We start from the raw sequence: 56,782 nt of genomic DNA, 5'->3' as shown, positions 1-56,782 counted from the left end.
CGACATCGCCGAAGGCGTCGAGGTGTTCGAGCACCGGGCGCTGCGCAAGCTCGCCTTTGTCTGGGACTAAGACGTCTGAGACCAGATCCGGCACCCAGTTCCGCCCCATCTGTGCATTGGCGCGCAGTGTCAAATTTTCGCACTGCACCATTCGCTGCATTGCCATGCGGCCTTTGACGCGATAAAGCGGCAGCCATCAATTTCCGGGCTGCTCCGTCTGGCTGACCGTATCGGTCGCCATGCCGGTCTCCTGCAGCCATAAACTGCCAGAACAAAGGTTGCTTTCCCCATGCGCATAGACGCCATCTCCACCGGTGACAATCCGCCGGAAGACGTGAACGTCATCATCGAAGTTCCGGTCGGCGGCCAGCCGATCAAATATGAGATGGACAAGAATTCCGGCACGCTGGTCGTCGACCGGTTTCTCTACACGCCGATGACCTATCCAGGCAATTACGGCTTCGTGCCGCACACGCTTTCGGATGATGGCGATCCGATCGACGTTCTGGTCTGCAACACGCGGCAGCTCATTCCAGGCTGCGTCATCAATGTGCGGCCGATCGGCGTCCTCATCATGGAAGACAATTCCGGACAGGACGAGAAGATCATCGCCGTGCCGTCACCCCACCTGACGCGCCGCTACGAGAACGTGACGAACTACACGGACCTGCCGGAAATCACGCTTCAGCAGATCCAGCACTTCTTCGAGCACTACAAGGATCTGGAACCCGGCAAATGGGTCAAGATCGGTGACTGGATGGACGCAGCGGCAGCCCGCAAGCTGATCGTTGAGGCCGTCGAGCGGGCCAAGGCCAGCAAATAAGGAGACGGGGCGGCGCCTGGATCGCCGTGCGTCCATCCGGACGCACAAAGGACGATCTAGACTATTGATGGGGTATCGGAACAATCCGAAGATCGGATTCCACTTTTCGGTCCGATGCTCAGCCGCCTCCAGTGGTCTCGGGTAGCGGAACATCGCCGGCATCGATAACCGGCTGGTCCGCTCCGCAAGCGAAATCGAAAGCCTGCCCATCGGCGATGCGGCGGGCTTTTTCATTGGCGTTTTCGTTGCCGGTGGCCACGACATAGCCGACCACACAGCCCTCCCGCCCGAAGACCTGCCCGACCTTTTCCACCACCAGCACTTCGATCTTGTCACCCAGACTTTCGCCATCGTCGACGAACCAGCGATGGATCGTTGCGAAGGGCCACTGGCGATCGCCAGCGCTCATGACGCGCCATTCGATGGTCGATCCGGTCGAATTGAAGCCGGCAAAGCTCTCCCATTCCGGCGCCAGATCACCATCCGGCGGGAAGCCGTAGAAGATCGATTCTCGCGCATCACCATAGTAGATGAGCACGGGATAGCCGCGCCAACCCGCACAGACGAAATTGATCCAGTCGCCGGGCTCATCACCTGCAGGAGCGGCAAAGGCCGCGCAGTTCTCCTGCGTGTTGACCTCGGTATAGGCGCTTTCGATTTCTGCGGCCTGGGCCGCGCCGGCAAGGGCGCCTACCAGAAGTCCCGCTATTGCCAGTCGCATGGGCTATGCTCCTTCTCACAGGTGAGGCGAGCATAGCCGCATTTCATGGCGACGCCTATTGCTCTGCGGCGATTGCCCTGAGCCGGATGAGAAGCTCCTCGCGGTTGCCCTTTAACTCCACGGTCTTGAGGCGGGAGGTCGCTCCACCAGCCACTGAAATGGCGCTTGAGGGCACGCCGATCTGCTTTGCGAGCAGTTTTTCCAGTGCGGTATTGGCCTTCCCGTTCTCGGGAACGGCGCGCACGCGTGCCTTCAGGTGACAGCGGCCATCCGCGCTCTCCGCCATGCCTTCAATGGCGTCGCGCGCGGACCTGGGTGTCAGGCGCACAAAAAGCGCCAGCCCGTTATCGGCCAACCGACAGAAAGCTGGCAGGTCCGTCACGGATCAGAGAAGCGCCGGGGCGATGGTGGTCAGGATGAACTGCCGGATGAAGAACAGCGCCAGTAGCAGGATGATCGGCGAAATGTCGATACCGCCAAGATCGGGCAGAAGGTTTCGGATCGGCCGCAATGCGGGCTCCGTAACGCGGAAGAGAAAATTGCCGATCGAACCGACGAACTGGTTGCGCGGGTTGACCACGTTGAATGCGTAGAGCCAGGAAAAGACGGCCGAAGCGATGATCAGCCACCAATAGATGTCGAGCGCCATGATGATGGTCTGGATAAGCGCGAGCATGCCGGTCTCCTGGGCCGTGTTAAGCGCGGCAGCCGGAAGTGGGAACGTTGCCCCTGCCTGCTCCCGCATGCCGTGAATTTTGCGACATGTAGCCATTGCCGAAGGATGCGGCAAGTCTGGCGCGGTTATTTGCCTGCCGGAAACACGAGAATGGGGCCATTTGTGTGTCATTTGACGATGAATGACGGGCATCTCCCAGTTGAAAACTGGATTCTTGACAGCCCAGGCGCCGCGGACCTAAATGCGGGTCACCGGCGAAACGGGGCTGTAGCTCAGATGGGAGAGCGCGTCGTTCGCAATGACGAGGTCAGGGGTTCGATTCCCCTCAGCTCCACCAACCACCCGCCGGTTAAACTCAGCCCACAAGTCTCGATCCGAATACCGGCGTGTTTTCCGTAGCTTGGCCAATACTTGCGCATCATCCTCTGCATTAGAGACCCGCTGATTTGGTGTATTTGGTCGATATGTGACCCGCCGTCTCTGTTGGGGGATTGGCGTGCCCACATGTTTGGCAACCTGATGGTGGCGCCATCGCCCAGATGCGCTTGGAATATTGAGATATCGTGGTGCGAACCCAGGGTGGGCGGCCTGTGATGCAGGAGCACTCAAATGGGGGACAGCAAAAAAGGCGACGTGGAGAGCGTCACTGGCGAGTGGCCGATGTTACAAAAGGGATGCTTCTTGCTCAGACCAGATCGGGGAAAGATCGGTGCGGGCAAGTTGACGCGCATTCAACGATAGAGGCTGACGACCGGTGAGGATGGCTTCGAGCGCTGCTGGGCTCAAGAACGCAAGCGGCAGAATGCGGCCGACATCAGCCCGGTCCATCCCGAACCCTTCTGCAATGCGGCTTGTGTTTATGGCCAATGCACCGGTTAGCCGGCTGAGAAAGACATGCGCCCGGGCGACGAGATCCACCAATGTTTGATCCGGTTCCGGTTGAGTATAGGGAGAGCTGATCACGATGCGTAGGCCATTGGCCCTGCGGCGGAGTGTGATCGGTACCTCGATGGAAACCGGTTCATCCTCAGACCTTGGATCGTCATGAGCTTCCGCCGTTTCAATCAACCGGTGTACAATTCTCGAACTATTGACCTCGAACCGGATTGCCGAGGTTGAAAGGGAGATCGATCGGAACATTAGGTTCAACACCTCGCGCCGACGATCGGTGTCACCCCATTCTTCCATTGATTGGGCAAGTTCGCGCGCCCGCTGCAATCCGAGCTGGGTCCGATTGGTCGATCCGCATTGTTCAACCCAGCCCGCGATCAGGCTTTCATTCCTCAAGAACGCCGCAGCCTGATTGCAGATCACTTTCTCGATCTCATGCGCGGAAATACGCCAGCCATCAGGAGCGGCATCCGGTGTTCGCCTGATGCGGCGCGAGACATAGTATCGGTAGCGTTTTCCGTGCGCCTTACCATGGGTCGGCGCCATGCGATCGCCGGTATCGTCGAACAGGATGCCCGTCAGCAGATGAGCGTTTCCACAGGTGGCCCGGCCCTTTGTACGGTGTGTTCCATCTGCAAGCTGCTTCTGCACCGCCAGGAAGAGCTCTTCATCAATGATGGGCTCATGCTCGCCGTCATAGACCTCTCCCTTGTGGCGTGCCTTGCCAATGTAAACTGGGTTGGCGAGAAGGCCGTAGAGGACGCCTGAGGAGATGCCGTTTGAAGCATAGCGTTCGAGCCGGGAAGACTGGCCGCATGTGATCACCGCTGCAACCTCCTGGCTGATTTGTCGGGCGAGCCTGGGCACGGACTGCAGCTCCAGATATCTGCGAAAGAGGTTTCTGACGAAACGCGCCTCAGGCTCCTTGATCACGAGCCTGCGATCCTGAACCTGATAGCCGAGTGGCACGGTGCCTCCCATCCACATGCCCTTCTTCCTCGATGCCGCAATCTTGTCGCGGATGCGCTCGGCGGTGACCTCGCGCTCGAACTGCGCGAAGGAGAGCAGAACATTGAGAGTAAGCCGTCCCATGGAGGTGGTGGTGTTGAACTGCTGGGTGACGGAAACGAAAGACGTTTCGTTGTCGTCGAACACTTCCACCATCTTTGCGAAGTCCGCGAGCGACCGGGTGAGGCGATCGATCTTATAGACCACAATCACATCAATCTTGTTGTGACGGATATCGTGAAGCAGCCGCTGCAAAGCGGGGCGGTCCATCGTGCCGCCCGACAGGCCACCATCGTCATAGCGCTCCGGTACCAGCTTCCAACCAAGACTGGTCTGTGAGGCGACGAAGGAGGCACAGGCTTCTCGCTGAGCGTCGAGCGAATTGAACTCCTGATCAAGCCCTTCGTCCGTTGATTTACGGGTGTAGATCGCGCAGCGAAGGCGCCGCTGCGCAGAACGAGCTCCATTTTTGCTCATGCCCTGCGGCTGTGGCGACAGGTCGACAGAAGTCGACGCCGGTTGAACACGCCTCATAACCCGAAGAACCTCGGCCCGGACCAGTGGGTGCCTGTGATCTTGCCGGCTATCGCTGTAAGGGAGCGATAGACCCTGGCTTCGAAGACATAGCCGCCTTCGATCACATCAACGGTATGGGTCTGGCCATTCCATTCCCGGATTAGCCGCGCTCCGGGAGCAAGTGTTCGTCGTTGAGGTTGAGGTCGCGCATCTTGCGCTGAACAGTCGCCAGCCACCCCTGCCGCTCCGATCTCGACGCTCCGCTCCTCATCAGCCGCCGCAGTACTTCTTCCTTGGTGACGGGAAAGCAATGACTGCTCGACCCTTCTTACAGCGGCTCTCAACAGGCGGCGCGTCTCGACCGGAACACCGCCAAAGTGTTTGGATTGCGTGTGCCAGAGGATCGCCCTTTTCAAAAGGTCCTGGCGAACGCCTTTCGGAGGCAGGGAGCCATAGATCTTGCGCCAGCGATCAACAAGCTCGTCGCGCGTAAGCTCGTTCAGTGCTTCGGCTTCGGCGGCTATATCGAATGTTGCTCGCATGGCCATCAACTTGCTCCACCTGCGTCCTCATCAAGGATCCGGTATCGCCGTTGGCCGTCTCGCCCAACCTCGCTGACGAGATTGAGGTCAAGCTTCTTCCGCACCACAGCGGACAGGAAACCGCGTACCGAGTGCGATTGCCAATCGGTGGCCTCCATCATCTGGGTGACAGTTGCCCCTCGCGTCATGCGCAGCTTCTTCAGAATGACATTGGCTTTCGTGGATTTTTGCATCGTGCTTCTCTCCAATAGCGTTGAGCCCGTGCAAGCGGCTGCTTGCACGGGCTCAAGCCCGCAATCGAGCGGGCGATGAGGCTTTGGAGATGTGAGGGCCGTTTGTCGGCCGGATTACGTCATGACCAATGCTTCGCTTGCAGGAGAAGTCCAGTGGCAATGTAAGCTTCTGGCGAAAGCAGGCGGAAGAAAAATGCATGACGGTAGATATGGCAAGTGAACTAAGGTGAACGGTCCGACTAGCGTTCGCATTATTGGCTACGCAGGACGCCACATGCATCGTGCCATTCTTTGGTGACACGCTCGAAGGAATCGCCGGCCAAACGCGCCAGGGCTTCCAAGGCTACGGGTTCAGTGGCGTCAGCCGTCTCAGACAGGCTTCGAAGCAGCGATACGCTTCCCTCTAACAAGCGCAGCTCTGGCTCCATCCGATCTAGACGATCGAGGACCGTTCGTCGTTCCATCTGAAGTTTCGTGCCACTCGATCCTTTTCCCATACCGTGCTCCTTCATCAGTCACGGCACACACGCTTCCTTTGCCGTGGAAGTCCAGTGCAATTGTCTTTGTGGAGAAAGATGGTTGCGGCTGCTGTGGGGCCGTAAGGAGGCAGTCGTTCTGCGTGCTCCGGTTGGACATTGCCGACATTCGTCGACCCTGGATGCACTGGCGATTCCGGTCCAAAGCTGCCGATTGGCGGACAACAAATGTATGGCCGCTTTGCGCCCCATTTCGGTCATTCAGTTTATCCCAGCTCGACCCCAATACCTGCCGTAAACCTCCTGCTAGATGCTAGGGCCAGACGATTGATTGCGGATACGTTGACGTTGGTTCGTTCGTGAACGTTAGGGACGCATGCTGTAAGCACCAGCTTCATAACAGCCGCTTAGGCGCGCTGCACAATACTTGCGGACCTTCGCTTACCTAATCAAAGCATTATTGACAGCAGTTGCGCATTAACAGCTTATGTTTCAATGGTTGCCGATTCAGAGGATTTAACTGCTGATCAAGATACCGTCGCGCCTTCGAACGGCGGCGCGGCATTGGGCTTTTCCGAGGTATCGCCCCCGGCGCCTAGCACCACAATGCTTTCGCCGGCGCAAGTACAAAGCGGGCCGCCCATAGAGCCGTTGGTGCGGATCGTGACATACGATCCAGGCCAGTGGGAGACCTTTATCGACGAATGGGTTTCATCCCTCAAGACAAAATACCATAAGGTTCTGCGGTACACCGGTGCGAATGACCGGGGTATCGATGTCGCCGGCTTTGCTGACAAAAACTATCTCAAGGGGGGCTGGGACAATTACCAGTGCAAGCATTATCGCGATGCCATCACGCCCGGTACGGCGTGGCCCGAAATCGGAAAAATGCTTTGGTACTCCTTCTGCGGCGAGTTCGTCCCGCCGCGGGCCTACTACTTCGTCGCCCCGCGCGGCACGGGAACAACCCTCACGCAATTTCTCACCAACGCGCCAGCGCTCAAGGCAGCCCTGATCGACGCTTGGCCAAAAGCCGTGGCCGACAAAATCACCTCGACGCAAGCGATAAAGCTTGAGGGAAAGTTTGCCGCATATGTCGATGCGTTTGATTTTTCCATCTTCCAGCCAATGTCCCCGCGCGAGGTGATCGAGCAGCATCGCGCTACACCTTACTTCATCCCGCGCTTTGGCGGCGGCCTTCCGCCGCGCCCGCTCGTCGGTGCGCCGCCTACTGACTTAGGCGAACATGAGAGTGGATATGTTTCCCGCCTGCTCGAAGCGTACGCAGACCATACCAAAGCGAATGTTCCGGACCTGGCGGCGCTGAAGGCGTGGAAGCCTCTCGAAGATCATTTCAAGCGGCAGCGCGAGTGCTTCTACCATGCGGAGGCCTTGCGTGTTTTTGTTCGTGACAAAGTCGAGCCGGGCACCTTCGAAGGGTTGCAGGACGAAATCTTCCATGGTGTAGCGGACACCGCCGATGAAAATCATCCTGACGGATTCACGCGCGTAAAGGCTGTTACACAGGCAGCGCAAGACACTCCGCTCGACGCGCATCCTCTGGGTGCAAGTGCTTTGGTGAAGGACAAGCGCGGCATCTGCCATCAGCTTGCGAACGAAGACCGGCTCAAATGGACGAAGTAGCCCGTGATCAATTCTCACTGACGTTCAACGGTCCCCTTGAGGCCGGCGTTCGCGCTGTTGCCGTCTTGGGTTCGGCATTCCCGCGCGCTTACGATATTCAGCGACTCACAGCCTTCGATTATCTTCTTGTGCGCACCCACCAATTGGGCGGGCCTGACGATTTGCATCCCGTCACTCCGATCCAAACTCCGGCGACCGAGGTCCGGCGGCGTGTCGTGCAAGATGCGCTGCATCTCATGATGACGCGCGACCTGGTCGTTCGCATCATCGACGAGAACGGCATCTCTTATCGAGCTGGTGAAAGCGCGGCGATGTTCTTGGATTCCTTGCGCACGCCATATCTCGCAGCCCTCAAAGACCGCGCCGACTGGCTTGTCTATCATCTGGCAGATTACACAGACGCCGCATTGGATGACTTGATGCGGAGGTTCTTCGACACCTGGGTCGTTGAGTTTCAGACCGTAGAGCGCAGCCTCGGGGCGCGCGCATGACGAAAGGCCTCCGGTTACGATATCTCAGCTTTCACGGTCCATCGCGCAAATTCGCGACAATCGCTTTTGGGCCTGGCCTCAACGTGATCCATGGCGCGTCGAACACCGGAAAATCCTTCATTGTCGATGCGATAGACTTCATGCTCGGCGGCAAAGGTCCGCTGCGTGATATCCCGGAGCGCGTCGGATACGACCAAATTCTCCTTGCGATGGAGACACTCGAAGGCAGCCAATTCACGCTCATGCGGAGTACAGAAGGCGGCGCTTTTCGTCTGTTTGATGGGCTTCACTCCGATAAGCTGCCGGAAGGTGATGGGACGCCGCTCGCCGATACCCATAGCGATCGCAATGAGGAAAACCTTTCGGCCAACCTCCTGGCTAGAATAGACCTCGCCCATAAGAGAGTAAGACGCAACAAGCATGGCGATACCAATAGCCTCAGCTTCCGCAATTTGGCTCGCCTCGTGATCATCAACGAGGAGGAGATAATCCAGCAGCGATCGCCACTCTCCGATGGAAACTATACCGCCGACACAACCAACACGTCCGTCTTCAAATTGCTGCTCACCGGTGTCGACGATTCCGCTCTTGCGACCGCTCAGCCACGGAGCCCGGAAGAGCAGAGCCGGAACGCCCAACTCGACCTGCTAGACCAGTTGATTGAACACCATCGTCGTCAGGTAAAGGAACTCGCCGGCCCGCCAGATGAGCTTGAGGCGCAACGAGAGCGTCTCGCAGATTCTATGCGCTCCCAAGGGGAACTGCTCGCAGTCTCGGAGACCGAATTCAAGAACGCTGCAGCGCGGCGAAGAGATATCGCACGCCGCCTTGAAGAGGGGCGCGACCGTCTTACCGAAATCACAGCCCTCTTGGAGCGCTTTACGCTTCTCGACGCCCATTATCGATCCGATACCGACCGGCTGCGGGGCATTGAAGAAGCCGGAAGTCTTTTCGGCGCACTCGGCGCGGACATCTGTCCCTTCTGCGGTTCGGCACCTGAGCATCATCGCAAAGCCGAATGCGATTTCGATGTCGACAAGGCCGTGGGTGCGGCACAATCCGAGATACGCAAGATTGAAGTGCGCCAGAGCGAGTTGAAACAGACCATCGCGACGCTACGTAAAGAGGCTTCGAGCTTCGAGCGTCGGCTTCCATCGCTAGAGGATCAGCTCGCGAGCGTTTCTGGCGAAATCGACCGCGTCGTCGCACCCAATCTGCGCCAACTCAGGACGGCATACAGGCAGCTTGCCGATAAAGACGGCGAGGTGCGTGAAGCTCTCGCGATATATCGCGGCCTTTCCGACCTTGAACAGCGCAAGGCGGCGCTGGAGCGCGAGGCTGATGCAACCGGCGACGGCAGCAACAGCCCTGGTGATGTCGACCTCGCGAGCACCACTGCCGACAAATTCTCCGGCATCGTCCTCTCTACCTTGAAGGCGTGGCATTTCCCGGACATAGACCGCGTGCACTTCGAGGCGAAAACGCGCGATCTCGTTATCAACGGAAAAAACCGGACCTCTTTCGGCAAAGGTCTTCGCGCGATCACGCAGGCGGCGTTCACGGTCAGCCTCCTACAGTATTGCCGCCAATTCGAAACGCCGCATCCAGGCTTTATCGTGCTCGATTCTCCCCTGTTGTCCTACAGGGAGCCTGAAGGCGATGGCGACGATCTCAGCGGCACTGATCTAAATGCGCATTTCTTCGAGTTTTTGTCGAAACTTCCGGACGACCGGCAGGTTCTCGTGGTGGAAAACACCGATCCCCCCGGCGACATTCAGGCTTCAGCCCAGACGGTCAAATTCACGAAGATCGAAGGCGTCGGACGTTACGGGTATTTTCCAAACGCGACAGCCCCTGAGGTCGGCAACCCATAGGCACTACCTCTTTCGCGCCTTCCCAACGGTCACAATCTCGCGCCGCGACTTGAAGAGCCGTTGAACCTCTTCCGATGCCTTCGCTTCGGTTTCGCTTTCCTTCCACGGCGAGGCAAGTATCAAGAGCCCATCGATTGGGCCGTCAGTCTCGAGCGCATCCACGATCGCATACCATCGATCGCTCTTGGTGTCGTATTTGTGTTTCGCCGCTATGGCCTCAGCAGCGTTGGCGGAAGCCGGATCGAACCTGGAAACCACGGCATAAGTGAGCCCACCTGTGCCAGTTGGTATCGAAAACGCCTTGATGGCTTTGCCGGTCAGTGCGATTTCGGATCGCAAAGCCTTTATGTTCGATGAGATATCTTCCAACGCCGCGCTTGAAAAATCATAGAGATCAATCACCACAGAAGCGATGCGCGGGTCTGCGTTCTTCAGCTCAGCAAGCAGTTCGGACACGACCGGCATTTTCATGCGTTCGAGCACGCCAACGGGCCGCGTGGCGTCGATGCCGATATCTGCCGCGATCATGAAGTCGTCGACGACGCTTGCAAAATCCCGCTCCAGCAACATCCAATCCGCTTCCGGATCAAGGGCGAGCTTTGTCTGGATGTGATAGCCGAGGAAATTATACTCACTGTCCGACCAGATTTTGTCGAATATGTCGGACCGACTCTTTAGATAGAAAATCATCTCGATTGGTGTCGGCAGGATGCGCGCGACGCAATCGAGAACGCCGATATCCCAAATGACAGGGGCGATATTGTCACCTCGCTCCAGCAACCGGCCCGATAGAAAAGTCGTTCCAGGGAAAGGATCGCTGAGCACCACCAAAGGGAAAAAACGTGGCAGAGACTGAAACGACAATTTCTCTCCAGCGCCGGTAATACACATGGCGCCCGCTTGGATGTGCTCGATGCAGCTTAGCGCCTGACGGTAGGGATCTTGGATGGCACCGTCGAAATCCTTCTTGAGAGCGTTGGTGTCACCAGCCCGTGCCTTGAGCGTCACCCGCTTCGATTTCGCTTGGCAGACAATGACGAAATCGCCGTAGACGACGAGCACATCAATTTCGCCAAGAGTCGTGCGACCGTCGCTTGTCACGATGACGTTCTCGTGGACATTCTCCGATCCGAACACGCCACGCATGATTTTCGCGGCGGACCTTTCCAAAAACTCGCCGCGATGCTTAGCAACCTCGTTGGCATAGGCTTTGTCCGCCATCATCCAATAGAACGGGCTCTCATATAAAGCCTCGACAAGCCGGTATTGGCTTGGCACGAACAGGCAGCTCCCCAGATCAATGAGCGGTGCAATCGCCACCGCGTTGATGCCGAACGGATCGGAAAAATCCTTGTTTGCGCCGATTACCGGAGTGGCGAATTTGGCGATGAACGCCTCCGCTTTGGCCGCCCCGAATTTTTTGGACAGCTCCTTCTTGTCGATCAGGAGGCTGTTGGTGAGTTCGCTCTCACTGAACTCTTTGCCTTCCATTCGCATCTGGCCGACGGCCGTCATCTGGGCATTGATCCGATCGACAATAAAGTCGGTGATCTCCAGCATGGGCCTGATTGACAGACCCGCATTCTTCAACAACCAAAGGGCATCGTTTCGATATCGCTCCCTGGTGAACCCATGGAACTGATGGAGATAAAAGCTCTCTGCGCCATAGTAGATTGCTTCTCGTCCAACGAGCCCAATCGACTCCGGACGGTCGATAAGAGCGCCGGTTTCAGGATCCAAGCTGGGGGCTATGTCCACCAATACCCGGTCATGAAACTCACCCAGCAACTTGTCGGCCGTTTCCGCGAAGCTGCGATCGCCCTGCGCCTCGGTATAGGTCCGCACGCTGTCAGACTGAACCATCAGCCCAGTCAGAAGCATCAGCTCGTTCTTGTTAAGCTTTGAGGTCGACCACCGGACTTCCGGCTCATCGACTATTTTCCCCTCCACAACATCGATTGTGATAGCCCAGTCCCGATAAATGATCGCAGAAAGTTGGTGGAGCGCGCCTGGGGATTGGGCGAGTTCTCTTAAGTCTTTGAAGATCGCATCTGCAGCGCGCGGTTCAAACCGCTCTTGCGGCGGCTCTTCTTCGTCAATCGGTGCTTGAGTTTCGGACATATGAATAGCGTATGGAAATAATCTTCGGCTGACAATTGCAGCGAGGACGGCCGCATTCCACGCGACAACAGCCAAAAGCTGCCCGTCCGTTCACGGCCCCTTTTCAGCCGTTCGGTTCCAGAGCAACGAAAGTCCGCTCCCCGCCCTGTTCGGTCATTCGCTTGCCCCTCAACGAAAGGCATCTCTACGGACTGAACTTAGAACCCTCAAACGACCGTCTTGGGGGCGCATAGTTGACGCTCGTCAAAGCTTCGGCGTGCGTCGACTTCCGTTCAGGCGGAACTCTTATTGCCCTCGTAATCGAGCATCCATGGCGTACCGTATCGGTCGGTAAACATGACGAAGCGCTCGGCCCAGAACGTCTCGTTAGGCGCCATCTCGACACTCTCGGAATCCGTTCCAAAGCGTCGTGAATTCGGTCGAACTCCTCACGCGAGGTCGGCGCGTTCGAGACCCGGAAGCCCTGCGGCTTGTTGTACATCTCATCGGGAACGTCAGACGCCATGACCATGGCGCTACCCAAAGTCATTGCCATGTTCATCACCAGATCGTCACTCCCGGGCATGCGGCTTTCCGGGTCCCGTGCGTCCCCGTTCAGAAAGACGCCGCCGATCTCGCCGCCGAGGACCTCGGCGTAATGGGTCATCGCCTCGAGGCAATTACCCCTGAAGAAGAGATAGATTGTCGGTTCCATCGAATGGTTCCCCTTTCGTCTGCCCAGATCAGTAGCTTATAATTTCGGTGATCGTCGTGGCCTTCACACTAGTGAATTCGACAACGTGACAAAAGCGACGCGTGCGACCCCCGGCAAGAACCGAAACACCGTTCGCAGCGCCCGCCTTTCCATGCGATATTGTGTGGTTCACGGTAATCGACAACGCGGGGTGGATCTCGTCCAAGGCCCTGCGAAATGACACTGCTCACTCCAGTTTGCGGTCATCGGCTCGGTGCCAGACGGTGCCGTTGTCGGTGCTGGTTTCAGGCAGGTTTCCGGCCTCGATGGCGGCAGCAATATCCTGCACGATCCGGTTCATTGGCGAGTTCCTGCAATCCCGGCTACCATTGATTTTCATCTGCCGTCCTCCCGGAAAAACCGGTTCCGCTGTGACCTGACAGATTGATCTGACATTGATAACGTTTTCGATCGTTTATACTGCGTCAACCGCGTTGACGAAGGATTGCTGTACTTTGAACGCGCGCCAGTTGCAGCCATGATGGTTGTGGTTGCGAGAGACGTTCGTCTGTCCACGACGAATTCCTCCTACCGGTTCATGCCCAGGCTTCGCTTGTAAGACGTCTGGTAGGTGCGTCATCCGACAGTGTAATCGAGCATCGCCGTTTGTAGGCTGTGCTTAATCATGTCGCGGTAAGGACAACCCCGCGATGGTCGCTCAGTTCGCCATTCCCGGCACTAGTCCAGGCGGGATGTTCGGATGTACCGCCAACAAGGCAATCTATGTTTGCGTGCTGACGTCCAAACACTCAGACTTCTTTCTGACCGAGAATCTTCGCGCGCAGATCGTGGATGGAGGACTGTGGCACAATTTCCTGACCCACCCTCTGGAGCATTTCACGCCAAAACGGCGCCTTGTGCCAGCATCTTGGAGGCGCGCCGCTTGTATTTCGGCCGGCACCGCGCTGCCTCGGATACTTACTCTTCGTAGTACTTGCTTCGTTCTCACCGCTGCGGTGTAGGCTAGAGCCGTTTGCCACTGGATCACCGTTCGTAGGCAGATCATCGTGCCCTGGATGTGGATCTTCTCTTCCGCCGAATACTGTTTGCGAGTGGCTCGGCGGATGTCCTTGATGACCTTTTCCGCCGGCTCCTTCTGTGTCCGGATTTCCGTCTCATCTTATGGAATGGACGCCCCTTGCACCTAAGCCGATAGTTTTCGGCAATCCCATCAAGGCCAGAAGCAAAAGAAACGCTTCGATAAAGGCCGGATAGATTCACGCATCCGATGCCGTTGATACTATCGTGAAAAACACCTTGCGCAGGGGGCGTCCATAGATCGCTCCTTGAAGGGCTACGATGAGTCAGAAATCCTCCTCTATCCGTTAAGCCGTAATTGTCTCATTGGCGCTGAACCCAGACAATAGTCGAAAGCTTTTTGTTATATAATCAGGCGCACAAGTAATTAGACATTTTGCCAATCCACCTGTTTCTTGGAAAGGATTTCCCATTCCAGTTGAACGAACCAGATGTAATGAAGCCAAGAAGAGATTTTGTCGGCTACGGTGAAGATTGGCCAGACCCTAGATGGCCCGATGGAGCGCGGCTGGCGGTCCAGTTTGTCCTCAACTACGAAGAGGGCGCCGAGTACTCGGCGTATGACGGACACAAGCGCAACGAGGTTGGGCTGGCCGATGCCGCTGGCGGACGTGTACCCGGCGGCGAACGCGATATGGCATTCGAAAGCATGTATGAATTCGGCAGTCGCGTCGGTGTCTGGCGGCTCTTTCGCCTGTTCGCCGAACGCCGGCTTCCGTTGACGATCTTCGCCTGCGCGGTGGCACTTGAACGCAATCCTGGTGTGGTCGAGGCAATGCAGCGGCATGGCTTCGATCTCTGCTGCCATGGTCTTCGCTGGGAGGAGCATTTTCGTCTGACCCGTGAGGAAGAGCGGCAGCACATCGCCGAAGCCGTCCGCCTGATCGAGTGCCTGACCGGCAAGCGCCCGCTCGGTTGGTACTGCCGTTATGGCCCAAGCGCACACACGCGGGCGCTGCTCGTGGAGCATGGCGGCTTCGTCTATGACAGCGATAGCTACAATGACGAGCTTCCCTACTGGACGACGGTCGACGGCCGTCAGCATCTCGTCCTGCCCTACAGCATGGACACCAACGACACCAAGCTGGCGCCCGGCGGCGGGTTGGGCACTAGCGATGACTTCTTCACCTATCTGAAGGACAGTTTCGACTTTCTCCTGGCCGAAGGGGCAACAACGCCACGAATGCTGTCCGTCGGCCTGCACGCGCGTGTTGCCGGTCGGCCTGGCAAGGCCGCCGGTTTGGCGCGCTTCCTCGACTATGTTCAGTCGCACAGCGACGTCTGGGTCGCCAGCCGCATCGACATCGCCCGTCATTGGCAAGAACATCACCCGCCGGTGACCAGCTAGCTTTTGCTAGTCCAGTCGCCAGGTACAGCGTGCCCGGTGACATGCATTTCATGAAGAACGATCCAGCCATGAACACGCCCATCCACCTGCCGGTCGCGAAACTCACCGCGGAGGCTTTCCAGCCATTCGGGACGGCATTCTCGCTATCCAGTCCGGGCTCCAGCGGGCCTCTCGTCATCCATCAGCGGCTGCACCCGCTGCTCGACATGCCGCGTCTGACGACAACGCAGCTGGCGGCCGCCGGCGCGGCGCAGATCACCCGCCTCGAACGCCATCCATTTTCGTCGCAGACCTTCATTCCGCTGGCGTGTACCGCCTATCTCGTGGTGGTGACGCCGCAGGCTGCGGATGGAGGCCCCGATCTCTCCGGGTTGCGGGCTTTCGCCGGCGATGCCGATACCGGCGTTCATTATGCGGCGGGCGTCTGGCACGCGCCGATGAGCGCGCGCGGCGGTCCCGCCCGCTTCGTCATACAGATGTGGCGGCACAATGAACTGGAGAACGATGTCTTCATCGACCTGCCGACGCCGATTGCCTGTGTCAGCCGCGACGTCATGGCGAAGGCCGGATGAGGGACTGCGGGTTCGGCTGTTGTTGCCGCGACAGATATTCTAGCTGCTGGCTCCGAACGCGACGGCTCTTTCAGCAATGACGTCCCTGACGATTCGCGAATAGTTCTGTGCGATCCGGCTGAGCGGCGTTTCGCGCGAATAGACCATATAGGCGACGACGGGAACGGCGGGCTTGAACGGGCGGCATTCGAGATGGGCGAACTCGGTTGCCCGCGCGGTATATTCATCGACCAGCGCTACGCCAATCCCCATTCCGGCCATCGAACAGGCTGTGTAACCGTAGCGCGTTTCGAGCGACCAGTCGTAATGCTCTTGAGATGCCTTGAAAGCGCGGGCGATCTTCGAGCCGAGCGGCGTTCCCCGCTCCAGCGAGATAACGCGATGCCCCTGCAGGAGGCCGGGCGTGATAACCGGCTCGCTGGCGAGGGGATGTGTCTTGGCTAGAACCGCGACGAATGCGCCCTCGTGGATCGCCTCGGTATGAATCGACGGGTGCTCCTCGAAAGACAGCGCCACGCCGATCTCCGCCTGGCGGGTCTGAATTTGCTCGATCAGGTTTTCCATGCGGCGGATGTCGAGGGTCACCTTGATGCGTGGCCACTTGTCGAGAAATCGTTTCAGCGAGTGCCCGACGATCGACGAAGCCATGCTGGGTGTTGCAACGATACGCAACGAACCGGCGCTCGAATCGCGCAAATCCTTGATGCGTTGCTCGACGCCCTTGAGCATGGAGAAGACAGGCTCGATGTCCTGGTAGATGCTTTCCGCCTCGGCGGTCGGCACGAGACGGCCGCTGCGCCGCGAAAACAGCTCGAAACCGATCTGGTCTTCCATGTGGCGTACGAGATTGCTGACATTGGGCTGGGATACGCCGAGTTCGTGCGCGGCGGCGGCGGTTGTCCCGTTGCGCACCACGGCGCGAAAAGCTTCCAACTGGCGCAATTTCATCGGCGGACTCCTGCAGCGTGTTCCCGTTAGTCGCTAAACTATAATAAGTCATTATACAAGCCGCCACTCTATTGATACGACATAATAGATTTTGCTGGCTAGAGTAAGCAGAAATCACTTCTGCGAGGAACATGCATGACGCGGCGCATCAAGGTTGGGGGCGCCCAGATGGGGCCGATAACGAAAGCTGATGGAAAGCCCGCGATTGTCGCTCGGCTGGTCGCGCTATTGCGCCAGGCGGGCGAGCGTGGCTGTGAACTGGTGGTGTTTCCAGAACTGACGCTGAGCACTTTTTTCCCGCGCTGGTATGCGCCCGAACGCGATGGGATGGACCATTATTTCGACAGGGCGATGCCCGGCCCCGAAACGCAGCTTCTGTTCGATGAGGCCAAAAGGCTCGGCATCGGCTTTTGCCTGGGTTATGCTGAACTGGTCGAGGAGGAGGGGCGTCTGCGCCGCTTCAACACCTCGATCCTCGTCGACCGCGCCGGAGCGCTGGTCGGCAAGTACCGCAAGATCCATTTGCCCGGCCATGCGGAATATGAGCCGCAGCGCAGCCACCAGCATCTGGAGAAGCGCTATTTCGAGGTCGGCAATACGGGTTTTCAAGTGTGGGAAGCGTTCGGCGGCACGGTCGGCATGGCCATTTGCAACGACCGCCGCTGGGTCGAGACCTATCGTGTGATGGGGTTGCAGAATGTCGAACTGATCATGATCGGCTACAACACGCCGGTGAGCGATTCCCTTTCCGGGGAAACGGAGACGCTGCGCATGTTCCACAATCACCTGACGATGCAGGCCGGCGCCTACCAGAACTCCACCTGGGTAGTGGGGGTTGCCAAGGCGGGTGTCGAGGACGGGCACCGGCTGATGGGCGGCAGCGTCATTGTCGCGCCTACGGGCGAGATTGTCGCGGCGGCCGAGACGGAGGGCGACGAACTGATCGTCGCCGATTGCGATCTCGACCGATGCGAATACTACAAGTCGCATATCTTCAATTTCGCCGCGCACCGACGTCCGGAATTCTACGGCCGCATCACCGCACAGAAGGGCGTGGCAAAGGGGCCGCGATCGACCTGAGGTGTTTTGCAATCAGGTGGTTTTACCTGATATCCGCATCAACGCGCATGACAGGATCGCCGCAAAGGCGGCGGCAGGCGACACGGAAATCAACAATGAGGATCAGTTGTGACCGATAAAATCTGTATTCGCGGCGGCCGCGTTCTCGACATCGCCAGGCAGGATGCGCCCTACCGGGACATCCTGATCGAGAATGGCTCGATTGTCGAGATCATGCTGCCGGAGGCGGCCGAGGGTGTCGAAGCGCGGAGCGTCGATGCGTTCGATTGCCTGCTCATGCCCGGCATGGTCAACGCTCATACCCATGGGCATGGCAGCCTTGGACGGGGGATGGGCGATCGCTGGTCGCTCGATCTGTTGCTGAATGCCGGTCCATGGATTTCCGGCATGCGCACGCTCGAGCACAAATATCTGGCCGCCGCCCTGAATGCGGCGGAGATGATCATGAAGGGCTGCACGGCAGCCTATGATCTGTATTTCGAGTTTCCCACGCCGACCCCCGAGGGCATGGACGCCGTTGCCCGGGCCTACCGCGACGTGGGCGTACGCACGGTGATCGCGCCGATGCTGGCCGATCTCAGCATGTATGAGGCGATCCCAGGCCTATGGGACAGCCTGCCGGAGCCATGGCAGAAGGAAGCCGGCAAGTTCCGTCTCGCGCCGTTCGAGGAAAGCGCCAAGGCGTGTCAGACCGTTCTCGAGACATGGCGGCATCCGCTGGACGAGGTCAAGCCGGCTCTGGGGCCGACAATCCCGCTGCATTGTAGCGATGCGTTTCTGGTGCGCTGCCGCGATCTGGCCCGCGAGCACGGCGTCGGCCTGCACACCCATCTGGCCGAATCCAAGACCCAGGCCGTCTCGGCGATCGAACGTTACGGAAAATCCCTCACAGCCCATATGGACGATCTTGGCCTGCTCGGCGCCAATTTCACAGCGGCACATGGCATATGGCTGGACGATGACGACATCGCCCGTCTCGCCGACCGGGGCTGCTCGGTGGCCCATAATCCCGGCAGCAATCTGCGCCTGGGATCGGGCGTCGCTCCGGTCCGCAAACTGCTCGATGCGGGCGTTCGCGTCGGCGTCGGTTCGGACGGGTCGAATTCATCGGACAATCAGAACATGTTCGAAGCGGTCCGCCTTGCGGCAAACGTCTCGCGCATCGTCGATCTCGACGTCAACCGCTGGATATCGGCGCCCGAGGCGCTGGAGATGGCGACGGTACACGGCGCCGGCTTGGTCGATTTCCCAGTGGAAATCGGCCGTCTTGCGCCCGGTACGCGCGCCGACATCGTGTTCCTCGACATGAACAACATCAATCTCATTCCGTTCAACAATCCGGTCAATCTGTTGGTTCACGCCGAGGATTCCACCTCGGTCAAGACGGTCATGGTCAATGGCCGGCTCGTGCTGGAGAACCGCCGCTTCACCAGCTTCGATTATGACGGCCTGCGGCGCAAGGCGGAGGAGGCGGTCGCCTGGCTGCGCGAGCAAACCGAGGACAACCGCAAGATCGTTCAGGGGTTGGAATCCCTCGTTGCACGACACTGCCTGTGCATGTGTCGCAAACACTATCCGCTGAAGCGGCTGATCGGCGACTAACCGGCCGCTTCGAGGGCTTGCCGCGGCGCGGATTGAAATAATCAACAGTTATTGGACTGGTTAACTAATTTATTAGACATTATTGATGGCCGGTTGCGATACTTCATCCATAGGCCATTACTGTTGGGGTCTCGTGGAGCGGGTGCGTCAGCCATCGACAAGAAGTGGCGGCCCGTCCCCTATGCAACAAAGCCGGCAAAACGAATGCCGCAAAAACTGGAGGACTACAATGTATCGCAAGAGCTGGGTATCCAGGGCAGCCGTCGCGCTGACCGGACTGTGTCTGGTGGCGGGGCTTAGCGCGCCGGCAGCGGCGGCAGATCGCATTTTCTTCGGCATCGCCACCGGCTCGACCGGCGGTGTCTACTATCCCCTGGGCGGCATGATCGCGCAGGTCATTTCCAACAATGCGGAAGTTGGCGGCGCGCGTGTCATCGCCACGGCCGAGACCGGCAACGCCTCGGTCGCCAATGCCAGACTGTTGCAGGAAGGCTCGATCGAAGCCGGCATGATGGGCGCCGACATTGCCGATCAGGCTTATCGCGGCACGGCCCAGTTTGACAATGGCGCAGTCACCAATCTGCGGGCCATCGGCGCCCTGTTCCCCGAAACGGTGCAGATCGTCGTGCGCGCCGATTCCGACATCAAGGGGTTTGAAGATCTCAAAGGCAAGACGGTATCGTCGGGCCCGGCCGGCTCCGGCATGTATCAGCTTTTCGGTGACGTTCTGGGCGCTTTCGACATGACGCGCGCCGATGTCGGCGAGGATTTTTCGAGCTTCAGCCAGGCGGTCGACAAACTGCGCGACGGCAACATCGACGCGTTCTTCGCCATTGGCGGCCTTCCCACCGTGTCGATCCAGGATCTGGCCAGCAGCCACAAGGTGCGCCTTCTGTCGCTGACCGACGAGGAGATCGCCAAGGTTCGCGAATCCCAGCCCTATTATGCGACGACGACTGTTCCGGCCGGCACCTATGACGGGCAGGACGAAGCGGTCAAGACCCTCGCACTGCGCGCCCTGCTCATCACCCATGACGGGATGGCCGACGACGTGGTCTATGAAGTCACCAAGGCGATTTACGAGAACAGCGAGACGCTGTCCAAGGTGCATGTACAGGGCAAGAACGTTGCGCTGGAATCGGCACTGGAATCGATCTCCATTCCTCTGCATCCCGGCGCGAAGCGCTACTTTGAGGAAAAGGGTCTCGCGGTCGAGTGACCACGATCGAGCGAAGCGGCCTTGGCGTTCTTCTAGGCGCCATGGCGGCCCTCATCTGGGCCGGTATCGGGGCGGCTACCGGGCAGCCTTCCGGGGAGGTTGCTGCCGATTGCGGATGGCGGCTCGACCTGGTGCGGCCCCGGTCGGGCGCGCTGCTGATGCAAGTGCCGCTCGACGCCGACGATCCGCGCTTCTCCCTGTCTTACACACACTCCGTATTCCGCACGCCTGTCGAAAGCCGATACCGCATCGTCGCCGGCGCGATTGTCCAGGACGCGGAAGTCTACACCGATCCGGGATACGGGATGGAGAGTGCCACCGACGATCCGGCCCAGCACCTGGAAAAGATCGATGGTCATCTGCAACTCGCCCTGGAACGCCGGATCGACAATCTGGTGGTTCGCGTCCAGGTGGCGCAGAACAACGGGCTTTTCGCGCTGGAACCTGTTTATCTGGGGCAGCGCTTCGGCGATGGACCGATTGCCCTGCGGCCGGCGCGGGTTTGCCGGCGATAAACAGGCGAGAAGGGCGTTTGCCGTCATGAGCTACGCGGTCATTTGCAACAAGGAGATATCCCAGTCATGAGCCGCGACGGCGTCACGATGCAACAGCAGTCCCCCGTGGGTGTTGAAGATCCCGGTCATGGGCCCGATCATGGGATCGTCGATCCGGAGACGGATTTCCGCGTCGTTGCCGGCATGACGGCGCGGCTGGTGACGCTGCTGGCCTTCGGCCTGTCGGCCTATCATTTCTACACCGCCGGCTTCGGCGTGCTGACGGAAGTGATCCACCGCTCCGTTCACCTGGCCGTATCCATGGCCTTGATCTTCCTCTTGTTCACGCGGGCGGACAGCCGGTGGACAGTCAAGTCGACGATCACAACACTGTTCTTCACCGGCTGCTATCTGTGGATCAGCTGGCAGGCCTGGTCTGCGCTCCGGCTGGAGCCAACGGCACCGCTGTCGCTGGCCTTCTGGGCCGCCATCGGCGTCATCGTCGTTCTCGCCCTGCCCAATTTGACGGGAAATAGGGCCGCCGCCGAAAAGGGCAATGGGATCGGCATCGCCGACTATCTGATGATGGCTCTGGCGGCGAGCTTCTCCCTGTATCTGATCGTCTTCTTCAAGGACATCTTCATCGCCCGCGTCGGCCAGCCCATCGCCCAGGACTACCTGATGGGCGCACTGGCGATGATTCTTGTTGCCGAAGCGACGCGGCGCACCATCGGTTCCGCCTTGCCGGCAATCGGCATGTTCTGCCTCTTCTACGCGGTTGCCGGGCAATGGCTGCCGGCTGATATCGCCCATCGCGGCTTTTCCATGCCGCGCATCATCAACCACCTCTATCTCGGCACGGAAGGCATTTACGGCATCGCCACCGGCGTCGTCGCCACTTTCGTCTTCCACTTCATCCTGTTCGGCGTGGTGGCGCAATTGTCAGGGCTGGGCCAGCTGTTCATCGGCCTATCGACGGCCATTGCCGGACGCTTCTCCGGCGGTCCGGCCAAGGTGTCGGTTGTCGCATCCTCCATGTTCGGCATGATTTCCGGCTCGACCGTCGCCAACACGGTGACGACGGGATCGCTGACCATCCCGTTGATGAAGCGGGCCGGCTTCCGCGCGCCCTTTGCCGGCGCGGTCGAGGCCTCGGCCAGCGCTGGCGGCCAGATCACCCCGCCGATCATGGGCGCGGCAGCCTTCGTCATGGCGGAATCGCTCGGTATTCCCTATGTCGAGCTGATCCTGATCGCCATCCTACCCGCCGCCTTCCATTATCTCTCAGTGCTGCTTTCTGTGCACTTCGAGGCCAAGCGTCTTGGCCTGGGCGCGCTGCCGGACAACGAGATCCCGAGCGCCCTCAACGTGGCGCGCCAATACTGGCACCTGGCGGTGCCGCCAGTGGTCATGGTCGCGCTTCTGCTGATGCGCTTCACGCCGTTCCTGGCGGCGTTTTGGGGCATCATCCTCGTCGTGCTGGTCTCCTACATCCCGCTGGCCGCCCGCCATGCCGGCTTGCCGAAACTCGTCACCGGCGACGGCGGCACGGTCCTGACACCGTGGCGGATCGTCGATGCGTTCGAACAGGGCGCCCGCTTCACGCTGGTCATCACAGCCACCTGCGCCTGCGTCGGCTTCATCCTCGGCACGGTCACCCTGACCGGCATCGGCTTCAAATTGTCAGCAGCCGTCCTTTCGGCGGCCCAGGCCGGCGCAGACCTGTTCAGCGTGATCGATCCGTTCGACCTGATCGACGACCGCGGCACGATCCTCTTCTTCGCCCTCGTGCTGACGGCGTTCGCCTGCATCCTGATGGGCTGCGGCATTCCTACCGTGCCGCTCTACATCATCCTGTCGGCGATCGTCGCGCCGGCGCTGTACGAGTTCGGCGTTCCGCTTCTGGCTACCCATTTCGCGGTGTTCTATTTCGGCCTATTGTCGGATCTGACGCCGCCCTTCGCGCTGGCTGCATTCGCCGGGGCAGCCCTTGCCCAGGCCGATCCGATGAAGACGGCGATCATCGGCTTCCGCCTGTCGATCGCCAAACTTCTCGTGCCGTTCATGTTCGTCTACAGCCCGTCGCTGCTGCTGATCGATTTCAACGCGACGAGCTTCTCGCTGGCGCTGTTCAGTGGCGTTCTGTCGATCATGTCACTAGCGATCGGCTTTACCGGCTTCGCCTTCCGGCCGATGGGCAAGGTGCTGCGCGGCGTTCTTCTCCTGTGTGGCGTGTGCCTCGTCTTCGACAAGGTGGAGATCATCGCCGCCGCGTCCGCCGTCAGCCTGGCCATCATCATCGGCAATTTTATCGCTGCCCGAAACGAAGCCCGAGGGAGTGTCACGCGAGATGCCAAGCTCGAAGCCTGAAATCCTGGTCGTCAACCCGAACGCCAACGCTGCGGTAACCGACGCGATGGCCGCGGCGTTGGCAGGGCTCGCCGCCGGCACGGCTGTCACCATCCGGACGCAGACGCTGGAAGGCGCGCCCTTCGGCATCGAAAGCGAGACCGACGCGGCGATCGTCGCGCCGATGCTGGCGGCGCTCCTGCGTCAGGAGCGGTCGCGATACGACGCCTTCGTCATTGGCTGCTTTCTCGATCCCGGGCTTAATGCATGCCGGGAGGCGGCAGGCAAGCCGGTGTTCGGCATTGGCGAATGCGCGATCTACGCGGCGTTGACGCAGGCCGATCAGTTCGGCGTTCTGGCCCTGTCGCGCACATCCGTTGCGCGGCACAAACCGATCTACCGCCGACTTGGCGTCTGGGACCGGCTGGCCGGCGAACTGCCGCTGGAGATCAGTGTTGCTGAGGCGGTTGGCGATGTCACCGTCTATCCGCGCATTCTCGCGCGCGCCAGGGAGCTTCGCGACGAATATGGCGCAGGTGCCGTCGTCCTGGGCTGCGCCGGTATGGCCCAACACCGTAGTGCGCTTCAGGACGCGCTCGGCATTGCCGTGATCGATCCCGTGCAGGCGGGTGTATCGCGCGCCGTGAGCGAAATTCTGGCCCGTTGAACAAATGGCCAGCCCTCGCGCTGGCGACTATGAAATGAAAGGTGTCGATATGTTTGATCTGGTTGTGCGCGCAGATGTGGTGACGCCGCGCGCGGTCTTGCCGGGGCATTACCTGAGCATTCTGGACGGGCGGGTCGTCTCGATCACTGCGGAGGATCCCGGTATCGCCCGGGAGCGCCTGAATGCCGACGGCGCCTATGTTTTTCCCGGGGCGGTCGATGCGCAGGTGCATTCGCGCTCGCAAAAGGGCAGCGAGGGCCTGGCCAATTGTACGCGGGCGGCAGCCGCCGGCGGCGTCACGACCATGGTCGAGATGCCCTATGACGAAGGCCTGCTGGTGTGCAGCGCCGATGCCGTTCGTTCAAAAGCCGGCGATGTGGAGCGCGAGGCTCATGTCGATGTCGCGCTCTACGGTACGGTGCATCCCAATGACGGCGTCGGCAAGATCGCCGAGCAGATCGAAGCCGGCGTCTGCGGCTTCAAATTCTCAACCTTCGGCACGGATCCGGTCCGCTTTCCGCGCATCCCGCCCTGGCTGATGCGTGACGCGTTCGCCGCCATTGCCCCCTCCGGGCTTGCCGCCGGCGTGCACAATGAAAACCATGAGACCGTGGCGCATGATCTGGCTCAGGTGAAAGCTGCGGGCCTTACCGACTATACGGCGCACGGCAAGAGCCATACGGATTTCGCCGAGGCGCTGGCCATGGCCGAGATCTACGAGATCGGCGCTTATACGGGCTGCCGCGCCCATGTGGTGCACTGTTCCATGGGACGCGGCATCGAGATATGCGAGAGCTATCGCCGCCAGGGTTTCGCCGCCAGCGTCGAGGTCTGTATCCACTACCTGGTCTTCAGCGAGGATGAGGATGTCGCCCGTGTCGGCGGTCTGGCCAAGATCAATCCGCCGGTCCGCTCGTCGCGCGAACGCGAGGCCCTCTGGCGGCACCTTGCGGCTGGTAATATCGACCTGGTGTCGACCGATCACGTCGCCTGGTCGCTTGATCGCAAGAACGATCCGGACATGTTGAAGAACGCCTCCGGCGGGCCGAGCATCGAAGTCATGGTGCCGGTCCTGATCAAGCAATGTCTGGCGCGCGGGGTCGATCTGTCGATGGCCGCCCGCGTTCTTTCGGCCAATCCTGCCTCTCACTTCAGGCTTGCGCCGCGCAAGGGCGCGCTGACGCCGGGCGCCGATGCGGATTTCAGCATCATCGACCCCAGCGAGGCGCGTTGGAGCGTCGAAAACAGCCAAACCGTCTCCGATTGGAGCCTCTACAACGGCATGACCCTGCCGCAGGTGAAGGCCACCTATCTGCGCGGACAGAAGGTGTGGGACGGCAAGCAGGTTGTCGTCGATCAGGGGTTTGGCGGTTTCGTCAAGCCGTTCGGCCGGGCATAGGGGCGGGGACATGACGATGAGCAAGACTGCGGACAAGACCGTGAACGGCGAGCATCGCCTGTCGATCAACGCCGACCGCCTGTGGCGGCGCATCGAGGCGCTGGCGGAGATCACCGAACCCGACCGGCCCTGGACCCGCGTCGCCTTCAGCGATCTGCACAAACAGGGCCGTCGATGGCTGACGGGCGAGATGGAGGCAATCGGCCTCGCCGTCAGCACGGATGCCGGCGCAAACCTGATCGGACGACTGGCCGGAGCAGAGGACGAACGCGCGCCGATTGTCTGCGGCTCGCACACGGACACCGTGCCACGCGGCGGACGTTTCGACGGCATTGCCGGTGTTCTGGTCGCGCTTGAGGTCGCCGAAACCATCGCCGAAAGCGGCGCGCCGCTTCGCCATCCGTTCGAGGTCGTCGACTTCCTGGCCGAGGAACCCAATCAGTATGGGCTGTCGTGCATCGGCAGCCGCGCGCTTGCTGGCGTGCTGACCCCGGAGCAGCTTGGCTTTGTCGCGCCTGACGGCACCACCACCGCCGAGGGGATTGCAACCATGGGGGGGGATCCAGCGCAACTGACAGCTCCATTGCGCGCCGCCGGCGACGTCGCTGGCTTTTTTGAACTGCACATCGAGCAGGGTGTGGTGCTCGAGGAGGATGGCGTCGATATCGGCGTTGTCACCGACATCGTCGGCATCGCCCGTTACCATCTGACCATCGTCGGCGAGGCGGCGCATGCCGGGACCACGCCGATGAATCGCCGGCGCGATGCGCTCGTCGGTGCGGCCAGGATGATTGCCGAGGCAGAAAGGCTGGCGTGCACGCAGGACACCGGCGGCGCCTATCTGGTGGCGACCATCGGCAAGCTCGACGTGACGCCGAACGGTTCCAACGTCGTACCGGGCCGCGTCGATTTCTCCATTGAAATCCGATCCAACCGCAGCGCCGAGATCGAGCGTTTTGCCGAGGCGTTCATCGACTTCGCACGCCGCACTTGTGCTGAGGCGCAGCTGGATATCGACTTGACGAAGGTGAGCACCGGCACGCCGGTGGCCTGCAGCGAAGAGGTTCAGGAGGCGTTTGCCGAGGCGGCGCGCGCCAACGGCCTATCGCACATCCACATGCCGAGCGGTGCGGGGCACGACGCGGCCTATATGGCCAAGGTCGGGCCGGCCGGAATGATCTTCATTCCCTGCCTGAAGGGGCGCAGCCATTGCCCGGAGGAATGGGCCGACAAGGAGGCGCTGGCCAGGGGCGCGCAGGTGATGCTCGACGCCGTTCGCCTGTTCGACCAAAGCGCCAATTAGCGTTGGCGCGGGAAGGGTTTGCTGCAACGGCTGAATGGAAGCGCAATGAGGCCTGATCGGAGGTCAATTATGCGGCAAGAATCGTGAACCGCTCAGCCAGAGCGAACCCGAATTGCCTCGAATGCGCGATCTGGAGGCTGACTGTTGATATTCGCCGAGAACTGAGCCGGTAGCGCCTGATTTTTTCACTGAGAACTGACCCATGTTTAAACCCACTCCTGCGTGATTTCGGCGGGGGCGACTGAGTGATAGACTGGCGTTGTTGAGCGTGATCAGACGCTGGCATTTTCGTGATCAGCTTTTCGATCCGGGATGTTTCCCGGCGGACCGGATTGTCACGGAACACAGTGCGCAAGTATGTGCGCAGTGATGCGTTTGAACCTGCGTTCCAGATTCCCGAGAGGCCCAGCAAACTCGATGCCTTTGCCGATAAGTTGTCGACTTGGCTACGCGCGGAGGCCACCAAATCGCGCAATCAGAAACGGACGATCAAACAGTTGCACACCGATCTGGTGAGCCTGGGCTATGATGGCTCCTTTGGCCGGGTGGCCGCCTTTGCGCGTGACTGGAAAGCGGACCGGCAGCGTGGGCAGCAGACCAAGCGGCCGCGGGACCTTCGTGCCGCTGGCGTTCGAGCCTGGTGAAGCCTTCTAGTTTGCCTGGTCCGAAGTCTGGGCGATCATCGGCGGCGAGCGGATAAAGCTGCAGATTGCCCACTTCATGCTCAGTTGCAGCCGGGCTTTCATCTTCCGCGCATATCTCCTGCAAACCCATGAGATGCTGTTCGAGGCTCACAACCACGCTTTCCGGGTTCTGGGAGGGGTTCCCCAGCGTGGGATCTACGACAACATGAAAACTGCTGTCGACAAGGTCGGGCGTGGCAAGGACCATCAGGTCAACGCCCGCTTCTCGGCCCAAGTCAGACATTCTCTCTTCGAAGCCGAGTACTGTAATCCAACTTCCGGATGGGAGGCGCCAAAGACAATCCTCACCGCTGCGGCTGGAAACTGCTCGTCATCATCAATGCCATGATCCGAAATCATCAGCCAATAAGGCTATGAACTAGGAAACAGTTGCCCCTGCGCTATGGGATGCGGCGTAAGGGCGCACAATCCGCGGATGGTTGTTTTTGTTTTTATTTCAATTATATAGAAGGCATGGATAGAAAATCGTTCCTTATATTTCGCCGCGGTGATCGGATGATGCATGTCATCGCCCGGGGCGGATCTATATAAGTGATGTAAATCTTATTAGTTCGGCTCCGGGTCGTTTTCTTGAAAAAGAAACCGTCTGTTCTGTTGCACAATCGAGATTGTGTATTGGGAGTTCGATATGTCCATGCGTTCCACCTTGTTGCTTTGCGATTGCTGTGCTGCGAGCCTTCCTCGTGCCGCGGTGCGTTGCCCTTGGTGCTCTGCACCCGTCAATACCTTCTCTGGAGGTGTTCAGTTTGCCGATTACAAGGCGCGTCTGCGCGGTGTTGGGCACATGATGCAAGACGGCAAGGGTCGCCCGTCACGAACCCTTCTGAAATAACCGTGGTCGGTCGGGAAACGACGCCGTCGAGGCGGTGCGGTTTCAGCCTGGCCGTGTAGCTGCAGGAGCCAAGATGCCATGGCGTTCTTGATTTTGTCTCCGGCCACGCGAGTGTGCCTCCAAATCGGATCGTGACCCTGGTGCCGGTGGTTTCGGTGCCAGGGAGATCTCTCGCAAACGCAAAGATTTGGAGAATCGATATGGCCAAGAGAAAAGGCGACCAGAAGCGCAAGCAGCCGAAAGGCAAGAAGAAAAAAGACGTAAATCAGCCCGATAGCGTGGCTGATCAGTTGATCTCCGCAAAGCGGAAATAGTCGACAAATTAAGAAGCGGCGTCTGCCCACGTCCCTTTGCCGTGATTGGTGGAAAGGTGAGGCGTGCCGTCGACGGTTGAAAACAGCGCCGCGGGGAGAGGCTCCCCGCGGCACAGTCGAATGCTGTTCTGCAGTCGCAGGCTCAGCTGTCTTTTTATCAAACGAAAGGAGGGCGTGCGATGATACCCGTTCGTGTTTCTTTCGCAGTCGACCTTGCATTTGACAAAACATCCATCACCCGTAAGGCGGCTCTTTGGGCTCTTTGGGCTCTTTGGGCTCTTTGGGCTCTTTGGGCTCTGGCGGCTCAGGTCGCGACGTTTCGGCCCGGTCTTAGCAAGATCGATATTGCCAGCGCGCTCTATGCACGGGAAAGACTGGGAACGATAGCCATCGGTGGTGGCGTTGCGCTGCCACATACGGAGCTTTCGGGTCTGGAATAGACCATGATCGTGGTGCGCCGCCTCGAGAGACCCGTGGAGTTCGAAGCTGCGGACGGTTTGGCGGTCGACACCCTGATAGCCCTTATGGGTGGCCGTCACGACTTAAAGTGGCTTCGTACTGCACTTCTGCGGCTCAACCGGCTGGGTAAGGACACATCGCTTGCGCAACGATTGCGCGAAGCGACCACGCGATCTGAAGCGGTGGCTGCTATCAAGGCACTCGGACTTGATACGCAAGACGCCCAAACAGGCGGTGCTCACTCGGCAAAGACAGGTGTGGTGCGCTCGCCGCAACGCCCACTGTCTCGGATCCATGTATTGCAGTAGAGATGCTGAAAGGTCCCTTGAGACACTCACAGCATCTCGCGCCTACACAACGCTGTACGGGCGGGGGTATCCCCTCGATCTTAATGGGGGAGAGGATCTATAAGGCGGCGGGCTATGATAGCTTCGACAGAGGGGAAAGCGTCGAGGACCTCGGCCGTGACATCGTCAGTGGCCGGGGCAGGGCCTTCAAAGCTGGCATCGCTCGGCTTTCCCACGACGATCCGACCGACCATTGCCGCCATCTCGTGCGGGACGCAGTAATAATCGTAGACACCCGGTACCTTGAGAACGATCTCGGCACTCTCTCCCGGGAGTAGAAACCCCGTGTCCCAGGGAGCGGCATTGGCAGGGATGCGGCGCAGACGATCAAAATTCGCCGGGTGATAGGCTGTGGCGGTATGGCTGTTGCCCTTATCCCGATTGACGAAACGCAGGGTCGTGCCTGGCGAGACTGCAAGTCCGACAGGTGCGAACCAGATTCGCTCGCCGCGCGAGGTGCCGCGCATTTCTATTGTCACGGCAGGTGCAGCCTTGATCGAAGGCGAAAAGAGGAGTGCGGCGCCAAGGCCGCCTCCCATTGCAAGGAATTGTCGACGCGGGGTGATCATTCTGCCAGACGTCCCTTGGCGTCAGCGTCATGGTAAAGAACGACATGCGCGTGTGGCTTGTCCACGCCCGGATGGCCGGCATTGTAGTAGATGTCGACGCCACTCACCGTGTGCGAGCCAATGCTCAGCCCGTCATAGGCGGTACCATTCTGCAGTTCTTCGAGGGGCGTCATGTAGACTGTGGCGGATAGTTTGCCATCGTGATCATAGGCCAGGAACGGGCCGGCGGGCAGGGTTTCGGGATCGACGAACAGCGTGCCGAGACCCGGGATAAACTCCGGCAGGGGTAAAGCATCGCTGACTTTGACGTAAGGTTCTCCGGGCGGTGCTTCCTTCAGGGTTTCCTCGTCATGCGCGACTGCTGGAGCTGCTGCAAGAAGCGATACGGTGGTAAACAGTATTGGCAGAAATTTCATGGGGTTGTCCTTTCCTGTTGGATGGAGGCCCTTTGGAGGGTGCTCGATCCATTGGATGCGCGCCGCTGCAAAACGTTCCCGAAATTGAGCCTCCCTTACCGAATAAAAGCGCTACGAGGTTTCGGGAACGCAGCGCCGGGTCCGCGCATCCAATGGTCGAACGGAGCAATTGCCCCATCCCGCCGAGCGGCCGTTTTGCCGCAAGAAGGAGTTTGATTGTGCTCAACACGATGTTCCCCCCCGATCACACCTGCGACAGCGTCCCGGTATCCGCCCGAATTCGCGCACGTTTGAGGGATGCCGGCCACACCTTCCGGGCCAATGACAACATTGCGGCTTTCATCGAGGATGGTGAGCTGGAAGACCTTTGCCTGGAAGTCGAGAACCGGATGAATGCGGTGCTCGACGCGCTCGTGATCGACACGGAGAATGATCACAACACCGTGGGCACCGCGCGGCGGGTGGCGAGGATGTTTGTCGATGAGGTGTTTGCAGGGCGGTATCGCCCGGCGCCGCCCGTCACCAGCTTTCCCAACGTCTCGCAGCTGAATGAACTGATGATCGTCGGCCCGCTCACGGTGCGCAGTGCCTGCTCCCACCATCTGTGCCCGATCATGGGAAAGATGTGGATCGGAGTCCTTCCCAGCAGGGAGGCTGAACTGATCGGTCTGTCCAAGTTTGCCCGCCTTTGCGACTGGATCATGAGCCGCCCGCAGATTCAGGAGGAAGCTGTGATCATGTTGGCCGATGAACTCGAAAGCCGTCTTCAGCCTGAGGGGCTGGCCGTCGTGATGGAGGCGGATCATTTTTGCATGCACTGGCGTGGCGTGAAGGATGAGCAGCCGGTGATGACGACGTCCATTATGCGCGGCGCGTTTTTGCAGAACGAGGCGCTGAGGCGTGAATTTCTCGACCTGCGAAAAGGGGGTGACAAGTGATCCTGATCAGACGTTCAAGATCAAGTCCGACAAGTCTATTCTGTTGGCTCGGCAGTGGTGAACCATCAATGCCAGGGAACGGGATGAAGGGTGCTGGTGTTAGTCAACTCCGAGGAGGCACAAATGCATGAAGCCATCGAACGGGCTGCATCTGTATTCACTGAAGATGTTCCGGATACCGAATTGGCCAGGCGTGCGGCCCGAAAGGACGGCGCCGCCTTCGAGGCGATCATGCGTCGCCACAACCAGCTCCTGTTCCGAACGGCCCGGGGCATCGTGCGCAGCGACGGCGAGGCAGAGGATGTCGCGCAGGAAGCATGGATGCATGCCTGGCGCGCGTTGTCGGGCTTCCGCGCCGAAAGCAAGCTTTCCACGTGGCTGGTCCGCATCACCGTCAACGAGGCGTTGGGCCGGTTGCGCCGGAAAAGCGCGCAAATCATTCCACTGGAGACAGCCATGATGTCGTCCGACAAGGACACACGCTCGGCACTGACGGAAGCACCTGCTCGTGGGCCGGAGCATTCGGTCGAACGGTCCGAGCTCCGCGCTTTGATCGAGGCGCGTATCGCGGTGCTGCCCGAAGCATTTCGCAGTGTCTTCATGCTGCGCGCAATCGAGGAAATGAGCGTCGATGAGGTGGCGGAGGTGCTGGACATTCCCGCAGCCACAGTCCGCACACGCTATTTTCGTGCCCGTGCCCTTCTGCGTGAAAGTCTCGCGCAGGAGATGGACGTCGCCATCGGCGAGGCATTCAGCTTTGCAGCTGAGCGTTGTGATCGCATCGTGGCGGGCGTGATGGCTCGAGCCCGGACGGAAGGACTTTGCGAGTAGGGCTGCTTGCTGGGCGGGAACCATCTGCGCTCCGCGGGGCAAGTGATACGAAGGGAGACATGGCATGGGCAATACGCAGGACGTGGATAGGGGCCGGGACCTCACCGAGGGAGTGACGTTGGCTGACTTCAACGACCGACAGATGTTGCGTGGGTATGTGGGGAAGGCCTCCGTTCTGCTTGCACGTGTTGGTGAAGAGGTTCTGGCGGTCGATGCCAGTTGCACGCATTACGGAGGTCCGCTGGACGAGGGACTGATCACCGGAGAAACCGTTCGCTGTCCGCTTCATCATGCCTGTTTTTCACTGCGCACCGGCGAGGCTCTGGCCGCTCCTGCCTTTGACCCATTGTCATGCTGGAAGGTGGAGCGTGATGGCCAACGCATTTTCGTTCGCGAGAAGGCGGCGCCGCCGCCGCGCGTGATAGCAAACACGGATGAACCGCGCGCCATCGTGATCATTGGCGCTGGAGCTGCCGGATTTGCTTGCGCCGAAATGCTGCGCAGAAGAGGCTATGATGGCGCACTCACTCTTCTCGGCGCCGACGAGGATGCGCCGTATGACCGGCCGAACCTGTCCAAGGACTATCTCGCCGGAGATGCGCCGCCCGAATGGATGCCGCTCAGGCCGGATGAGTTTTATCAGAAGAACGACATCGATCTGCAACTGGGCGAAACGGTTTCCTTCATCGACGTGCCGGCGCACCGCGTGGTGCTGGAGGGCGGGCGTGTTCTGGAGTTCGACCGCCTTCTGATCGCGACGGGAGCGGAACCGGTTCGCCCACCGATCCCCGGTGCCGACCTGTCGCATGTCTTCACCCTGCGCAGCTTTGCTGACGGACGTGCCCTTGCCGATGCGGCAGAGAGAGCGAAAACTGCCGTTGTGCTGGGCTCGGGTTTCATAGGACTCGAGACGGCGGCAGCGCTCAGGCAGCGCGGACTGACAGTGCACGTGGTCACGCAGGATGCCCGTCCGCTTGAGAAGGTGCTTGGGCCTGCGCTGGGAGATTTTATTGCCGGGTTGCACGAAGACCATGGTGTCACTTTCCGCATGCGGACTTCGATCAAGGCGATCTCCGCCAATGCGGTGACACTCTCTTCAGATGACACGATTGATGCGGACTTGGTTGTCATCGGTGCAGGTGTACGCCCGCGCACCGCACTGGCGGAGAAGGCGGGGCTGTCGGTCGATGATGGAATTCTCGTCGATGAACGGCTCCAGACGTCTGCCCCCGGCATTTACGCGGCGGGTGATGTGGCGCGCTGGCCGGGGCCGCAGAACCGAGAAACGATGCGCATTGAACACTGGGTGGTAGCGGAGCGACAGGGTCAGGTGGCAGCTGCAAACATGCTTGGCGATGATAGGTTGTTTGACGACACGCCTTTCTTCTGGAGTGCGCATTACGACATTTCCATTCGCTATGTGGGCCATGCCGAAGACTGGGATGTTGCGGCCGTTGATGGCGATATTGCAGCGTGCGATGCCAGCGTCAGCTACCGGAGGGGCGGGCGAACGCTGGCCGTAGCCACCCTTGGGCGAGATGTGGAGGCGCTGGTCAGAAGGCGAACCCTGCCAACCTCCGAATGAGGCCTGCTGGCCTCTACCGAGCTGGGTAGCGAACACGCAGGTCGGGGTCGATCACGGCGCCGTCGGACAAGTGCGCCTTGGTGAGCTTTCCGATGTCCATGACATGATAGACGCTCACGCCGCGTGCAATGAGGTGGTCGGTGATAATCCGCCGGTGGCAGCGCCACCAGACCGCCTCCGCACACATGAGCGCACAACGATGCTTACGGCACAGGTCGAGAAGCTTGAGCAACGCCGATTGAAACCCATCAGTGAGGGCGAAATCCGCGTAGTTGTGAAAGCTCTTGTTGCGCCAGAAGCCGTTTTCATCAGGCGGAATTTCTACGACCTTGGACCTTAGACCGCCAAGTGGCGGGCAATGGATGTAGCCGATTCCATCAGATTGGAGCTGCGGCTCGAGAAACTCCGAATTATAGGACGGATTGGTCCGTGATCTCGGAAACCTGCGCACGTCGACAACCATGTCGATTGACGCTTCCAGAAGCATTGCCTTGAAGGTTTCCAGTGTCCGGTTCGAATGGCCGATCGTGAAAGCGACTCCTTCAGGCTGGACCGCCTCATCCATTTTTTGAAAGCGCCGATTCCTTGTGAGCGGCGATATGATCGGTCTTGTCGCTCTTGATCTCGTATTGGGGCTCGTCTGGCGATGCGCGCCGCCTGTGCCCCTTGTACTCGAAGTCGCTGTCGTGGATCTTGATGATCTTTCCGGAGACCCGTCCGGCCTCCGAATTCCAGCTCACTGAATCACCGACATCGAACCTGGCCATTGGACTGTACTCCTTGACTGGACATTGCCGAGAACAACGCGTGGTGGATGAAGGATGTTCCATATGCGATGTGACGTTACCGTCCCGATCGCCGCGATCGAGGACCCAGATCACCGAACCACCTGTTTGAGACCGTCCAATACGATCGGCAGTACTGCGCGGGCCGTGCTCGCCTCTGCGTAGACGGCATAGGCGGGATAGGTGAAGCGGGGAGCCCCCGCAACGAGTTCGGGTTCGCCGGTTTCCAGGTATGGTTTGACAGCACCTTTTCGAAAGTAACCGCTACCTCCAGCGCGAAGGATGTAACTCAGGCCGAGAGGTCCAAGGCCGACCATCAGCCCGTGTGGGTCTGTTGCAAGTGTAGCCAAAGCCTGTGACGCTGCAAACTGTGGGTCCCAGTCAACATGGACATAGTGCGGTTCTTCCGACGCAGCTTTCTGAACGGTCCGCACGAGGACGAGTTCTTCTTCCTCGATCAGTTCAACCTTGAAACCCGTCAACATCGGCGGTGCGTGTTCCCCGTCAGCAACCATGCGACATCTCGGCGAAATTGCTTAAGGAGGATTTCTGACACATCGTAGCCCGCCAAGGGAGCGAAGGGGAGATAGAAATCCGTGCCGGAAGGGTCGGCCGAAAAACATGTGAAAGACGGTCGCTGCAAGACCCGGCGCGAATTCTCGGCCGAGGAGAAGATCCGAATTGTACTTGAAGGCATGCGTGGGGAGTATTCGATCGCCGAGCTGTGTCGGCGCGAGGGGCTCGCGCAGCGGCTCTATTATATCTGGTGGGAGGAGTTCCTGGAGGCTGGCAATAAGCGGCTGTCGGGTGACACCGAGCGCCAGGCGACGTCCGGCGAGGTGACGGGCTTGAAGCGTGAAATGTGCGACCTGAAGGAAGTCGTCGCCGATCTGACTCTGTAACACCGCATTCTAAAAAAAAGGCGTGATCGGGGATGGGGAGGATATCGAATGAGATACGAGAATGCTCTGGCCGAGACGATCAATGGTTTATTTAAAGCTGAAGTCATTCACCGCCGTGGTCCGTGGCGCAATTTTGAAGCCGTGGAGTACGCAACACTCGAATGGATGGATTGGTTCAACACCCGCCGCCTGCTTGAGCCGATCGGGAACATTCCGCCGGCATAAGCAGAGGCCAATTTCATCGCAGCTCTGGAAACTGAGAACATTGCCGCGTAGCTAACTGAAATTAACATCCGGCAAACCCGGTTTGTTCAAAGCCATCGTCCTGCGTTCCTCAGTTCCTTAATACCTCCATGGCGGCTTGAACGCCACCTGGTGTGAAGGGCACTTGGGAATCGGCAAATCCCATCTCGACCCCGGAAAGTGCCGCCATCAGCGTCAACTCATTGCATTGCCCCAGATGTCCAATGCGGAAAATTCGACCCTTAAGACGGGATAGCCCTTGGCCGAGCGACAGGTTGTAGCGCGCACGGATTAGTTCGCGTACGGCGTCGGCATCCACGCCTTCGGGCATCACAACACCGGTCAAAACCGAGGAATGCGCCGCCTCGTTTAGGCACTGGGTCTCGAGCCCCCAGGCATCTACCGCCGCGCGCGTCGCCGCGGCGAGCCTGTCGTGCCGTGCGAAGACCTGTTGAATGCCTTCTTCCTTCAGGAGGGAAAGAACCTCCGAAAGTCCAAAAAGCAGGTTGGTCGCGGGCGTATAAGGAAATACTCCGTCCGCGTTTGCGGCAAGCATGGCCGACCAGTCCCAATAGGATCTGTGACTACCCCCGGATCGCGCGACTTCGACCGCACGCGGCGACAGTGCGACCAGCCCAAGGCCCGGCGGCAACATCAAACCCTTTTGGGAACAACTCACGGTGACATCTATCCCCCATGCATCGTGCAAGAAGGGTAGAGATCCCAGCGAAGAAATCGCGTCTACCATCAGCAATGCGGGGTGACCTGCATCATCTATGGCGTGACGTATTTGCGCGATCGGGCTCACCACGCCAGTGGAGGTTTCGTTGTGAACGACCATCACTGCTTTGATCTTGTGCTCGTGATCGGCGGCAAGCCTTGCGCGGATCACTTCGGGGTCGGCCCAATCGCGCCAATCTCCGGGAATCATATCGACCTCTACTCCCCAGTTCTCGGCCAGCCGGCGCCAAAGATCTGCGAAGTGGCCGGTCTCAACCATCAGCACACGATCGCCCACATTCAGCGTGTTGACGATGGCGGATTCCCACGCGCCTGTTCCGGAGGAGGGGAAGATCAGCACGGGATGCTGAGTGTTGAAGATCTCACGGATGCCGGACAGAACTTCGTGGCCCAGCGCAGCGAATTCCGGGCTGCGATGATCGATGATCTGGCGACCGATGGCCGCACGAACCCGGTCTGGAACAGGGCTTGGGCCAGGTATGTGTAGGAAGTGCTGTCCGACGCGGTAAGGCATGGGTCGCCCCTTTAATTACAATTTGTGTTCTTCTATGAGAATTTTGCATTCATTTTGGCGATTTGCAATGGTTTGCGAGCATTGGAAATTGTGTAAATTGACTGAAATCGAGAAAGGATTCTCATGGATAACCCGGCGGACAGCACAAATCATGAGGTCGGCCCGCGGATCGCGGGATTGAGGCCGATATCGGGAGAGGCGGTGTCCCTGCACGAGGAGATCCTTGCGAGCGTGCGTAACTATCTTCTCGAGGGCAGTCTTCCTGATGGCGCTCGCATCCCTGAGCGCCTTCTTTGTGAGCAAATGGGCGTGTCCCGTACGCCCTTGCGGGAAGCGCTCAAGGTGTTGGCTGCCGAAGGGTTGGTCGATCTTCTGCCAAATCGCGGCGCGCGGGTCCGATCCTATGATGACAGTGACATCAAAGAGCTGTTTCAAGTGATGGGTGGGCTCGAGGCCCTGGCGGGCCGCCTTGCCTGCGAAGAGATCACTGAGGATGAGGTGAAGGAGATCGAACGCCTGCACTACAAAATGTATTCTTGTTACATGCGGCGAGATCTGCCGGCCTATTTTGATTTGAATCAAAAGATTCACAACGCCATCGTCGCCGCCGCGCGTAATGCGCTCCTGACAGCGACACATGCGAATTTTGCAAGCAGGATCCAGCGTATCCGCTACAGCGCCAATCGCGAGTCGCGCCGTGAACGCTGGGGGGAGGCGATGCGAGAACACGAGCGGATGTTGGATGCGCTGCAGCGCCGCGCTGGCTCGGAGCTCGCCGGGATTATGTTCGAGCATTTGCAGAACAAACGCGCTGCCGCGATAAGCTTCCGCGAGGAGTCGGGCGAAAGCTGAAGTCCATCGCTGGGCCGCGTTTTGCGACGCCGAATTTACGAGCACACTGGGGTCCTCCAAGGGGCTCCCGAAGATTGAAATTATTTTATTTTATAGAACCTTCTTGAAATGAATTCAAAAAATGGCATCCTGAGACAAAGCTGAATTACATAGGTTTGAATATGGCGAGATCGGCAATTGTGATTGGAGCCGGCGTGATCGGAGCGTCTGTTGCCTTCCGTCTTGCGCAGGCAGGTGTCCGCGTCAAACTCCTAGAGGCAGGTCGCGTGGGAGCCGGCACATCTCTTTGCAGCTTCGCCTGGGTTAGCGCCTGCGAGAGAGTCGGCTCTGACGACTATTATCGCCTCAGTCTCGCTGCTGGTCGGGCGCATCGCGAAACCGTGGGGGAGTTCGGAGCGCGAGGCACTTGGCATGTTCGTCCCGGCGTGATCCAGTGGCGTGATGCGGAGTGCGAAGACCCGGTCATTGCTGACAAGCTCGTCGACGCCAAACTGCAAAGGTTGCAGGAATTGGGGTATCCCGCCGAGGCGTTGCAGCAGTCCGACCTGCGGCGGCTCGAGCCGCAACTTGCCGAAGACGCGCTCACCGAACGGGATGTTGCGATCCATTATCCCGAGGACGGCTATATCGAAGCTCCGGTATTCATCGGAGAGCTCCTGCATCGTGCAGTGCAGCAGCATGGGCTCATCCTGAGGTCCGAAACGCCCGTACGGGAGGTGCTGCTTGAGGGTGATACCGTCAGTGGCGTCCTGACTTCGGGCGGAGAACGGATCGAGGCTGACGTGGTGGTGAATTGCGGCGGTCGTTGGTCCAGCGAGTTGGTCGGTCAGCCGAGGCTGCAGGTCCCTCTCGCGCCGACCGTGGGACTGATTGCCTACACCCCGTCGCTGCCGACAACGATTCGCAAGGTACTGCGCACGCCGGGCCTGAACCTGAGGACCGATGGCGCGGGACGTCTGCTGCTGCGGGCCAATGATCTTGATGCCGAAGTTGGAGAGGGCGATGCTCCGCAGCCGGATCATCCAGTGGCGCAAAAGCTGGTGCAGCGGCTCTGGAAGCTTGTGCCTGCTCTGCAGGGTGTGCCGGTCGAGGCAGTGCGCATCGCCGTGCGGCCCATCCCGCAAGACGGTCTGCCCTGTGTGGGCCCAATTCCGGGCATCTCCAATTACTGGGTCGCCGTCACTCATGGCGGAGTTAACACGAGCGCGTTCATCGGCATGGCCTTGCGCGACGAGATACTCGAGGGTCGTCCTGCCGCCGAATATGCGCCCTACCGTCCAGCGCGCTTCTTTGAAAAGGCAGCAGCATGAACGGCACTCCTCTGCTATCAGTCGAGGATCTGCACCTGACCTTTTCGAAGGGGAGCGTACCGCCCATCATCGAAGGTGTGAGCTTCGAGGTCCACGCAGGCGAGACGCTTTGCATCGTCGGTGAATCCGGTTGCGGCAAGAGCGTGACCTCGATGGCGCTCATGGGGCTCTTGCCAACGCCGCCGGCCCGGGTTTTGTCGGGACGGGCAATGTTTGCGGGCGAAGACCTCTTTACGATGTCTGAAAGTCGCCGCGCGAGTTTGCGCGGCAACCGAATGGCAATGATCTTCCAGGAGCCGATGAGCTCCCTCAACCCCTCTTTTACCATCGGTCATCAGATCATAGAGGGCATTCGCCGGCATAACTCCATTACCAAAACTGAGGCGCACGCCCGTGCGATCGAGGTTCTCCGAATGGTCCGGATTCCAGCCCCCGAGGCACGGATGGCGGTCTACCCCCACCAGATGTCCGGAGGCATGCGTCAGCGGGTCATGATTGCCATGGCGCTGGCCAACCAACCGCAACTGCTGATAGCCGACGAACCGACGACCGCACTCGACGTGACGATCCAGGCTCAGATACTGAAACTCGTGAAGAACCTGCAGGACGAAACTGGAACGGCGATGATCCTGATTACGCACGATCTTTCGGTGGTCGCTGAGGTCGCGGACCGCGTCGCGGTCATGTATGCAGGCAAGATTGTCGAGAGCGGCACGGTCGAACAGATATTCTCGGATCCGCAGCATCCATACACGATCGGCTTGTTTGGCTCGGTCCCCTCGCTCGGCAGGCGTTCAGGCCGGCTTGCGACGATCGAGGGTTCAGTGCCGCCATTGGACCGAATGCCGGCGGGCTGCCGCTTTGTGGGACGGTGTCCTTTCGCTGATCGCCGCTGTCACGAACAAGCGCCACCGGCAATCTCTCCGGCGCCGGGTCACACAGCGGCTTGCTGGTATGCGCCGCTGGAAGAAAAGGCGGTGCCAGCATGAAGAATGCAGAGTCCCACCTCATCGAGGCGCGTAACCTCGTCAAGGTGTTCGGCAAGCCGCCGGGACCGCTGAACAGGGCGCCGCAGGTTCATGCCGTTTCGAACGTTTCCCTTGCCGTGCGCACGGGGGAGACATTTGCCATCGTTGGCGAAAGTGGCTGCGGCAAGTCTACGCTCGGCCGGCTGTTGCTTCGCCTGCTCGAGCCGACCTCGGGGGAGGTTTTCTTTGAAGGGCGCAACATTTCCGATATACCCCAAGGCGCTCTGCGAACCCTTCGCCGGGATATGCAGATTGTGTTCCAGGACCCTTTCGCCTCGTTAAACCCGCGAATGACCGTGGGCCAGATCGTGGCAGAGCCAATCCGGCTCCATCGCGTCGCACGTGGCCGGGAGGTTCGCGATCGGGTTGATGATTTGCTGCGGACGGTGGGTCTGCGGCCCGACTTCGCTGATCGCTATCCCCACGAGTTCTCGGGCGGACAGCGTCAAAGAATCGGCATTGCCCGCGCGCTGGCGAGCGGCCCAAAGCTTGTTATCGGAGACGAGCCAGTGTCGGCGCTGGACGTTTCGATCCAGGCTCAGGTGGTCAACCTGCTGGAGGAGCTGAAAGAAAAACTGGGCCTTACGCTGGTGATTGTGGCTCATGACCTGGCCGTGGTGCGTCATATGAGCGACCGGGTAGCGGTAATGTATCTCGGTGAGACGGTAGAAATCGCGGATGTCGACGCGCTTTATGAAACGCCGCTGCATCCCTATACGCAGGCTCTGCTCGAGGCGGTCCCGGCCGTAACCCCTTCGACGCGGCGCAAGCGTGAACTGCTGACCAGTGACGTTCCCAGCCCAACCGCACCTCCGTCGGGGTGCCGTTTCCACACGCGCTGTCCTCACGCCCGTCCGGCCTGTTCTCAGAGTTCGCCCGCTCTGGAAACGGTGCAGGACGGCCGTCAGGTCGCCTGTCACTTCTGGCGTGACATCGCCGCAGCCGGTGCAAGCCCACTGGCCTCGCAGCTCACACAGAGCCCTGCACTGACGGCACGGCTCGATCTGTTTCGCGAGCGTCAGGCGGCACGTCTGGGGCATGCTCGATGAAGGCCGAAAATGAAAAGACCCTGAAAAAGGGCAGGAAACGCGATGATGCCACGCATGGTCGTTGCGAAAACCAACCAACAGAGGGTGTTAAGATGACACGTAGACTATTTGCTTACACAGGTTTCAGCCTGCTGGCGACCACGTTCTTGGCGACGACCGTTGCGGCTCAGGATATCACCATCGCTCTCCAGGACGATCCAGACGTGCTCGATCCTCATCGCGGCAACAGCTATGTCGGTCGCCTGGTTTTCAACTCATTGTGCGACAAGTTGGTTGATACCGACGAGAACCTCGCCATTGTGCCCCGCATCGCTTCCGAGTGGTCCTGGAGTGAGGACAATACCGTGCTGACGATGAAGCTACGCGAAGACGCTGTTTTTCACGACGGAGAACCAATCAATGCGGAGGCGGTGATCGCCAACCTCGATCGCGCGATCAACCTGCCGGAGAGCCGGCGCGCAGGCGAACTCTCCTCTGTCGCAAGCTATGAGGTCACTGACGAATATACCGTCGAGATCACTCTCAAGGGGCCCGACGCCACATTCCTGTCACAGCTTTCCGATCGGGCGGGGATGCTCGTGTCCCCCGCCAGCTTCGACGTCGAAGCTTCGGGAGCGGCGGTTTGCTCTGGGCCCTACAGTTTCGTCGAACGGGTTCAAAACGACCGTATCACGCTCAAGAAGTTCGAGGATCACTGGGATGCCGAGAATTACCATTTTGACACGGTGGTCTATCAACCTATTCCGGATGCTACCGTACGGCTCGCGAACCTGCGGGCTGGAGACGTAGATTTCATTGAGCGCCCGGCACCGTCGGATATCGAAACCATCAAATCCGAATCCGATCTCGTTTTCCAAATGATCCCCGGCCTCGGCTACTACGGTATCGTTTTCAACCTCAACAACGGTGAGCGTGCTGACAGTCCGATCAACTCAGACCCACAATTGCGCCGCGCATTTGAATTGTCGCTTGACCGGGAGGTGATCAACCAGGTCGTAGGCCTCGGCATCTATCAGCCGGCCTACCAGCCGTTTTCGCCGGCCAGCTTCGCCTACAATCCCGAATTTGACGGAGGCGGCCGCGATGTCGAGGGCGCGCGCCAAATGATGAAGGATGCAGGTTACGACAGCGTGTCGTTCGAGATCACCTATGCAAACAACTCGCTGATGCAGCAGATGTTCGAACTCGTGCAGGCGATGTCGGCCGAAGCCGGTTTCGAAGTATCCCTGCGGCCGGTTGAATTCGCCGCCTATCTTTCCGAGCGCACCGAGGGCAACTTCGACGCGGCCCAGACCGGCGCTTCTGGCCGGGTCGATCCCGACGGCAACTTCTACCGCTATCTAGGCTGCGAATCCGCGGCTAACCCGGGCAAGTTCTGCAACGCGAAAATGGAGGAAGCGATGCTCGCCGCGCGAACCGTTACCGATGATGCGCAGCGGAAGGCCTACTACGACGAAGCGCAGGCTGTGCTGAAGGAGGAAATCCCGACGATTTACCTCTACTACACACCGAATTACTACGCCTACACAACAGATCTGGAGGGCTTCACGCCTCACCCCGACGGCGTGATCCGGCTGGCCGGCGTCAAACTCGCCGAAGACTGACGAGAGCGGAGCGGCGGCCCAGTGTCGTCGCTCCACCCTCCAACCGAAGATCGCAAATATGCTGTCCCTCATCCTCCGCCGCATCATCGTTGCAATACCGACCTTGTTTCTGGTTTCGGTGATCGTGTTCGGTCTGCAACGACTACTTCCAGGCGATCCGATCCTCACGCTTGCAGCTGAAGATCCCGATCCCGAGCTGATAGACTATCTGCGCGCGAAGTATCGCCTCGATCAGCCGATACCGATTCAGTATTTAGCGTGGATCGGCCAAGTGCTCCAGGGCGATTTCGGCATGTCGCTTCGCACAGAACTTCCGGTCGCCGAGATGATTTTGCAGAAGCTGCCCATCACCATTCAACTCGCGACGATGTCGATACTGCTAGCAATGCTGATCGGGATCCCGGCCGGGATCATCGCTGCGGTGCGCAAAAATACGTCGCTGGACTATGCTGCGAACGTTGTGGCGCTCTCTGGCATGTCCATCCCCAATTTCTGGTTCGGCATTCTTCTCATCATGTTCTTTTCGGTCTGGCTCGGCTGGTTGCCGGCCACCGGTTACGTGCCGTTGGACGAAGGGCTGTGGCCCTCTATCCGAGCCATGTTGATGCCATCCTTTGTCCTTGCCACAGCGGTATCGGCCTACCTGATGCGACACACGCGTTCGGCCATGATCGGCGTGCTAAGTTCAGATTACGTACGTACGGCGCGCGCCAAGGGACTGCGGAGCCGGTCCGTGGTCTTGAAGCATGCCCTTCGCAACGCTCTCATGCCGATCGTCACCATCTCGACACTACTGTTCGGCGAATTGCTGGCAGGCGTAGTCCTGACCGAGCAGATATTCACGATTCCGGGTTTCGGGAAGCTCATCGTTGATGCGGTTTTCACCCGAGACTACGCGGTTGTGCAGGGGGTCGTGCTATGCACTGCGCTGGGCTTCATCCTCGCAAACCTGCTCGCAGACATCCTCTACATCGTTATCAACCCGCGTCTCAGGCATCCGCGATGACCAAAGCCATTCAGAATGTCCAATTGGACCCCGAGATAGACAACCTCGCTCCGCGGCGCAGGTTCAGGGGCCTTGCCAAGCTGATCCGCAACGGTCCGGCGCTCGTTGGCGCGGCTCTGGTCGTCCTTTTCTTGCTGGTCGCGGTTTTTGCGCCATATCTTGCGCCGCAGGATCCCTCTGCCTCGTCCTTCACCGAGATTCGCAAGCCCCCCACGGCCGCTCATCTCCTCGGCACGGACGAAGTGGGACGAGACATCCTCAGCCGGCTGATCTGGGGGGCGCGCGCTTCGCTCCTTGCGGGCGTGGTCTCGGTGGCCATTGCGGTGGCGATTGGCGTTCCGTTCGGCTTGTTGGCCGGCTATTTCGGAGGTTTCGTCGACGGGGTCATCTCCCGCTTTACCGAGGCTCTGCTATCCATCCCGACACTGATCATGGCCATCGCGCTTGCCGCGACGCTCGGCCCCGGGCTTCTGAACGCCATGCTGGCCATCGGCGTCGCAGCAACGCCGATATTCATCCGCCTGACGCGTGGGCAGGTCATTTCGGTCAAGACAGAGGATTACGTGGAAGGCGCCCGCGCAATCGGCCTGCCACATCGGCTGATCTTGTTGCGCTACATCCTGCCGAATGTGCTGCCACCTCTCGTGGTGCAGGCAACAATCACCGTCGCAACCGCAATCATAGCCGAGGCTAGCCTGTCTTTCCTTGGTTTGGGCCAGCAACCGCCCAATCCCTCGTGGGGCTCGATGCTGAATAGTGCCAAGAATTTCATGATGCATTCTCCGTTCATGTCAATCTTCCCCGGTACCGCGATTTTCCTCGTCGTGCTCGGCTTCAACATGCTGGGCGACGGATTGCGCGATGCGCTCGACCCGCGCGAGACCTGACAAGAGACCAAAGGAACAAATAAAATGAGTGACCGCGTCGCGGACCAGCTTTCCCAACGGCTGAACGCCATCATCGGCCGGTTGGGCGAATACGTTGCCTGCCAGAGTGTCAGCGCAGACCCCGACTTCGAGCACGGCATGGAAGCTGCGCGCTGCTTCCTCGAACGCCGGTTCGAGGAGATTGGCCTCAACAACATCCAGCGCCTCGACGGCGGCGGCCATCCGGCAGTTTATGCCGATTGGTTACATGCGCCTGGCAAACCAACTTTGATTGTTTATGGTCATTACGACGTGCAGCCGCCTGACCCACTTGACGAATGGAAGACGGATCCCTTCGTGCTGACGGAGAAGGAGGGGCGTCTCTACGGTCGCGGCGCTTCGGACAATAAGGGCTCCTCAATCATCGCGCTCGAAAGCCTCGCGGCCTATCTCGAGGTCGAGGGTGGCTTTCCGTTCAATGTTCGATGCCTATTTGAGGGCGAAGAGGAGGTCGGCGCGCCGACGCTTCCGGTCATCTTCGAGCGCTACCATGAACTTCTGAACGGCGATCTTGTGCTTTCGGCTGATGGTGGACGAAACGGCTTCTGGCCGGCGATTAACGTCGGTTGCCGAGGCGTGACGTCGATGGAGCTGACGCTACGAACGTCGGCCGTGCGCGATTTGCATTCGGGTCGCTATGGCGGCGTGACACGCAATGCCCTGCATGACATGGCAGCGCTGCTCGCCTCGTTGCACGATGCCGATGGGAGCGTCTCGGTGGAAGGCTTCCTGCCTGAAAATGTGCTTCCGACAGAGGAAGCGCGTCGACATGTCGCCGAACTGGGGTTGAACGAGGAAGACTTGTTCAAGAGTTTCGGCGGCATTCCGCACGGCTGGCCGGGTTACTCTGCCATCGAACGGTTGATGCTATTGCCGACACTGGAGATCAACGGCATGTGGGGCGGTTACACCGGGCCGGGTGGCAAGACCGTCATCCCGAATGCCGGGCATGCCAAGATCACGCTCCGCCTGGTGCCGGGACAGGTGCCGGCTGCGGCTCGTGCAGCCGTGGTGCGCCATCTTGAAGAAAAGGCGCCGGTGGGAACGAGCCTCAGTATCTCTGCCGAAGCCGGCGGGGCGCCGGCCTATAATCTCGGCGAGGATAGCCCTCTGGTGATTGCCGCCGATCGCGTCCTGCGTGCGGTGACGGGTAAAACCCCTGTGCGGGTGCGCAGTGGCGGCACCTCTCCGATAACGGCCACCATACGCCAAGAACTTGGCATCGACACATTGATGTTCGGATTCAGTCTGCCCGCGGACGGTGTTCATGCGCCCAATGAATCCTACGCAATCCAGAGTATCCGCGAAGGGATCGTCTGCTGGCCAAAGATGTTGACCGAGCTGGGGCACATCTGGGACTGCGACAAAAATGGAAGGACAGCCTCATGAAGGTCATCGTCATTGGCGCCGGAGTTATCGGCGCTTCCATCGCTTTCCGCATGGCCGAGACTGGGGCCGAGGTTACCCTGGTCGAAGCACTCCGCGTTGGCAGCGGAACCTCGTCGACCAGCTACGCCTGGGTGAACGCCTGCGAGAAGCTGACATCCCGCTCCTATTTCGATCTCAATTATGCCGGCGTAAAAGCGCACCGCCGCATCGCCGGAGAGATCGAAGGTGCGAACTGGTTTCACCGCCCTGGCGTGGTGCAATGGAAGGATTCCGGGGCCGAGGCATCGGGCTTTGACAAAGGTGATTTCGACAAGCTAGAGCGTCTGAAGAGCTGGGGTTATCCGGCCGAATCCATTGATGCGGCAACGCTTTCGGAGCTGGAACCGGAGGTCGATTCTTCAACCTTTTCGGAGGAGGGCGCGATCTACTACCCTGAGGATGGTTGGCTCGACGCGCCGGTTTATGCGGGCGCGATTGTCGCCCGGGCGCAGCGCCACCACGGGATGCGACTTGTGACGGGTAAGAAGGTGGAGCGCCTTTTGACCCGGTCGGGACGCGCCGTCGGGGTCTTGCTTGCGGACGGAACCGAGATCTTAGCTGATCAGGTGGTCAATAGCGCCGGCCGCTGGGCGAATGACGCAGTGGGTGATGCAGAATACGGGCTGCCGCTCGCGCCGACCGTCGGTCTGATCGCTTACACGACCAGTTGCGACAGCAGCCTGCGGCACGCGCTGCGGACACCGCTGGTCAATTGCCGCCCGGACGGCGCTGGCCGCATTCTGCTGCGGTCCAACGACATCGACAAAACGGTCCCAATCGATGCTGAGGCTGTCCCCTCGCACCCCTCCGCTCAGGAGCTCCTATCGCGGATGATCAAATTGATGCCCTCGCTCGAAGGACTTCACGTCGAAGCCGTGCGCACGGCAATTCGCCCGATACCGAGGGACGGCCTTTCTGCCATCGGCCGTCATCCCGCGCTTGAGAATTACTACGTCACGGTCACGCATAGCGGTGTCACGCTTGGCGCCTTCCTGGGCGAGGCGGTGCGTGACGAAGTGATCCACGGCCGGTCAGTGCCCGAACTGGCCGAGTTCCGTCCTGCGAGGTTTTTCTGATGAGGATCGCCATGCTCGGAGCCGGTGCCGTCGGCTATGCCAACAGCGCCTACCTGCTTGATCGTGGGCACGAGGTGACCCTGTGGTCGCCTTCTGGGCGAAGCACTGCAGCGCTTCGGGATGCCGCAATTATCTGTGAGGGAGAGGTCGAGGGTGTGTTTCGACCGGAAATCGCGACGACGTGCGCCGAGGCGGTGGAAAACGCGGACATCGTAATGGTTGCACTGCCCGCGAATGGTCACCGAATGGTCTATGAGGCCATGGTCCCGGCCCTGTCGGATGGACAGGTGGTCGTCATCAGCGCGCAACCGGTGCTTGCCGGCTACCGCCTGAGAGCCGCGATAACCGAGCGCGGCCTTGATGTTCCCGTGGTCGTCTGGGGTACGACGCTTCTGCGGTCGCGCCGTCATGAGGGCACGAGGGTCCGTATCAACACCATTCGACGCAGCCTTGATGCGGCGGTGTGGCCGGCTGGCAATTCGGCTGCAGAGAATTTGTGCGCAGAGGTCTTTGGCGACCGGTTCAGGATGAGAGACGACATGATGGCGGTATCTCTCGCCAACATCAATCCGCAATGCCATCTCGCGCTCGCCTTGACCAATATCACCCGCATGGAACGGGCCGAGGTCTGGGGGCAGAGCGAGAACCTGACCGCATCGGTCGCCCGACTACTGGCAGACCTCGACGCCGAGCGTCTGGCCATCGGCTCCGCGCTCGGCATCGAGGTGCGAAGTCTCGCCGAGCACTACAGCCGGACCTACGAACTCCCCGAGAGTTCGCTGGAGCAGATGGCCGAGGCGATCCGCGCCCTCGGCCCCGGCCAGCTCGGCCCGACGACCGCCGACAGTCGTTACGTTCTCGAGGATGCCCCTTTCGGCCTGGTCGCTCTTGTCGCTCTCGGCCGCGCCACGGGACGCGAAGCAGTCCTCCACGAGGCCGGACTTCGACTACTCTCTTCGCTTTATAGGCGCGAATTCACGACCGAAAACGACGTGCTCGAAGGCCTTGATATTCAGTCACTTGTTGATGAGGCCCGTTTTTAGAAAGCGGTGCCGGCCTCGCCCGGCATCGCGCCTTGATACTGTTTTTAGAGGAATTCGACACGCTCTGCGTCTGTTCAGGAAATAGGGCGAGGTCTGGGTTGCGTCGTCAGACGATATGGCACAGATGTGAGCGTCGATCGGAGGAACGTTGGTCTCGCCCGCTTTTTGATGTTATGCGGCGAGGTCGCGGTGTGGTTCCGTCGCAAATTTTCGTCGCGGCACAGAAACTGAAGGGCGGCGATTGTTGCCCGCTGTGCCGATGATATTTGCCGGTGGCCTCGAAGCGGATCCGCACGGGCATATCGTAGCTGGCGAGAAGTCTGGCAAGCGCTCAGTTTCCTCCAACGTGTTCATGATTGCCAGTCGACGACGGCGCTTCTTGCCGGGAACGCCGATCAGGACCTCATGGCGATGCTTGGAAATGTCGATGGCGACAAGCGCGGTTTAAGCGATAGAAATGGTGGTGGTCATAATTGGTCTCCTCAGCAGTGTGGTTGTGCAAAACCACTGTTGAGAACTGTGACCGGTTGCGGCCACCCGCTGTGCCTATGTGGAGGGCTGCGCTGGCGGCCACAACCTATCAACAGCGCATATTCCCGACGCGCTGCGGCACGGAACTCCCCTCGTTGAAGGACCACAAGGTAAAGTGGCACTATAGGGCGCCGGGAAAGCCTATGCAGATCGGCTGTGTCCCGATTCCAAACGGGCGCATGCGCGATGAATTGCTCAATGAACGTCTGTTCTTCGGCCTCAGTCACGCTGGTAATGCCATTGCTGAATGGGCCGACGACCACAACAATTTCCGCTCACACTCGTCGCTAGGATACCAAACCCTGCAATCCACGCCGAGACCATCGCCGCAACTGGCTCCAACGCTGCGCAAGATGAAAGCTCCGCGTTTCCACCGGTTGTTACTACTGCGCCGTTTGGCGTATCAGAAAACGTCGGACCTCTAATCGCAGCCAGATGAACGTTCTGTGGCAGGTCAGCCAAACTCAATGCGATCGAATGAGCTTCCATTCACTTTCCGTCACCATCACATGTTCCTTGTAGGGCGCTTGCTTCAGGGTGCGGATTCTCCCTGAACAAGGTCCAAAGAAAGAGTGTATTCCCGCTGTTGGAATGAGCCGGTGTCAAGCCGGTGAAGTATCGCTCTTGCAGCCGTGACGCCCAGTTCGTACGCGCGCGATCGAACGGTTGTCAGTACGGGATTGGATATGCCGGTAAACGGAAAGTCATTATATCCCGTCACCGCGACATCGCGTGGAACTTCCAGCCCGCGAGACGTCAGCAAATGGATCCCGATGATGGCAATCTGATCATTCTGGCCAACAAGCACATCGGGTGGGCCATGGCGGTCCAGATACGTAGAAATTCCGTCCGTGATTGCCTGGCTGCTCGTTTCGTCACAATACACGAAATCCAGCTGTACTCCGTGTTGATCAAAGATTTTCTTGAAGCCGGCCACGCGGTGCTCGACGGCCGGCCAGGGGATGTCGGCTAAGACCATGACTGCCCGGCGACAAGTGCGGCGCTTCACTACTTCCTTTGCGAGAAGCTCAGCGCCGCCTATGTCGTCCTGCCTGACGAAGCAGACGTCGCTCAGGCTCTTCATGTCACGGTCCTGAATTACGATCAGCGGCTGGCCCAGGCTGGCGGCGAGTTTCATAGTCGCCAGCCGTTCCTTGCGTTCACCGCTCGGGTTGAGGCAGATGGCGTCTACCTCTGACTGCCTCATCAATGATGTTTCGGCAAGAGTGCCGGGCATCACGCCGTAGAGGAGAAGCCCGAATCCGTTCACGTTGAGTTGGTTGCCCAGCCCGGCAACCAGGTTGGTTGTGAACGGATCGGCCAGGAAGCGTGGCGATGGATCGATGATTGCCAGCCCGATGATTTGATGTTTCTGCACGCGCAGGCTGCGGCCAGAACGGTTGGGTCGATAGCCCAGCTCACGGATGGCATTCTCGACCTGAGCACGGGTGGACTTGGACACGCCCGTCGTAATGCCGTTTACGACCTTCGATACAGTAGCGATGGAGACGCCTGCCTTTAGGGCAACGCTGCGCAATGTTGGGCGGTCAGACATTTTCTCTCCGAACTAAAGCGACGAGAAATATTACTATTGACGTCTCAATGAAACCGCAATAGCGTCAGTGTTAAACGTTTAACACTGACGATTTCCATGGGGAATTGATGAAAACTGATGACTTTGCGACCCTTGCCGCCCGCCTGAATTCCGCAGTTCTCTCCGACGTGCTGGACGATCTCGGGCTGGTAAATCAGGCGATGAGGCCATTCGTCCGGCCGCTTGATGACAGTCTGTCCGTCTTCGGGCGGGCACGCACCGGCCTTTACATGAATACCTACTCGGTGAAGGAACACGGCAACCCGTATGAGGTGGAGATAGCGCTCGTCGACGATCTCAAGCCCGGCGACATCGCCGTCCTTGCTTGCGACGGTCCAACCGCGCGCATCGCGCCATGGGGTGAATTGCTGACCACCGCGTCGAGGATGCGCGGCGCCGTGGGATGCGTCACGGACGGGCTGGTCCGCGACGTTCGTCTGATTCGAGACATGCAGTTCCCGGTCTTTGCCGGCGGCATAGGACCGCTCGATTCGAAAGGGCGGGGCAAGATGATGGCCATGGACGTGCCGGTGAATTGCGGCGGTGCGCTGGTCAATACCGGAGACCTTGTCTTTGGCGACGTAGACGGCGTCGTGGTCATACCGGCCGATGTCGCTGACAGCGTAATCGGCGCGGCTCTATCCAAGCTTGAGAGCGAGAGCAAGACACGGGCCGAGCTGCTAAACGGCGCGTTGCTCGCCGAGGTCTATGCCAGACACGGCGTTCTTTAGGCGTTTGCGCCAGTCTCTCAGTGAAAATAGCAGAAGCCGGGTCCGCCGGACGAAATTCAAAGCAATTAAAGAAAAAGGTGGAACGAGAATGATAATGGGTTTCAAGAAGTGCGCAGCAGCCGCCGCGCTTTTAGCCATGGGTGCCGTCGCGGCTTCCGCGGCAGATTTCACGATCCGCGCTAGCCATGGCGAGTCGACGGAGAGTCCGCTCCATCGGGGTTGGCAGGTGTTCGAGGCTTATGTCGAGAGTGCCAGCGGTGGTGACATCGAAGTCGAGATCGCTCCTGCCGGTCAGCTGGGTTCCATGACAGATGCGCTTGAGCAGGCCAAGATCGGCGCTATTCAGATGGCGCACGGTGACGAGCAGGTCATGAGCACCTTCTACAAGCCGATGATGGTTCTGGCGACGCCCTACCTGTTCAACAATGATCAGGAGGGAATGGACTTCATCTACAGTGCCTATTTCTCGGAGGTGCGCGAGAAGATGGCAAGCGAGTCGGGACTGCGGCTTCTGTCGGCCGCCTCTTATGGTTTCCGTAACTTCACCAACAACGTGCGCGTAGTGAAGTCCGCCGCCGACATGAGCGGCATCCGCATGCGTGTGCCGCCAAGCCCGATGTCGCTCGAAATGGTCAAGGCGATGGGTGGCTCTCCGACGCCGGTTCCATGGGAAGAGCTCTACGGGGCTATGCAGTCCGGCGTGGTAGACGGGCAGGAGAACCCGATCGGAGTGGCACTCGATTACTCATTCTACCAGGTGCAGAAGTACATGACGCTGGACAATCATCAGCTCGGACTCAACACCATGATGATCAACGAGGCCTTCTTTCAGAGCCTTACCCCGGAGCTGCGGGAGATTGTCGTTACTGGCGCGAAGATGGGCGCAGCGACGGAGTATGGCGAACGCAACTACCAGGCGCGCGTGATCGCGGTAGCCAAGCTGCGTGAGCTGGGCATGGAGGTTTACGCCCCGACCCCCGAAGAGGCGGCGACGTTCCGCGATGCCGTGCGCGAGCCGATGCAGGCTTATCTTAAGAGCGAACTCGACCCGGCTTTCGTGGAAGCCGTCTACGCCGAGATCGACGCCGCTCGGGCGGCTGACCGCGCCGCGGTCGAGTAACCGAGCAGGGGCCCCCATGTCTTTCCTCCGTTCCGTCGACCGTGTCATTGATGCGGCCCTTGTTCTTGCGCTCGCAGTGATAGTCGCGGCGCTGGTGGGACAGGTGGCCCTGCGCTATTTCGCTCACGCGCCTCTGCCGTGGCCAGAGGAACTTTGCCAGTTCCTGCTCGTTGCCATTTCCTTTTTCGGCATGTACCGGGCTTTCGAGGGCAGCGATCACATCTCGCTGAGGTGGATGTCGCGCAAATGGGGTCTGCAACGATATCTGCGCGCGGCCGGTCTGCTCTGCGTCATGGTATTTCTCGCCTACATCGGATGGGGTGGCTGGAATCTGACACAGTCTGCGTGGCACCAGCCATCGACAGCCCTTCGGCTGCCGATGGCAATTCCTTATCTCGTCATACCGGTATCGTGTGTGCTCTCGCTGTTGGCTGTCGGCACGACCTTATGGTGCGTCCTGTCCGGCGCTGATGCCGAAGGTCCTGCTGAAGAGAACGGTGCCGATCGATGACGGTCCTGTTCGTTATCGTTCTTTTCGGCATTTTGCTCGCAGTCGAAACGCCGATCGCCTTTGCGGTGGGCATAATCGCGTTCGCCGGGCTCATGATAACCGGTATCGGCAACGAAGCCGTTTCCGCGCAGCGGGTGTTTGCAGGGATGAACAGTTACGGGCTCCTCGCGCTGCCGCTGTTCATCCTGGCGGGAAACCTGCTAGTCGCGGGTGGTATCATCCGGAGGCTGGTCGATTTCGTCGACCTTCTGGTCGGGCGCGTCCGAGCCGGTCTGGCCTATGTCAACCTCCTGGCCAACCTGATGATGGCCGGCCTGTCGGGCTCGGCCACCGCCGACACCGCGGCGCTCGGTTCGGTGATGACGCCCATGATGAAGCAGCGCGGCTACTCGCCGGATTTCGCGGCGGCGCTGACCATCTCCGGCGCGATCGTCGCTCCGATTCTGCCGCCGTCCATCATCATGGTGATATATGCCATCCCAACAAAGCTCTCCATTGGCGCGTTGTTCTTCGCAGGAATATTGCCGGGGCTTCTTATCGTCCTTTTGCTCGCGATCTACGTGGCGCTGTCAGCCAAGCGCATTTCCCCTCCAGTGGTCGTCGCCGAAAGGCAGCGGTCTTTCGTCAAGGCGACGCTCGATGCCATACCGGTGTTGCTTGCGCCGGTGATCATCGTCGGTGGCGTTCGTGGAGGTGTCGTGACCGCCACTGAAGCGGCAGCCGTGCTGGTCGCCTATGCGCTGTTCCTGAACATCGTCCTCTACCGCAGCACCGGCTTGGAAACCCTCTACACTGTATTCCGTGAAAGCGCGATCACCACCGCGACGGTCATGATCGTGGTCGGGACGTCTAGTCTGTTCGCGTGGTTTCTTGCCATCGAGAACGTGCCGGGCGCTGCGCGTGAGATGTTCGCCTTTATAACGGACAACCCGATCCTGTTCCTGGTGATCGTGAACATCTTCCTGCTCGTGGTGGGGAGTTTCGTCGATACCGTTCCGGCGATCCTGATATTCGTTCCCATCCTTCAGCCGGCGGCAATCTCTTACGGCATCGATCCGATCCATTTCGCCATCGTTGTGATCGTCAACTTGATGGTCGGCTTGAACACCCCGCCGGTGGGAACGAATCTCTTTGTGATTTCTTCGGTCACCGGTCGACCGATAGGCGGCATCGTGCGCGCATTGCTGCCGCTCTACATCGTCAAGCTCCTGGCACTCGTCACTATCACCTACGTGCCGTTCCTCTCGCTCTGGCTGCCACGCGCCGCCGGACTGCTCCCGTAAGCTTAAACAAGGTTCCGACAATGCCTCCCTTTATCCTGCATCCCGACCTGCAATCGCCACTTCCCGCCGACATTGAATCCAAGGTCTATGCGGGCCACTACGAGGTCAAGGCCTTCAAGCCCTCGGATTTCGCCGACATTCCTGACAACCTTTGGGCGGGCGCATCGGGGCTGGTCTGCTACCATGAGGTGACAGTCAACACGCAGCTCCTCAACCGGATGCCGAACTGCCGGGTGGTGGTCAGGGCAGGCGTCGGTTTCGATAACATCGATCTGAAAGCGGCCGGTGAACGTGGAATCGCCGTGTGCAACACGCCGGACTACGGAACGACAGATGTGGCCGATCACGCGATTGCGCTGACGATGGCGCTGCTGCGAGGCATTACCGCTTACAACCAGGCTATCCTGATGGACCCGCGGAGCGGCTGGCGTTTTGAGGGCGCGCCGCATGTCCGCCGCCTGTCGACCCAGGTTTTCGGCGTCGTCGGCCTGGGTAGGATCGGCACGGCAACCGCCCTTCGCGCCAGGGCACTCGGCATGCGTGTCGTGTTCTTCGACCCATACCGCACCACAGGCACGGAGCTGTCGCTCGGCATTGAACGCGTGGGGTCGCTTGCAGCCCTGCTGGAGATGTCTGACGTCGTATCGCTGCACACGCCTCTGTCCGCCGAAACGAAGCACATGATGAATGCCGAAACCCTGCGACAGATGAAGCCGGGCGCCGTCCTGATTAATACGGGTCGGGGCGGTTGCGTCGATCTCGAGGCACTTGCGGATGCTCTCCTCTCGAGGCGCGTGGCAGCCGCAGGTCTCGACGTTCTCGAGGCCGAGCCGCCTTCGGAGGCAAGCGCACTGATGACCGCGTGGCGCGCGCCAGATTCGCCGATCCGTGACCGGTTGATCGTCACCCCGCATGCGGCGTTTTACAGCCCCTCGTCGCTGATCGATCTACGCTCCAAATCGGCCACCACGGCGCTGAAGTTCCTGCTGACGGGCGATTCCCGCGACTGCGCAAACCGCGATTTTCTCGACCCGGCCAAGGCCGAGGCACGCGCTGCGGCGGGCCGGCCCTGACCACCGCACCGCTTTCCAGTTCAATTCATACGTCAATAGAAAGGCTCCTCCGATGGAAAATCGTACATTCACCCGTTCGGCCGAGAGGGTACGCGCCGCCTCCTCTACAGTCGTCGGGGGGGTCAACAGCAATTTCCGCATGGGCGTGGCTCCCACCCCACTTGTCTTCGAACGCGGGGAAGGCGCTTATCTGTTGGACATCGATGGCAACCGGTTGATCGATTACTATCTGGGGCTCGGTCCGATGATCCTCGGTCACAGCCCGCGTGACGTTATTGATGCAGCCAAGCAACAGCTCGACGTCGGCCTCCTCTATGGCGGTCAGAGCGAACTGGAATATCGCGCGGCAGCCCTGATCGCGGAAATGGTGCCCTGTGCAGAGCGGGTCCGATTCGCCGGCAGCGGCACAGAAGCGGTGCAACTGGCCCTGCGCCTAGCCAGGGCGGTCACCGGCCGAAGCGCGGTGATCAAGTTCGAGGGCCACTATCACGGCTGGGTCGACAGCGTTCTGTGGAGCACCAGCACGCCGCCTGAGCAGCTCGGTCCGGAGGATGATCCTGTCAAACAGCCGGGCAGCGCGGGGCAGGATCTGCCCGCGGGGCAAAACGTGGAAACCATGTCCTGGAACCGCGCCGAAACGCTGCTCGAGCGGCTGCGCAAAGGCGACATCGCGGCTGTCATCATGGAGGCGACGATGTGCAACAGTGGTGGCATCTTCGCTAGGCCTGGCTATCTGGAAGCGGTGCGTGAGGAATGCACACGACACGGGACTGTTCTCATCTTTGACGAAGTCATCACCGGCTTCCGCGTCGGCCCCGGAGGTGCGCAGAAGCGTCTGGGTGTGACGCCGGACCTGGCGATATTTGCCAAGGCGATCGCAAACGGCTTCACGGTGGCTGCGGTGGCAGGGCGCGGCGAGGTGATGGACAGACTGGCGGACGGGTCAATCATGCACGGTGGAACCTACAACGCGCAGCCCGTTGCGATGGCGGCCGCCATTGCCACCATGGACCGTCTGGCGCGACCCGGCGCGCATGATGGGATGGAGCGCCAGGGCACGCGTCTGATGCAGGGGATCGAGAGCGCATTCACCGAAGCGGGAATACCGGTCATGGTTGGCGGTTATCCGCAAATCTTCACAGTTAATCTTGGGCTCACCGAGAAGCCGTGCAATTACCGCGGACTCGCAAAGGTGAACAAGGCCGGCTATCGCAAGTTCACGGCAGCACTGCTGGGGCACGGCGTTCGCGCGCTGGAGCGCGGTGCCTGGTTTCTCTCGACGGAACACGACGACGCCATCGTCGATCAGACTCTCTCGGCTGTTCGTGCCGCCGTTTCAGAGGTGGCGACGGAGCTAAGAAGTCCGCGAAGCTGATTGAAATGGGCAAGAACAAGCGAGGTGCAGCGCCGGGCCGGTATCATTATCCGTCTGGCGTCAGCGCTTAGCGGTAGAATGCATTCCCCGAGCACAGCAATGTAGATGGGTTGGTTGCGCTCGAAGAGATTCAGTCCCGTGAGTGTTCGGCTCGAAGTAGGAATCGCTGCCCAGCCCGGTATCCAGAACCCGACATAACGGGCGGCGCAAATCGCCTTGATAGGCTTCCCATGGACAAATAGGCATGGTGCATCTTCACGATCGTTTCCAAAACCAACATCCAAAAACAAGTGC

General features: G+C 59.7%; 50 protein-coding genes, 1 tRNA gene and 4 pseudogenes (1 of these 55 cut by a window edge). 40 read left to right on the top strand and 15 right to left on the bottom strand.

Annotation, left to right across the window (positions count from 1 at the left end):
* Nucleotides 1-70, top strand: partial view of a GNAT family N-acetyltransferase gene (locus BLW55_RS11115; protein WP_090328868.1) — the end only. It extends 437 nt beyond the left edge of the window; only the last 70 of its 507 coding nucleotides appear in the window; its start codon lies beyond the left edge, outside the window; the stop codon is at nucleotides 68-70.
* Nucleotides 71-289: 219 nt separating this feature from the next.
* Entirely contained in the window at nucleotides 290-823 is a 534-nt protein-coding gene (ppa, locus tag BLW55_RS11110) for an inorganic diphosphatase (RefSeq protein WP_007010652.1), read from the top strand.
* 118 nt (nucleotides 824-941) lie between these two features.
* On the opposite strand, the gene BLW55_RS11105 is transcribed toward ppa, so the two are convergent.
* Genes BLW55_RS11105 through BLW55_RS11095 form a run of 3 tightly spaced genes read right to left on the bottom strand, consistent with a single transcriptional unit; the run spans nucleotide 942 to nucleotide 2,220 of the window.
* Nucleotides 942-1,544 carry a hypothetical protein gene (locus tag BLW55_RS11105; RefSeq protein ID WP_090328867.1) on the bottom strand — a complete coding sequence of 201 codons (603 nt, stop codon included), beginning with the start codon at nucleotides 1,542-1,544 and terminating at the stop codon, nucleotides 942-944.
* Nucleotides 1,545-1,599: 55 nt separating this feature from the next.
* Nucleotides 1,600-1,917, bottom strand: a complete 318-nt coding sequence (locus BLW55_RS11100) for a DUF167 family protein (RefSeq protein ID WP_025030914.1) — start codon at nucleotides 1,915-1,917, stop codon at nucleotides 1,600-1,602.
* A 12-nt stretch (nucleotides 1,918-1,929) separates the two neighbouring features.
* Complete coding sequence (locus BLW55_RS11095) at nucleotides 1,930-2,220, bottom strand: YggT family protein (RefSeq protein WP_007010649.1); 291 nt, start codon at nucleotides 2,218-2,220, stop codon at nucleotides 1,930-1,932.
* A 261-nt stretch (nucleotides 2,221-2,481) separates the two neighbouring features.
* On the opposite strand from BLW55_RS11095, the gene BLW55_RS11090 reads away from it, so the two are divergent.
* Nucleotides 2,482-2,557: transfer RNA gene (locus BLW55_RS11090), tRNA-Ala, on the top strand.
* A 326-nt stretch (nucleotides 2,558-2,883) separates the two neighbouring features.
* Here the strand turns inward: BLW55_RS11090 and BLW55_RS11085 are convergent.
* Genes BLW55_RS11085 through BLW55_RS11075 form a run of 3 tightly spaced genes read right to left on the bottom strand, consistent with a single transcriptional unit; the run spans nucleotide 2,884 to nucleotide 5,410 of the window.
* Nucleotides 2,884-4,653 (bottom strand): recombinase family protein, encoded by a 1,770-nt coding sequence (locus tag BLW55_RS11085; protein ID WP_244509055.1) that lies wholly within the window; start codon nucleotides 4,651-4,653, stop codon nucleotides 2,884-2,886.
* Entirely contained in the window at nucleotides 4,650-5,183 is a 534-nt protein-coding gene (locus tag BLW55_RS11080; protein ID WP_143038431.1) for a DUF2924 domain-containing protein, read from the bottom strand. Before BLW55_RS11080 ends, BLW55_RS11085 begins: the two co-directional genes overlap by 4 nt.
* A complete protein-coding gene (locus BLW55_RS11075) occupies nucleotides 5,183-5,410 on the bottom strand; it encodes a DUF3489 domain-containing protein (RefSeq protein WP_090328865.1) in 228 nt (75 codons plus the stop codon). The genes BLW55_RS11080 and BLW55_RS11075 overlap by 1 nt, the downstream gene beginning before the upstream one ends.
* 971 nt (nucleotides 5,411-6,381) lie before the next feature.
* Here BLW55_RS11075 and BLW55_RS11065 point away from each other — a divergent pair.
* Genes BLW55_RS11065 through BLW55_RS11055 form a run of 3 tightly spaced genes read left to right on the top strand, consistent with a single transcriptional unit; the run spans nucleotide 6,382 to nucleotide 9,895 of the window.
* Entirely contained in the window at nucleotides 6,382-7,530 is a 1,149-nt protein-coding gene (locus tag BLW55_RS11065; RefSeq protein ID WP_244509054.1) for an ABC-three component system protein, read from the top strand.
* Nucleotides 7,518-8,021 (top strand): ABC-three component system middle component 2, encoded by a 504-nt coding sequence (locus tag BLW55_RS11060; protein ID WP_090328862.1) that lies wholly within the window; start codon nucleotides 7,518-7,520, stop codon nucleotides 8,019-8,021. The genes BLW55_RS11065 and BLW55_RS11060 overlap by 13 nt, the downstream gene beginning before the upstream one ends.
* Nucleotides 8,018-9,895 (top strand): AAA family ATPase, encoded by a 1,878-nt coding sequence (locus BLW55_RS11055; protein WP_090328861.1) that lies wholly within the window; start codon nucleotides 8,018-8,020, stop codon nucleotides 9,893-9,895. Before BLW55_RS11060 ends, BLW55_RS11055 begins: the two co-directional genes overlap by 4 nt.
* A gap of 3 nt (nucleotides 9,896-9,898) precedes the next feature.
* On the opposite strand, the gene BLW55_RS20645 is transcribed toward BLW55_RS11055, so the two are convergent.
* Nucleotides 9,899-12,091: a nuclease-related domain-containing protein gene (locus tag BLW55_RS20645; protein WP_210184100.1), complete on the bottom strand. Its 2,193-nt coding sequence runs from the start codon at nucleotides 12,089-12,091 to the stop codon at nucleotides 9,899-9,901.
* Nucleotides 12,092-14,223: 2,132 nt separating this feature from the next.
* Here BLW55_RS20645 and BLW55_RS11040 point away from each other — a divergent pair.
* Together BLW55_RS11040 and BLW55_RS11035 are read left to right on the top strand one after the other, a co-directional pair.
* Complete coding sequence (locus BLW55_RS11040) at nucleotides 14,224-15,135, top strand: polysaccharide deacetylase family protein (protein WP_090328860.1); 912 nt, start codon at nucleotides 14,224-14,226, stop codon at nucleotides 15,133-15,135.
* 50 nt (nucleotides 15,136-15,185) lie between these two features.
* A complete protein-coding gene (locus BLW55_RS11035; protein ID WP_244509053.1) occupies nucleotides 15,186-15,707 on the top strand; it encodes an ureidoglycolate lyase in 522 nt (173 codons plus the stop codon).
* Nucleotides 15,708-15,746: 39 nt separating this feature from the next.
* On the opposite strand, the gene BLW55_RS11030 is transcribed toward BLW55_RS11035, so the two are convergent.
* A complete protein-coding gene (locus BLW55_RS11030) occupies nucleotides 15,747-16,655 on the bottom strand; it encodes a LysR family transcriptional regulator (protein ID WP_090328858.1) in 909 nt (302 codons plus the stop codon).
* Nucleotides 16,656-16,790: 135 nt separating this feature from the next.
* Here BLW55_RS11030 and BLW55_RS11025 point away from each other — a divergent pair, with 135 nt between their 5' ends.
* From BLW55_RS11025 to BLW55_RS21070, 10 genes and pseudogenes are all read left to right on the top strand, one after another.
* Complete coding sequence (locus tag BLW55_RS11025; RefSeq protein WP_090328857.1) at nucleotides 16,791-17,735, top strand: N-carbamoyl-D-amino-acid hydrolase; 945 nt, start codon at nucleotides 16,791-16,793, stop codon at nucleotides 17,733-17,735.
* Nucleotides 17,736-17,843: 108 nt separating this feature from the next.
* Nucleotides 17,844-19,337 (top strand): amidohydrolase family protein, encoded by a 1,494-nt coding sequence (locus tag BLW55_RS11020; RefSeq protein WP_090328856.1) that lies wholly within the window; start codon nucleotides 17,844-17,846, stop codon nucleotides 19,335-19,337.
* Nucleotides 19,338-19,566: 229 nt separating this feature from the next.
* A complete protein-coding gene (locus BLW55_RS11015; RefSeq protein WP_090328855.1) occupies nucleotides 19,567-20,556 on the top strand; it encodes a TAXI family TRAP transporter solute-binding subunit in 990 nt (329 codons plus the stop codon).
* The gene (locus BLW55_RS11010; protein WP_090328854.1) at nucleotides 20,553-21,071 is read left to right on the top strand and encodes a DUF1850 domain-containing protein; all 519 of its coding nucleotides are present in this window, start codon (nucleotides 20,553-20,555) and stop codon (nucleotides 21,069-21,071) included. Before BLW55_RS11015 ends, BLW55_RS11010 begins: the two co-directional genes overlap by 4 nt.
* Before the next feature lie 66 nt (nucleotides 21,072-21,137).
* Nucleotides 21,138-23,420: a TRAP transporter permease gene (locus BLW55_RS11005; protein ID WP_090328853.1), complete on the top strand. Its 2,283-nt coding sequence runs from the start codon at nucleotides 21,138-21,140 to the stop codon at nucleotides 23,418-23,420.
* Nucleotides 23,401-24,066 (top strand): aspartate/glutamate racemase family protein, encoded by a 666-nt coding sequence (locus tag BLW55_RS11000; protein ID WP_090328852.1) that lies wholly within the window; start codon nucleotides 23,401-23,403, stop codon nucleotides 24,064-24,066. Before BLW55_RS11005 ends, BLW55_RS11000 begins: the two co-directional genes overlap by 20 nt.
* Nucleotides 24,067-24,115: 49 nt before the next feature.
* Nucleotides 24,116-25,465, top strand: coding sequence for a dihydroorotase (locus tag BLW55_RS10995; RefSeq protein ID WP_090329968.1), 1,350 nt, complete (start codon nucleotides 24,116-24,118; stop codon nucleotides 25,463-25,465).
* 16 nt (nucleotides 25,466-25,481) lie between these two features.
* Entirely contained in the window at nucleotides 25,482-26,768 is a 1,287-nt protein-coding gene (locus BLW55_RS10990; RefSeq protein ID WP_244509052.1) for a Zn-dependent hydrolase, read from the top strand.
* Nucleotides 26,769-27,021: 253 nt separating this feature from the next.
* A pseudogene (gene istA, locus BLW55_RS10985) lies at nucleotides 27,022-27,740 on the top strand (IS21 family transposase); the annotation flags it as partial.
* A 1,321-nt stretch (nucleotides 27,741-29,061) separates the two neighbouring features.
* Nucleotides 29,062-29,385, top strand: coding sequence for a PTS sugar transporter subunit IIA (locus BLW55_RS21070; RefSeq protein WP_090328849.1), 324 nt, complete (start codon nucleotides 29,062-29,064; stop codon nucleotides 29,383-29,385).
* Nucleotides 29,386-29,465: 80 nt separating this feature from the next.
* On the opposite strand, the gene BLW55_RS10970 is transcribed toward BLW55_RS21070, so the two are convergent.
* Together BLW55_RS10970 and BLW55_RS10965 are read right to left on the bottom strand one after the other, a co-directional pair.
* Entirely contained in the window at nucleotides 29,466-29,993 is a 528-nt protein-coding gene (locus tag BLW55_RS10970; protein WP_244509051.1) for a plastocyanin/azurin family copper-binding protein, read from the bottom strand.
* The gene (locus BLW55_RS10965; RefSeq protein WP_090328847.1) at nucleotides 29,990-30,409 is read right to left on the bottom strand and encodes a hypothetical protein; all 420 of its coding nucleotides are present in this window, start codon (nucleotides 30,407-30,409) and stop codon (nucleotides 29,990-29,992) included. The genes BLW55_RS10970 and BLW55_RS10965 overlap by 4 nt, the downstream gene beginning before the upstream one ends.
* A gap of 32 nt (nucleotides 30,410-30,441) precedes the next feature.
* Here BLW55_RS10965 and folE point away from each other — a divergent pair, with 32 nt between their 5' ends.
* The 3 genes from folE (at nucleotide 30,442) to BLW55_RS10950 (ending at nucleotide 33,763) form a co-directional block, all read left to right on the top strand.
* Nucleotides 30,442-31,347, top strand: coding sequence for a GTP cyclohydrolase I (gene folE, locus BLW55_RS10960; protein WP_244509049.1), 906 nt, complete (start codon nucleotides 30,442-30,444; stop codon nucleotides 31,345-31,347).
* A gap of 123 nt (nucleotides 31,348-31,470) precedes the next feature.
* Nucleotides 31,471-32,178: an RNA polymerase sigma factor gene (locus BLW55_RS10955; RefSeq protein ID WP_090328846.1), complete on the top strand. Its 708-nt coding sequence runs from the start codon at nucleotides 31,471-31,473 to the stop codon at nucleotides 32,176-32,178.
* 64 nt (nucleotides 32,179-32,242) lie between these two features.
* Entirely contained in the window at nucleotides 32,243-33,763 is a 1,521-nt protein-coding gene (locus BLW55_RS10950; protein WP_090328845.1) for an FAD-dependent oxidoreductase, read from the top strand.
* Nucleotides 33,764-33,776: 13 nt separating this feature from the next.
* On the opposite strand, the gene BLW55_RS10945 is transcribed toward BLW55_RS10950, so the two are convergent.
* From BLW55_RS10945 to BLW55_RS10935, 3 genes are all read right to left on the bottom strand, one after another.
* Nucleotides 33,777-34,328 (bottom strand): DUF488 domain-containing protein, encoded by a 552-nt coding sequence (locus BLW55_RS10945; protein WP_090328844.1) that lies wholly within the window; start codon nucleotides 34,326-34,328, stop codon nucleotides 33,777-33,779.
* Entirely contained in the window at nucleotides 34,321-34,530 is a 210-nt protein-coding gene (locus tag BLW55_RS10940; RefSeq protein WP_007009994.1) for a hypervirulence associated TUDOR domain-containing protein, read from the bottom strand. The genes BLW55_RS10945 and BLW55_RS10940 overlap by 8 nt, the downstream gene beginning before the upstream one ends.
* A gap of 110 nt (nucleotides 34,531-34,640) precedes the next feature.
* A complete protein-coding gene (locus BLW55_RS10935; RefSeq protein ID WP_177175064.1) occupies nucleotides 34,641-35,063 on the bottom strand; it encodes a hypothetical protein in 423 nt (140 codons plus the stop codon).
* Nucleotides 35,064-35,144: 81 nt separating this feature from the next.
* On the opposite strand from BLW55_RS10935, the pseudogene BLW55_RS10930 reads away from it, so the two are divergent.
* A pseudogene (locus BLW55_RS10930) lies at nucleotides 35,145-35,447 on the top strand (transposase); the annotation flags it as partial.
* Between the two features lie 57 nt (nucleotides 35,448-35,504).
* A pseudogene (locus tag BLW55_RS10925) lies at nucleotides 35,505-35,675 on the top strand (integrase core domain-containing protein); the annotation flags it as partial.
* Between the two features lie 109 nt (nucleotides 35,676-35,784).
* Here the strand turns inward: BLW55_RS10925 and BLW55_RS10920 are convergent.
* The gene (locus tag BLW55_RS10920) at nucleotides 35,785-36,948 is read right to left on the bottom strand and encodes a pyridoxal-phosphate-dependent aminotransferase family protein (RefSeq protein ID WP_090328842.1); all 1,164 of its coding nucleotides are present in this window, start codon (nucleotides 36,946-36,948) and stop codon (nucleotides 35,785-35,787) included.
* Nucleotides 36,949-37,071: 123 nt separating this feature from the next.
* Between BLW55_RS10920 and BLW55_RS10915 the strand changes: the two genes are divergently transcribed.
* The 11 genes and pseudogenes from BLW55_RS10915 to BLW55_RS10865 all read left to right on the top strand — a co-directional run.
* On the top strand, nucleotides 37,072-37,800 hold the full coding sequence (locus BLW55_RS10915) for a GntR family transcriptional regulator (protein ID WP_090328841.1): 729 nt from the start codon (nucleotides 37,072-37,074) through the stop codon (nucleotides 37,798-37,800).
* A gap of 161 nt (nucleotides 37,801-37,961) precedes the next feature.
* Complete coding sequence (locus BLW55_RS10910; protein WP_090328840.1) at nucleotides 37,962-39,110, top strand: NAD(P)/FAD-dependent oxidoreductase; 1,149 nt, start codon at nucleotides 37,962-37,964, stop codon at nucleotides 39,108-39,110.
* On the top strand, nucleotides 39,107-40,099 hold the full coding sequence (locus BLW55_RS10905; protein WP_090328839.1) for an ABC transporter ATP-binding protein: 993 nt from the start codon (nucleotides 39,107-39,109) through the stop codon (nucleotides 40,097-40,099). Before BLW55_RS10910 ends, BLW55_RS10905 begins: the two co-directional genes overlap by 4 nt.
* Complete coding sequence (locus tag BLW55_RS10900) at nucleotides 40,096-41,187, top strand: ABC transporter ATP-binding protein (RefSeq protein WP_090328838.1); 1,092 nt, start codon at nucleotides 40,096-40,098, stop codon at nucleotides 41,185-41,187. Before BLW55_RS10905 ends, BLW55_RS10900 begins: the two co-directional genes overlap by 4 nt.
* Nucleotides 41,184-42,791: an ABC transporter substrate-binding protein gene (locus tag BLW55_RS10895; protein WP_244509046.1), complete on the top strand. Its 1,608-nt coding sequence runs from the start codon at nucleotides 41,184-41,186 to the stop codon at nucleotides 42,789-42,791. The genes BLW55_RS10900 and BLW55_RS10895 overlap by 4 nt, the downstream gene beginning before the upstream one ends.
* 58 nt (nucleotides 42,792-42,849) lie before the next feature.
* Entirely contained in the window at nucleotides 42,850-43,797 is a 948-nt protein-coding gene (locus BLW55_RS10890) for an ABC transporter permease (protein ID WP_090328836.1), read from the top strand.
* Nucleotides 43,794-44,684 carry an ABC transporter permease gene (locus tag BLW55_RS10885; protein WP_090328834.1) on the top strand — a complete coding sequence of 297 codons (891 nt, stop codon included), beginning with the start codon at nucleotides 43,794-43,796 and terminating at the stop codon, nucleotides 44,682-44,684. The genes BLW55_RS10890 and BLW55_RS10885 overlap by 4 nt, the downstream gene beginning before the upstream one ends.
* A 24-nt stretch (nucleotides 44,685-44,708) precedes the next feature.
* A complete protein-coding gene (locus BLW55_RS10880) occupies nucleotides 44,709-46,112 on the top strand; it encodes a M20/M25/M40 family metallo-hydrolase (RefSeq protein ID WP_090328832.1) in 1,404 nt (467 codons plus the stop codon).
* A complete protein-coding gene (locus BLW55_RS10875) occupies nucleotides 46,109-47,227 on the top strand; it encodes an NAD(P)/FAD-dependent oxidoreductase (protein ID WP_090328830.1) in 1,119 nt (372 codons plus the stop codon). Before BLW55_RS10880 ends, BLW55_RS10875 begins: the two co-directional genes overlap by 4 nt.
* 11 nt (nucleotides 47,228-47,238) lie before the next feature.
* Nucleotides 47,239-48,270, top strand: coding sequence for an NAD/NADP-dependent octopine/nopaline dehydrogenase family protein (locus tag BLW55_RS10870; RefSeq protein ID WP_177175063.1), 1,032 nt, complete (start codon nucleotides 47,239-47,241; stop codon nucleotides 48,268-48,270).
* A gap of 629 nt (nucleotides 48,271-48,899) precedes the next feature.
* Nucleotides 48,900-49,240: pseudogene (locus tag BLW55_RS10865) on the top strand (integrase core domain-containing protein); the annotation flags it as partial.
* Nucleotides 49,241-49,333: 93 nt separating this feature from the next.
* Here BLW55_RS10865 and BLW55_RS10860 read toward each other — a convergent pair.
* Entirely contained in the window at nucleotides 49,334-50,356 is a 1,023-nt protein-coding gene (locus tag BLW55_RS10860) for a LacI family DNA-binding transcriptional regulator (RefSeq protein ID WP_090328827.1), read from the bottom strand.
* A 107-nt stretch (nucleotides 50,357-50,463) separates the two neighbouring features.
* Here BLW55_RS10860 and BLW55_RS10855 point away from each other — a divergent pair, with 107 nt between their 5' ends.
* From BLW55_RS10855 to BLW55_RS10830, 6 genes are all read left to right on the top strand, one after another.
* A complete protein-coding gene (locus BLW55_RS10855) occupies nucleotides 50,464-51,126 on the top strand; it encodes an RraA family protein (protein WP_090328825.1) in 663 nt (220 codons plus the stop codon).
* Nucleotides 51,127-51,214: 88 nt separating this feature from the next.
* Nucleotides 51,215-52,246: a TRAP transporter substrate-binding protein gene (locus BLW55_RS10850; RefSeq protein ID WP_244509044.1), complete on the top strand. Its 1,032-nt coding sequence runs from the start codon at nucleotides 51,215-51,217 to the stop codon at nucleotides 52,244-52,246.
* Nucleotides 52,247-52,262: 16 nt separating this feature from the next.
* Nucleotides 52,263-52,757, top strand: coding sequence for a TRAP transporter small permease (locus BLW55_RS10845; RefSeq protein WP_090328821.1), 495 nt, complete (start codon nucleotides 52,263-52,265; stop codon nucleotides 52,755-52,757).
* Nucleotides 52,754-54,040: a TRAP transporter large permease gene (locus BLW55_RS10840; RefSeq protein WP_090328819.1), complete on the top strand. Its 1,287-nt coding sequence runs from the start codon at nucleotides 52,754-52,756 to the stop codon at nucleotides 54,038-54,040. Before BLW55_RS10845 ends, BLW55_RS10840 begins: the two co-directional genes overlap by 4 nt.
* Before the next feature lie 20 nt (nucleotides 54,041-54,060).
* On the top strand, nucleotides 54,061-55,113 hold the full coding sequence (locus tag BLW55_RS10835; protein WP_090328817.1) for a C-terminal binding protein: 1,053 nt from the start codon (nucleotides 54,061-54,063) through the stop codon (nucleotides 55,111-55,113).
* Nucleotides 55,114-55,165: 52 nt separating this feature from the next.
* Entirely contained in the window at nucleotides 55,166-56,488 is a 1,323-nt protein-coding gene (locus tag BLW55_RS10830; RefSeq protein WP_090328815.1) for an aspartate aminotransferase family protein, read from the top strand.
* Nucleotides 56,489-56,782: the final 294 nt, after the last annotated feature.

This window comes from Nitratireductor aquibiodomus (assembly GCF_900105565.1).
GTDB lineage: Bacteria > Pseudomonadota > Alphaproteobacteria > Rhizobiales > Rhizobiaceae > Nitratireductor > Nitratireductor aquibiodomus.
This window is presented reverse-complemented; position numbering and strand designations above follow the sequence as displayed.

Excerpts from the sequence above, each read along its gene's own strand:
- ppa (WP_007010652.1), top strand. The coding sequence starts at position 290 with ATGCGCATAGACGCCATCTCCACCGGTGACAATCCGCCGGAAGACGTG.
- BLW55_RS11105 (WP_090328867.1), bottom strand. The coding sequence starts at position 1,544 with ATGCGACTGGCAATAGCGGGACTTCTGGTAGGCGCCCTTGCCGGCGCG.
- BLW55_RS11095 (WP_007010649.1), bottom strand. The coding sequence starts at position 2,220 with ATGCTCGCGCTTATCCAGACCATCATCATGGCGCTCGACATCTATTGG.
- BLW55_RS11085 (WP_244509055.1), bottom strand. The coding sequence starts at position 4,653 with ATGAGGCGTGTTCAACCGGCGTCGACTTCTGTCGACCTGTCGCCACAG.
- BLW55_RS11080 (WP_143038431.1), bottom strand. The coding sequence starts at position 5,183 with ATGGCCATGCGAGCAACATTCGATATAGCCGCCGAAGCCGAAGCACTG.
- BLW55_RS11075 (WP_090328865.1), bottom strand. The coding sequence starts at position 5,410 with ATGCAAAAATCCACGAAAGCCAATGTCATTCTGAAGAAGCTGCGCATG.
- BLW55_RS11065 (WP_244509054.1), top strand. The coding sequence starts at position 6,382 with ATGGTTGCCGATTCAGAGGATTTAACTGCTGATCAAGATACCGTCGCG.
- BLW55_RS11060 (WP_090328862.1), top strand. The coding sequence starts at position 7,518 with ATGGACGAAGTAGCCCGTGATCAATTCTCACTGACGTTCAACGGTCCC.
- BLW55_RS11055 (WP_090328861.1), top strand. The coding sequence starts at position 8,018 with ATGACGAAAGGCCTCCGGTTACGATATCTCAGCTTTCACGGTCCATCG.
- BLW55_RS11040 (WP_090328860.1), top strand. The coding sequence starts at position 14,224 with ATGAAGCCAAGAAGAGATTTTGTCGGCTACGGTGAAGATTGGCCAGAC.
- BLW55_RS11035 (WP_244509053.1), top strand. The coding sequence starts at position 15,186 with ATGAAGAACGATCCAGCCATGAACACGCCCATCCACCTGCCGGTCGCG.
- BLW55_RS11030 (WP_090328858.1), bottom strand. The coding sequence starts at position 16,655 with ATGAAATTGCGCCAGTTGGAAGCTTTTCGCGCCGTGGTGCGCAACGGG.
- BLW55_RS11025 (WP_090328857.1), top strand. The coding sequence starts at position 16,791 with ATGACGCGGCGCATCAAGGTTGGGGGCGCCCAGATGGGGCCGATAACG.
- BLW55_RS11015 (WP_090328855.1), top strand. The coding sequence starts at position 19,567 with ATGTATCGCAAGAGCTGGGTATCCAGGGCAGCCGTCGCGCTGACCGGA.
- BLW55_RS11005 (WP_090328853.1), top strand. The coding sequence starts at position 21,138 with ATGAGCCGCGACGGCGTCACGATGCAACAGCAGTCCCCCGTGGGTGTT.
- BLW55_RS11000 (WP_090328852.1), top strand. The coding sequence starts at position 23,401 with ATGCCAAGCTCGAAGCCTGAAATCCTGGTCGTCAACCCGAACGCCAAC.
- BLW55_RS10995 (WP_090329968.1), top strand. The coding sequence starts at position 24,116 with ATGTTTGATCTGGTTGTGCGCGCAGATGTGGTGACGCCGCGCGCGGTC.
- BLW55_RS10990 (WP_244509052.1), top strand. The coding sequence starts at position 25,482 with ATGAGCAAGACTGCGGACAAGACCGTGAACGGCGAGCATCGCCTGTCG.
- BLW55_RS21070 (WP_090328849.1), top strand. The coding sequence starts at position 29,062 with ATGATCGTGGTGCGCCGCCTCGAGAGACCCGTGGAGTTCGAAGCTGCG.
- BLW55_RS10970 (WP_244509051.1), bottom strand. The coding sequence starts at position 29,993 with ATGATCACCCCGCGTCGACAATTCCTTGCAATGGGAGGCGGCCTTGGC.
- BLW55_RS10965 (WP_090328847.1), bottom strand. The coding sequence starts at position 30,409 with ATGAAATTTCTGCCAATACTGTTTACCACCGTATCGCTTCTTGCAGCA.
- BLW55_RS10955 (WP_090328846.1), top strand. The coding sequence starts at position 31,471 with ATGCATGAAGCCATCGAACGGGCTGCATCTGTATTCACTGAAGATGTT.
- BLW55_RS10950 (WP_090328845.1), top strand. The coding sequence starts at position 32,243 with ATGGGCAATACGCAGGACGTGGATAGGGGCCGGGACCTCACCGAGGGA.
- BLW55_RS10945 (WP_090328844.1), bottom strand. The coding sequence starts at position 34,328 with ATGGATGAGGCGGTCCAGCCTGAAGGAGTCGCTTTCACGATCGGCCAT.
- BLW55_RS10940 (WP_007009994.1), bottom strand. The coding sequence starts at position 34,530 with ATGGCCAGGTTCGATGTCGGTGATTCAGTGAGCTGGAATTCGGAGGCC.
- BLW55_RS10935 (WP_177175064.1), bottom strand. The coding sequence starts at position 35,063 with ATGGTTGCTGACGGGGAACACGCACCGCCGATGTTGACGGGTTTCAAG.
- BLW55_RS10920 (WP_090328842.1), bottom strand. The coding sequence starts at position 36,948 with ATGCCTTACCGCGTCGGACAGCACTTCCTACACATACCTGGCCCAAGC.
- BLW55_RS10915 (WP_090328841.1), top strand. The coding sequence starts at position 37,072 with ATGGATAACCCGGCGGACAGCACAAATCATGAGGTCGGCCCGCGGATC.
- BLW55_RS10910 (WP_090328840.1), top strand. The coding sequence starts at position 37,962 with ATGGCGAGATCGGCAATTGTGATTGGAGCCGGCGTGATCGGAGCGTCT.
- BLW55_RS10905 (WP_090328839.1), top strand. The coding sequence starts at position 39,107 with ATGAACGGCACTCCTCTGCTATCAGTCGAGGATCTGCACCTGACCTTT.
- BLW55_RS10900 (WP_090328838.1), top strand. The coding sequence starts at position 40,096 with ATGAAGAATGCAGAGTCCCACCTCATCGAGGCGCGTAACCTCGTCAAG.
- BLW55_RS10895 (WP_244509046.1), top strand. The coding sequence starts at position 41,184 with ATGAAGGCCGAAAATGAAAAGACCCTGAAAAAGGGCAGGAAACGCGAT.
- BLW55_RS10890 (WP_090328836.1), top strand. The coding sequence starts at position 42,850 with ATGCTGTCCCTCATCCTCCGCCGCATCATCGTTGCAATACCGACCTTG.
- BLW55_RS10885 (WP_090328834.1), top strand. The coding sequence starts at position 43,794 with ATGACCAAAGCCATTCAGAATGTCCAATTGGACCCCGAGATAGACAAC.
- BLW55_RS10880 (WP_090328832.1), top strand. The coding sequence starts at position 44,709 with ATGAGTGACCGCGTCGCGGACCAGCTTTCCCAACGGCTGAACGCCATC.
- BLW55_RS10875 (WP_090328830.1), top strand. The coding sequence starts at position 46,109 with ATGAAGGTCATCGTCATTGGCGCCGGAGTTATCGGCGCTTCCATCGCT.
- BLW55_RS10870 (WP_177175063.1), top strand. The coding sequence starts at position 47,239 with ATGCTCGGAGCCGGTGCCGTCGGCTATGCCAACAGCGCCTACCTGCTT.
- BLW55_RS10860 (WP_090328827.1), bottom strand. The coding sequence starts at position 50,356 with ATGTCTGACCGCCCAACATTGCGCAGCGTTGCCCTAAAGGCAGGCGTC.
- BLW55_RS10855 (WP_090328825.1), top strand. The coding sequence starts at position 50,464 with ATGAAAACTGATGACTTTGCGACCCTTGCCGCCCGCCTGAATTCCGCA.
- BLW55_RS10850 (WP_244509044.1), top strand. The coding sequence starts at position 51,215 with ATGATAATGGGTTTCAAGAAGTGCGCAGCAGCCGCCGCGCTTTTAGCC.
- BLW55_RS10845 (WP_090328821.1), top strand. The coding sequence starts at position 52,263 with ATGTCTTTCCTCCGTTCCGTCGACCGTGTCATTGATGCGGCCCTTGTT.
- BLW55_RS10840 (WP_090328819.1), top strand. The coding sequence starts at position 52,754 with ATGACGGTCCTGTTCGTTATCGTTCTTTTCGGCATTTTGCTCGCAGTC.
- BLW55_RS10835 (WP_090328817.1), top strand. The coding sequence starts at position 54,061 with ATGCCTCCCTTTATCCTGCATCCCGACCTGCAATCGCCACTTCCCGCC.
- BLW55_RS10830 (WP_090328815.1), top strand. The coding sequence starts at position 55,166 with ATGGAAAATCGTACATTCACCCGTTCGGCCGAGAGGGTACGCGCCGCC.